General features: G+C 69.3%; 51 protein-coding genes (2 of these 51 only partly in view). 37 read left to right on the top strand and 14 right to left on the bottom strand.

The window, feature by feature from the left end; all coding sequences use genetic code 11:
- The 4 genes in view from ACFTWF_RS25680 to ACFTWF_RS25665 are tightly spaced (at most 31 nt apart) and all read right to left on the bottom strand, a layout consistent with a single transcriptional unit that may run on beyond the window.
- A protein-coding gene (locus ACFTWF_RS25680) for an LppM family (lipo)protein (RefSeq protein WP_378463971.1) crosses the window boundary here: on the bottom strand, positions 1-538 show its 5' portion. 176 nt of this gene lie to the left of the window's left edge; only the first 538 of its 714 coding nucleotides appear in the window; its start codon is at positions 536-538; its stop codon lies beyond the left edge, outside the window.
- A gap of 31 nt (positions 539-569) precedes the next feature.
- A complete protein-coding gene (locus ACFTWF_RS25675) occupies positions 570-1382 on the bottom strand; it encodes a carotenoid biosynthesis protein (RefSeq protein ID WP_378463970.1) in 813 nt (270 codons plus the stop codon).
- Positions 1379-2953 (bottom strand): phytoene desaturase family protein, encoded by a 1575-nt coding sequence (locus ACFTWF_RS25670; protein ID WP_378463969.1) that lies wholly within the window; start codon positions 2951-2953, stop codon positions 1379-1381. The genes ACFTWF_RS25675 and ACFTWF_RS25670 overlap by 4 nt, the downstream gene beginning before the upstream one ends.
- Complete coding sequence (locus ACFTWF_RS25665) at positions 2950-3561, bottom strand: GNAT family N-acetyltransferase (protein ID WP_378463968.1); 612 nt, start codon at positions 3559-3561, stop codon at positions 2950-2952. Before ACFTWF_RS25665 ends, ACFTWF_RS25670 begins: the two co-directional genes overlap by 4 nt.
- Positions 3562-3734: 173 nt before the next feature.
- Between ACFTWF_RS25665 and ACFTWF_RS25660 the strand changes: the two genes are divergently transcribed.
- The 24 genes from ACFTWF_RS25660 to ACFTWF_RS25545 all read left to right on the top strand — a co-directional run bounded on the left by ACFTWF_RS25660 (position 3735) and on the right by ACFTWF_RS25545 (position 31247).
- Entirely contained in the window at positions 3735-4199 is a 465-nt protein-coding gene (locus tag ACFTWF_RS25660; protein ID WP_378463967.1) for an SAV_6107 family HEPN domain-containing protein, read from the top strand.
- A 232-nt stretch (positions 4200-4431) separates the two neighbouring features.
- Positions 4432-4860: a DUF3040 domain-containing protein gene (locus ACFTWF_RS25655; protein ID WP_073365914.1), complete on the top strand. Its 429-nt coding sequence runs from the start codon at positions 4432-4434 to the stop codon at positions 4858-4860.
- A 494-nt stretch (positions 4861-5354) separates the two neighbouring features.
- Positions 5355-5786, top strand: coding sequence for a division/cell wall cluster transcriptional repressor MraZ (mraZ, locus tag ACFTWF_RS25650; protein WP_378463966.1), 432 nt, complete (start codon positions 5355-5357; stop codon positions 5784-5786).
- A 197-nt stretch (positions 5787-5983) separates the two neighbouring features.
- Complete coding sequence (gene rsmH / locus ACFTWF_RS25645; protein WP_378463965.1) at positions 5984-7000, top strand: 16S rRNA (cytosine(1402)-N(4))-methyltransferase RsmH; 1017 nt, start codon at positions 5984-5986, stop codon at positions 6998-7000.
- Positions 6997-7674, top strand: a complete 678-nt coding sequence (locus ACFTWF_RS25640; RefSeq protein ID WP_378463964.1) for a hypothetical protein — start codon at positions 6997-6999, stop codon at positions 7672-7674. Before rsmH ends, ACFTWF_RS25640 begins: the two co-directional genes overlap by 4 nt.
- Positions 7671-9521: a peptidoglycan D,D-transpeptidase FtsI family protein gene (locus ACFTWF_RS25635; RefSeq protein WP_378463963.1), complete on the top strand. Its 1851-nt coding sequence runs from the start codon at positions 7671-7673 to the stop codon at positions 9519-9521. Before ACFTWF_RS25640 ends, ACFTWF_RS25635 begins: the two co-directional genes overlap by 4 nt.
- Before the next feature lie 170 nt (positions 9522-9691).
- Positions 9692-11305 (top strand): UDP-N-acetylmuramoyl-L-alanyl-D-glutamate--2,6-diaminopimelate ligase, encoded by a 1614-nt coding sequence (locus ACFTWF_RS25630; RefSeq protein WP_378463962.1) that lies wholly within the window; start codon positions 9692-9694, stop codon positions 11303-11305.
- Positions 11302-12816 (top strand): UDP-N-acetylmuramoyl-tripeptide--D-alanyl-D-alanine ligase, encoded by a 1515-nt coding sequence (gene murF, locus ACFTWF_RS25625; protein ID WP_378463961.1) that lies wholly within the window; start codon positions 11302-11304, stop codon positions 12814-12816. Before ACFTWF_RS25630 ends, murF begins: the two co-directional genes overlap by 4 nt.
- Positions 12813-13892 (top strand): phospho-N-acetylmuramoyl-pentapeptide-transferase, encoded by a 1080-nt coding sequence (mraY, locus tag ACFTWF_RS25620; RefSeq protein WP_185724429.1) that lies wholly within the window; start codon positions 12813-12815, stop codon positions 13890-13892. The genes murF and mraY overlap by 4 nt, the downstream gene beginning before the upstream one ends.
- A 4-nt stretch (positions 13893-13896) precedes the next feature.
- Complete coding sequence (gene murD / locus ACFTWF_RS25615) at positions 13897-15390, top strand: UDP-N-acetylmuramoyl-L-alanine--D-glutamate ligase (RefSeq protein WP_378463960.1); 1494 nt, start codon at positions 13897-13899, stop codon at positions 15388-15390.
- Positions 15387-16919: a putative lipid II flippase FtsW gene (gene ftsW / locus ACFTWF_RS25610; protein ID WP_378463959.1), complete on the top strand. Its 1533-nt coding sequence runs from the start codon at positions 15387-15389 to the stop codon at positions 16917-16919. The genes murD and ftsW overlap by 4 nt, the downstream gene beginning before the upstream one ends.
- Entirely contained in the window at positions 16916-18064 is a 1149-nt protein-coding gene (gene murG, locus ACFTWF_RS25605; RefSeq protein ID WP_378463958.1) for an undecaprenyldiphospho-muramoylpentapeptide beta-N-acetylglucosaminyltransferase, read from the top strand. Before ftsW ends, murG begins: the two co-directional genes overlap by 4 nt.
- Positions 18061-19572: a UDP-N-acetylmuramate--L-alanine ligase gene (gene murC, locus ACFTWF_RS25600; protein WP_378463957.1), complete on the top strand. Its 1512-nt coding sequence runs from the start codon at positions 18061-18063 to the stop codon at positions 19570-19572. Before murG ends, murC begins: the two co-directional genes overlap by 4 nt.
- Positions 19569-20453 (top strand): cell division protein FtsQ/DivIB, encoded by an 885-nt coding sequence (locus ACFTWF_RS25595; protein WP_378463956.1) that lies wholly within the window; start codon positions 19569-19571, stop codon positions 20451-20453. Before murC ends, ACFTWF_RS25595 begins: the two co-directional genes overlap by 4 nt.
- A gap of 218 nt (positions 20454-20671) precedes the next feature.
- Positions 20672-21868 carry a cell division protein FtsZ gene (gene ftsZ / locus ACFTWF_RS25590; RefSeq protein WP_378463955.1) on the top strand — a complete coding sequence of 399 codons (1197 nt, stop codon included), beginning with the start codon at positions 20672-20674 and terminating at the stop codon, positions 21866-21868.
- Positions 21865-22608, top strand: coding sequence for a peptidoglycan editing factor PgeF (pgeF, locus tag ACFTWF_RS25585; protein WP_378463954.1), 744 nt, complete (start codon positions 21865-21867; stop codon positions 22606-22608). Before ftsZ ends, pgeF begins: the two co-directional genes overlap by 4 nt.
- A gap of 37 nt (positions 22609-22645) precedes the next feature.
- Positions 22646-23380, top strand: coding sequence for a YggS family pyridoxal phosphate-dependent enzyme (locus tag ACFTWF_RS25580; protein ID WP_378464014.1), 735 nt, complete (start codon positions 22646-22648; stop codon positions 23378-23380).
- A gap of 85 nt (positions 23381-23465) precedes the next feature.
- Complete coding sequence (locus ACFTWF_RS25575) at positions 23466-24143, top strand: cell division protein SepF (RefSeq protein ID WP_378463953.1); 678 nt, start codon at positions 23466-23468, stop codon at positions 24141-24143.
- Between the two features lie 125 nt (positions 24144-24268).
- Positions 24269-24571 (top strand): YggT family protein, encoded by a 303-nt coding sequence (locus ACFTWF_RS25570; RefSeq protein ID WP_185724421.1) that lies wholly within the window; start codon positions 24269-24271, stop codon positions 24569-24571.
- Between the two features lie 102 nt (positions 24572-24673).
- Positions 24674-25519 carry a DivIVA domain-containing protein gene (locus ACFTWF_RS25565; RefSeq protein WP_378463952.1) on the top strand — a complete coding sequence of 282 codons (846 nt, stop codon included), beginning with the start codon at positions 24674-24676 and terminating at the stop codon, positions 25517-25519.
- Between the two features lie 49 nt (positions 25520-25568).
- On the top strand, positions 25569-25820 hold the full coding sequence (locus ACFTWF_RS25560) for a hypothetical protein (protein ID WP_378463951.1): 252 nt from the start codon (positions 25569-25571) through the stop codon (positions 25818-25820).
- Between the two features lie 262 nt (positions 25821-26082).
- A complete protein-coding gene (gene ileS / locus ACFTWF_RS25555) occupies positions 26083-29214 on the top strand; it encodes an isoleucine--tRNA ligase (protein ID WP_378463950.1) in 3132 nt (1043 codons plus the stop codon).
- Positions 29215-29260: 46 nt separating this feature from the next.
- Complete coding sequence (locus ACFTWF_RS25550) at positions 29261-30595, top strand: DNA polymerase IV (RefSeq protein WP_378463949.1); 1335 nt, start codon at positions 29261-29263, stop codon at positions 30593-30595.
- A 151-nt stretch (positions 30596-30746) separates the two neighbouring features.
- Positions 30747-31247: a hypothetical protein gene (locus tag ACFTWF_RS25545; protein WP_378463948.1), complete on the top strand. Its 501-nt coding sequence runs from the start codon at positions 30747-30749 to the stop codon at positions 31245-31247.
- Positions 31248-31347: 100 nt separating this feature from the next.
- Here ACFTWF_RS25545 and ACFTWF_RS25540 read toward each other — a convergent pair whose 3' ends face one another.
- Both ACFTWF_RS25540 and ACFTWF_RS25535 read right to left on the bottom strand, forming a co-directional pair.
- Positions 31348-32100 carry a sensor domain-containing protein gene (locus tag ACFTWF_RS25540; protein WP_378463947.1) on the bottom strand — a complete coding sequence of 251 codons (753 nt, stop codon included), beginning with the start codon at positions 32098-32100 and terminating at the stop codon, positions 31348-31350.
- Positions 32100-33053, bottom strand: a complete 954-nt coding sequence (locus tag ACFTWF_RS25535) for a hypothetical protein (protein ID WP_378463946.1) — start codon at positions 33051-33053, stop codon at positions 32100-32102. Before ACFTWF_RS25535 ends, ACFTWF_RS25540 begins: the two co-directional genes overlap by 1 nt.
- Before the next feature lie 51 nt (positions 33054-33104).
- Here ACFTWF_RS25535 and lspA point away from each other — a divergent pair, with 51 nt between their 5' ends.
- The 5 genes from lspA (at position 33105) to dnaE (ending at position 39852) form a co-directional block, all read left to right on the top strand.
- The gene (gene lspA / locus ACFTWF_RS25530; RefSeq protein ID WP_378463945.1) at positions 33105-33701 is read left to right on the top strand and encodes a signal peptidase II; all 597 of its coding nucleotides are present in this window, start codon (positions 33105-33107) and stop codon (positions 33699-33701) included.
- 14 nt (positions 33702-33715) lie between these two features.
- Positions 33716-34624, top strand: coding sequence for an RluA family pseudouridine synthase (locus ACFTWF_RS25525; protein WP_185724413.1), 909 nt, complete (start codon positions 33716-33718; stop codon positions 34622-34624).
- Between the two features lies 1 nt (position 34625).
- Positions 34626-35303, top strand: coding sequence for a hypothetical protein (locus ACFTWF_RS25520; protein WP_378463944.1), 678 nt, complete (start codon positions 34626-34628; stop codon positions 35301-35303).
- Positions 35300-36217: an EamA family transporter RarD gene (rarD, locus tag ACFTWF_RS25515; RefSeq protein WP_378463943.1), complete on the top strand. Its 918-nt coding sequence runs from the start codon at positions 35300-35302 to the stop codon at positions 36215-36217. The genes ACFTWF_RS25520 and rarD overlap by 4 nt, the downstream gene beginning before the upstream one ends.
- Before the next feature lie 98 nt (positions 36218-36315).
- The gene (gene dnaE, locus ACFTWF_RS25510) at positions 36316-39852 is read left to right on the top strand and encodes a DNA polymerase III subunit alpha (RefSeq protein WP_378463942.1); all 3537 of its coding nucleotides are present in this window, start codon (positions 36316-36318) and stop codon (positions 39850-39852) included.
- Positions 39853-39855: 3 nt separating this feature from the next.
- On the opposite strand, the gene ACFTWF_RS25505 is transcribed toward dnaE, so the two are convergent.
- The gene (locus ACFTWF_RS25505; protein ID WP_378463941.1) at positions 39856-40092 is read right to left on the bottom strand and encodes a hypothetical protein; all 237 of its coding nucleotides are present in this window, start codon (positions 40090-40092) and stop codon (positions 39856-39858) included.
- 173 nt (positions 40093-40265) lie between these two features.
- Between ACFTWF_RS25505 and ACFTWF_RS25500 the strand changes: the two genes are divergently transcribed.
- Genes ACFTWF_RS25500 through ilvA form a run of 3 tightly spaced genes read left to right on the top strand, consistent with a single transcriptional unit; the run spans position 40266 to position 43928 of the window.
- Positions 40266-40700: a nitroreductase family deazaflavin-dependent oxidoreductase gene (locus tag ACFTWF_RS25500; RefSeq protein WP_378463940.1), complete on the top strand. Its 435-nt coding sequence runs from the start codon at positions 40266-40268 to the stop codon at positions 40698-40700.
- Between the two features lie 56 nt (positions 40701-40756).
- Entirely contained in the window at positions 40757-42532 is a 1776-nt protein-coding gene (locus ACFTWF_RS25495; protein WP_378463939.1) for a pyruvate dehydrogenase, read from the top strand.
- 43 nt (positions 42533-42575) lie between these two features.
- Complete coding sequence (ilvA, locus tag ACFTWF_RS25490; protein ID WP_378463938.1) at positions 42576-43928, top strand: threonine ammonia-lyase IlvA; 1353 nt, start codon at positions 42576-42578, stop codon at positions 43926-43928.
- 4 nt (positions 43929-43932) lie between these two features.
- On the opposite strand, the gene ACFTWF_RS25485 is transcribed toward ilvA, so the two are convergent.
- Entirely contained in the window at positions 43933-44457 is a 525-nt protein-coding gene (locus ACFTWF_RS25485) for a TetR/AcrR family transcriptional regulator (RefSeq protein ID WP_378463937.1), read from the bottom strand.
- A 129-nt stretch (positions 44458-44586) separates the two neighbouring features.
- Here ACFTWF_RS25485 and ACFTWF_RS25480 point away from each other — a divergent pair, with 129 nt between their 5' ends.
- Entirely contained in the window at positions 44587-46152 is a 1566-nt protein-coding gene (locus ACFTWF_RS25480) for an MFS transporter (RefSeq protein WP_378463936.1), read from the top strand.
- Here ACFTWF_RS25480 and treZ read toward each other — a convergent pair.
- Entirely contained in the window at positions 46119-47852 is a 1734-nt protein-coding gene (gene treZ, locus ACFTWF_RS25475; protein ID WP_378463935.1) for a malto-oligosyltrehalose trehalohydrolase, read from the bottom strand. The two genes, ACFTWF_RS25480 and treZ, sit on opposite strands and share 34 nt — an antisense overlap.
- 40 nt (positions 47853-47892) lie before the next feature.
- On the bottom strand, positions 47893-48042 hold the full coding sequence (locus tag ACFTWF_RS25470) for a hypothetical protein (RefSeq protein ID WP_378463934.1): 150 nt from the start codon (positions 48040-48042) through the stop codon (positions 47893-47895).
- Between the two features lie 109 nt (positions 48043-48151).
- Here ACFTWF_RS25470 and ACFTWF_RS25465 point away from each other — a divergent pair, with 109 nt between their 5' ends.
- Both ACFTWF_RS25465 and ACFTWF_RS25460 read left to right on the top strand, forming a co-directional pair.
- Positions 48152-48340, top strand: coding sequence for a DUF1918 domain-containing protein (locus ACFTWF_RS25465; protein WP_005247576.1), 189 nt, complete (start codon positions 48152-48154; stop codon positions 48338-48340).
- Between the two features lie 91 nt (positions 48341-48431).
- A complete protein-coding gene (locus ACFTWF_RS25460) occupies positions 48432-49058 on the top strand; it encodes a TetR/AcrR family transcriptional regulator (RefSeq protein WP_378463933.1) in 627 nt (208 codons plus the stop codon).
- 18 nt (positions 49059-49076) lie between these two features.
- Here ACFTWF_RS25460 and ACFTWF_RS25455 read toward each other — a convergent pair whose 3' ends face one another.
- Genes ACFTWF_RS25455 through ACFTWF_RS25440 form a run of 4 tightly spaced genes read right to left on the bottom strand, consistent with a single transcriptional unit; the run spans position 49077 to position 56053 of the window.
- On the bottom strand, positions 49077-50018 hold the full coding sequence (locus ACFTWF_RS25455) for an NADP-dependent oxidoreductase (protein WP_378463932.1): 942 nt from the start codon (positions 50016-50018) through the stop codon (positions 49077-49079).
- Between the two features lie 54 nt (positions 50019-50072).
- The gene (treY, locus tag ACFTWF_RS25450; RefSeq protein ID WP_378463931.1) at positions 50073-52430 is read right to left on the bottom strand and encodes a malto-oligosyltrehalose synthase; all 2358 of its coding nucleotides are present in this window, start codon (positions 52428-52430) and stop codon (positions 50073-50075) included.
- A gap of 14 nt (positions 52431-52444) precedes the next feature.
- Positions 52445-54706, bottom strand: coding sequence for a glycogen debranching protein GlgX (gene glgX, locus ACFTWF_RS25445; protein ID WP_378463930.1), 2262 nt, complete (start codon positions 54704-54706; stop codon positions 52445-52447).
- A gap of 54 nt (positions 54707-54760) precedes the next feature.
- Positions 54761-56053, bottom strand: coding sequence for an adenosylmethionine--8-amino-7-oxononanoate transaminase (locus ACFTWF_RS25440; protein ID WP_378463929.1), 1293 nt, complete (start codon positions 56051-56053; stop codon positions 54761-54763).
- 21 nt (positions 56054-56074) lie between these two features.
- On the opposite strand from ACFTWF_RS25440, the gene ACFTWF_RS25435 reads away from it, so the two are divergent.
- The gene (locus tag ACFTWF_RS25435) at positions 56075-57274 is read left to right on the top strand and encodes an 8-amino-7-oxononanoate synthase (RefSeq protein ID WP_378463928.1); all 1200 of its coding nucleotides are present in this window, start codon (positions 56075-56077) and stop codon (positions 57272-57274) included.
- Positions 57271-57671 carry the 5' portion of a dethiobiotin synthase gene (gene bioD, locus ACFTWF_RS25430; protein WP_378463927.1) on the top strand. 319 nt of this gene lie beyond the right edge of the window, so the window shows 401 of its 720 coding nt (coding positions 1-401); the start codon lies at positions 57271-57273; the stop codon falls past the right edge of the window. The genes ACFTWF_RS25435 and bioD overlap by 4 nt, the downstream gene beginning before the upstream one ends.

Here is a 57671-nt window from a genome sequence, read left to right as displayed (position 1 = left end):
TCGTCGAGGTGTCGCCGGCGGGCAGCTTCCACGACACGATGGAGTCGCCTTCGCGGGTGCCGTTGGTGGTGGCGACGCGGGCCGGGAAGGCGATGGTGAACTGCACGTCGCTGCCCTGCGCGGGCACCGAACTGAGATCGGCCTTCCCGTCGAGGGTGACGAGGTCGCCGGTGCGCTGGAGCGAGATCTGGAAACTGCCGGTGGCCTGCTCCGACATGGTGCCGAGCTGTTGCACGTCGCCGAAGGTGAGGTCGCTGAAGAACGCCTGACTGCCGACGTAGCCGTCCTTCTTGTACTCCTGGATGCGCACCTTGTCCGACAACGAGTCGGGGGGTGTGAGCTGGGGACCCTTGTCCTGATCGTTCGCGGGTACGGCGGCGGCCACGATCTGGCCGGAGACCCGGTCGTCGGCGGACACGCCCATCGACACCTGCACTCGCAGGCAACCTGCGAGGAACGGGACGAGCAGGAGACCGAGGACGGCGAGGGACGCGGCCCTCCGCGAGCGGGTCGAGGTGGGAACCGAAGGCAGCTGCACAGTCGTATCGTGCCAGGGGAGTGGTTCGGTGTCAGGCGTGAGGGTGCGTGTCGTGGCCCCGGGGTCGCCGGGAGCGCGGCCGCAGCAGCGTCACGAGCAGGGGAACACCCAGGATTCCCATCGCACACCACCCGTAGACCGCGGAATACCGCAACTCGGGGGCGAGCAGGAAGACCGTGTGGGCAAGCGCCGAACCCAGCCACGTCCATACGAACACTCCGATCGGGACGCCGTCGCGGTGCCGGGTGCCGGTGCCGAGACGACGATCGATCCCGTCGACGGCGATCGCCATCACGGCCGCGACGAGAAGCCACCCCGCGTAGTTCGTCAGCGGAATGTGCTCGATGCCCGGCAGTCCGGCGTCCGTCACGCACCAGTGCCACTGGCCGTCCGCGACCATCTGCGGGTCCAGATACAGATCCCAGCCGACCACCCCGACGGTCGTCAGCGCGATCCGGGCAGCCCGCCGGTGCGGGCCGCGCGCGAGCACCGACGCCGCACACCACACGGGGTAGAAGCCGGCCGTCCAGGCGAACGGCACGACGAGGGGAACCCCGGCGAGTGCGGGCCCGAGCCGGTCGACGGCGTAGTCGTAGCATCCGTACGGGAAGCCGGTGGCCGTTCCGCCGACCTCGGAGACGAGACCCAGCCCCGCGGTCACGACCACCAGTCCGGCCGCCCACCGTCCGCCCCGGGTCACCGTGGCATGGGTGACGGCCGTCGCGGCGAGCAGCGCGACCACGCACACCGTGACGACGTCGCGGGTTCCGCCGTGCACCAGGGGGTAGAGGATCTGCGCCGCGATCGCCGCGCCCGCGAGGACGACGGGAACGCGGGAGGTCATCGCCGGCGCCACACCCGCGCCAGACCCCTCCGGTCGTCGTGGAGCGCGACGCGTGCGGCGCTGCGGCCACTCGCGCCGGACACCCCACCGCCCGGATGCGTCGACGCCCCCGTCAGGTACAGGCGGTCGGCGCCGGGAACCCGGTGTCCAGACAGTTCGGGGAGCGGGCGCCACATCATCATCTGGTCCAACGACATCTCGACGTGCATGACGTTGCCGCCGAGCAACCCCATCTCGTCCTCGAGGTCCTGCGGCGACTGCACGTGCCGGTCGAGGACAGACTCTGTGAAACCGGGTGCGAGCGTGTCGATCTCCGCGACGATCCGGTCGGCCTCCGACTGGGCGACGTCGCGCCACCGCCGCCCGCCGCTCAGCCGGTAGGGCTGCCACTGCGACCACAGCGTCACCTGGTGCCTGCCCGGGGGTGCGATGGTGGGATCGAGGCCGCTGAAGCTCATTCCCAGGACCGCCGGTCGCGGCGGAAGCTCCCCGGCCAGGGCGGCGCCGTGCGCGAGCCGCAGGTGTGCCCGATCGGACACCAGTAGCTGGAGCCCGTGAGTCACCGAGTCCCCGGGCGCACTCGGGTAGGCGGGGAGGGCGTCGGTGGCGAGCCGCACCACCATCCCGATTCCCGGGCCGACGCGGATCCGGCGACGCCACCGGGCGAGGGTCTGCGGGTCGAAGCCGCCTCGTTCGAGAAGGCCGAGGGTCGTCAGCACATGACAGCCCGCGACCACCGTGCGGGAGCGGATCTCGCGGCCCGACGACGTCCGTGTCGTCCAGGTGCCGCCGTCCCGGCTCAGTGACGTGACCGAGTCGCCGAGCGTCACCGTGCCGGCATCGGACCTCAGCCGGGACGCGAGCGCCGCGGTCAGGGCGCCGCTGCCGCCGACGGCGCGGCCGGGCGGAACGGTGTGCATCAGGGCGGCGAACCCGACCATCGGTGCCGTTCCCGGCTCCGACATCGGCGGGCCGGACTGGGCGCCGAACCACGCGAGGGCGGCCTTGAGCCGTTCGTCGTCGAAGTATTCGTCGAGCAGTGCGTCGCCGGAACCGAGGAACTGCCGGGAGAGGTCGCTGCCGCCGTCGCCGGTGTCGAGTCCCCAGAACGACGAGAGCAGCGCGGGCGCTGTCGGCGGCTTCGAGAACGCACGCATCACGCGTGCGCTGCGCGGACCCCACACGTCCACGAACCGGCGGTATGCATCGGCGTCCGCCGCTCCGCAGGACTCCTCGATCGAGCGGCAGGTCTCGTCGAGGCTACGGCGGAAGACGATCCCGGGCCGGTCCGTGCCCGCGGGGGCCGGGGCGAACGCCCACGGATCGCAGTCGAGGTACCGCAGGCCGTGCGCGCCGAGATCGAGTTCCTCGACGATCCCGGTGTGTCGGACCATGATGTGGGCGGACGACCCGCGGTCGACCTTGTATCCGGGAAAGCGCTCCACCGTCGACACCGCACCGCCGAGAACGGTGTCGCGTTCGATCACCTCGACCGACCACCCGGACCGCGCGAGATAGCACGCCGACACGAGGGCGTTGTGTCCCGAACCGACCACCACCGTGTCGATCACAGCGGAAGCCCGCGACCCAGCACCGCGAAGGGCCGGTTGTCCCCGGCGAACCGGAAGTGGCGCAGCACATCTCTGAAGCCGAGGCGCCGGTAGAGCCGCCACGCGCGGTTGTCCTCGTCCGCGACTTCCGGCGTGGAGAGCAGCACACCCCGTTCGGGTCGCCGGTCGAGGAGACGGAGGAGGAGGGTCTCGCCGAGCCGGTGTCCCTGGGCGTCGGGGTGGACGTGCAGTTCGGTGAGTTCGAAGTAGTTGCCGAGGATCACGTCGATCTGGTCGCGGGACCACCCCGTGTGGCGCAGACCGGACCGGACCTGCTGGTGCCACCACTGTTCGGGTGCGCCACGGTAGCCGTAGGCGACGGCCACGAGGCGGGCGGCCTCGCCGTCGGCGGAGCCGTCGCCGGCCGGGACGAGCGCGCCGACGCCACGCCACCCGGATCGCTGCACGTGCTCGTTCCACATCGGTGCCCGGTGGTACTCGGTGCCGTGGGGATAGCCCATGGCGGCGACGTAGATCGACAGCGCCTCGTGCAGGCGGTCGCGGAACTCGGCGGCCGAGAGTTCGACCACGAGCGGAGTCTGGTCAGCGTTCGTGTCGACCGGTCTCACCTTTCTCTTGACGATGTGTCGGTGGGTCCAGCTATATTGAATAGGTCGAACGGATGTTCGATAGCGGGGATCCGGCGATGCTCGAGGGAAGCGAGCATCGCCGGTCCCCGAACTCACGACCTGACTACGCCCGGCGGGGTGGTTGCACCGGGGTTTTGGAGGTGTTCGAAGTGATGACCAACCCGGTCACGGGACCGACCTCTGGGAACTCGCGCCGCCCGGGCGATGTACGCCACCCGGCCTCCCGGCGCGGTTCGACGCTGCTCGATCGCGCCGACGCCCTGCTGGCCCAGTCGGTGGGGGCCGGCGCGGCGGCGGACCGATTCCACAGTGCGTATCTGGCCGCGCTGCGGGGCGCGGGCGCGGTGCTGGCCGCGGCGGAGGGCCTGGCGGCGGGGAGCAAGCGGACACGAACGCGGAACGCGTGGGTTCTCATGGCCGCCGCGGCCCCGGAGTTCGCGAACTGGGCCGACTATTTCGCGGGTCACTCGCCCACGCGGGCCGCGATCGAGGCGGGTATGACGCGGACGCTCACGGATCTCGAGGCCGACGAGTTCTTCGTGGAGGTCGGGCGCTTTCTGCAGGCCGTCGAAGATCGCATCGGACGTGGCGCAGGTCTCGATCTGCAGGCGTCATAGCCGTGTGGCGACCGGAAAAGGCCGGGAAACGGTGAGGCGTGCACGACATTGCGGTGCCCCGAACGGGGTTCGGTGCGGGAGTCCGTAAGGTTGGTGGCGAACTCGTACGCGGAGTAGGTGGTACGGGGGTCGAACTGCTCGTATTATTGAATCTAGGTAGCCGCCAAAGTCGGTTACCCACCGTCTCGCACCGTGAGGCGGTGGCCAACACTCCAGTGCCGGGGGAGGTACCGTGCCACTCTCCGAGCACGAGCAGCGCATGCTCGACCAGATCGAGAGCGCTCTCTACGCCGAGGATCCCAAATTCGCCTCCACTGTGCGAGGCGGTCGCATGCGTGCGGCATCGAGTCGTCGTCGATTGCAGGCGGTGGCCCTGTTCGTTCTGGGGCTGGTCCTGCTCATCGCCGGCGTCGCCCTTCCGATCAAGCCGGGCGGTTTTCCCGTCATCAGCCTGATCGGTTTCATCGTCATGTTCGGTGCCGGAGTCCTCCTCCTGTGGGGTGGAGGAAAGAGCAAGTCCGGCCAGTCTTCGCGTGGTGGCTCGACCGCGCAAGGCGAGACCGGTCGTGCCGATCGCGGTAAGCCCCGAAGCGGGCGCAAGAGTGGCGGATTCTCGTCGCGAATGGAAGACCGCTTCAAGAAGAGGTTCGAGCAGGAGTAGTAACAACCCGCTCGGCATTATCGGCGGCGTGGCATGTCAATGCCACGCCGCCGATGCTGTTTCCGGGAAGCGCCTGCCCGCACGACCCCGCGCAATTCGCCGGGGCGATTTCGGTGGGGCCAGTGAACGCTCCCGGTCGCGAATCCCCACCGTCACCCACCTCGTTTCCCCACTTTCCCCCATCGGCTCCGCCGGGGGTGGTGAGGCGGGCAGCTCGTCGCGTTCGATTAGGCCTTCACCAGGCCTTTTGTCGTATCCGGCTCTGTTGTGAGGTGGTCGCCGGCCGGCCGCGCGCGTGTCGGCGATCACGTCGGGAATTTCCCCCCACCCTTCGCAATTAGCGTTGACCAGCAAGTATCGGGCAAATTGCGGTGCAACACGCCGTTATCCACCTTGTGAGTGGGGGGAAGTGGGGTACTGTGGTGCGCAGCGGGGAGCGAAGGTGAACCGCCCGGCCAAGCGGCGTTCGATATGAACGCGGTGGGAGGTGTCGAGTGTTTCTCGGTACCTACACGCCGAAGCTCGACGACAAGGGGCGGCTCACGTTGCCCGCAAAGTTCCGGGATGCGCTGGCGGGAGGGTTGATGGTCACCAAGGGTCAGGATCACAGCCTCGCGGTGTATCCCCGAGAAGAGTTCACAGCTCTTGCACGCAAGGCCGCGGCCGCGTCGAGAAGCGATCCGGAGGCGCGGGCCTTCGTTCGTGGATTGGCGGCGGGTACCGACGAGCAGCACGCAGATGCCCAGGGGCGCATCACCCTCTCGGCAGATCACCGTCGTTACGCGGGTCTCTCCAAGGACTGCGTAGTGATCGGTTCGGTCGATTTCCTCGAAATCTGGGATGCGCAAGCCTGGCAGACCTACGTCGAGGCGAACGAGGAGAACTACTCGCAGGCAACAGGAGTCGCGCTCGGCGACATCGTCTGAGCGTGACCGCGTCCTCGCGAATGCCGCGAGGCCTCTGTCCGACGGAACCCTGACGCACTTCCCCAGCGCCAGGTTTCCATTTCGGGCAGGGACCTCGAAGCATTCGCCACGGCGACTGGCCGACACGAGAAGTTCGAGAAGTGGACCCCGGTACCGGGAACGTTCACCCGCACCGCAGAGCAGGAGCCGGAGGGACCATGGTGGATCACGAGGGGGAAGATTCCTCGCCCGCCGACGGTTTCGGTCACATTCCAGTATTGCTTCACCGCGCAGACGAACTCCTGGGCCCTGCCCTCACCGCCAACGACCCGCAGGGCGGGGGAGCGGTCATGATCGACGCGACCCTCGGTCTCGGCGGACACTCCGAGCACTTCCTGCGGACCTACCCCCAGCTGAGGCTCGTCGCGCTCGACCGCGATCCGCACGCGCTGGAGATCGCCGGCGGCCGGCTCGCCCCGTTCGCCGACCGGATCACCTTCGTGCACACCCGCTACGACGGCATCGAGGATGCGCTCACCCAGGCCGGCCTTCCCGCCCAGGAATCGGTGCACGGCATCCTCTTCGACCTCGGCGTCTCGTCGATGCAGCTGGACGAATCCGACCGCGGGTTCGCGTACTCGATCGACGCACCCCTCGACATGCGGATGGACCCGACCACCGGCATCACCGCGGCGGAAGTGCTCAACACCTACGGTCACGGCGATCTCGCCCGGATTCTCAGCACCTACGGCGAGGAACGCTTCGCAGGGAAGATCGCGTCGGAGATCGTCCGTCAGCGCGCGAAGGAGCCGTTCACCACCAGCGCTGCGCTGGTCGAACTGCTGTACCGCACCATACCTGCGGCGACCCGCCGCACCGGGGGACATCCCGCGAAGCGGACGTTCCAAGCCCTTCGAGTGGAGGTCAACGGCGAGCTCGATTCCCTGCGCGCCGCGGTACCGGCTGCACTCGACGCGTTGACCGTCGGGGGACGCGTCGTGTTCATGTCGTACCAATCCCTGGAAGACCGGGTCGTCAAGCAGGAAATCACTCCCAGGTCCAAGTCGAAGAGCCCGGAGGGGCTTCCCGTCGAACTACCCGGGATGGGACCGGAGTTCCGGATCCTCACGCGAGGGGCGGAGCGGGCGTCCGAGCAGGAAGTCGAAGAGAACCCACGATCAGCCCCGGTGCGTTTGCGCGCTGCAGAAAGAATTGCCAGGAGGTCCGCGGCATGACGGTTCAGTTGAGTTCCACCGAGATGCGGCCCGCGCGGGCGGACAACCGGTCGGGCGCGGCTGAACGTGCGTACAAGAAGCGCACCCAGCGCGCGGCCGTGCACAACGGTTCCGGCGTCGCCGTCTCCGGTCGGAATCGCACCGGCACGCTCACCGCCCGCATCCCGTTCGTGGCGACGATCCTCGTTCTGCTCGCCATGGGCCTGGCCGTCACGCTGCTCCTGACGACGCGTTCCGCCGAGGATTCGTACCAGCTGAGTGCCGCACGCGCCCACAACCAGTCGCTCGCGGAGGAAAAGGCGGCGCTCCAGCGTGACGTCGAGACGGCCAACTCCGCCCCGAAGCTGGCAGAGGAAGCGGCCAAACTCGGCATGGTGCCCGCCAACGATCCGGCCAGGCTCGTCGTCCACGCCGACGGCAGCGTCGAGGTCGTCGGAAAGCCCGCCCCGGCATCGGGTGCGCCCGTGCCGCCGCTGGACGTCGCCGCGCCGTCCGCCGGAGCCGGAAGTTCCGTCGCGACCGCCCCGAACCGGGGGACCACCACGCAGTCACCGCGCGCCACGCCGCAGCCCGGCAATGGCACGGAGATCCAGGCGCAGGGTGAACAATTGGTTCCCGTGATCCCCTCGACCACCGCACCGACGACGGCTCCACCGTCCGGCGGTCGCCGGTGAGCCGAAACGCACCGAGAAGTCGTCCCCGGCCCCGCACGGGTGCCGGGACCGCGTCCTTTCCGTTCAGGCAAATGTGGGGACGCGGACTGATGTTCTTGGCGCTCGGCCTCGCCGCGCTGCAACTCTTGTGGATTCAGGTCATCGACGCCCCGCAACTGTCGGCGGAGGCGGCGAATCAGCGCACGACCACCGAGGTGGACCCGGCGCTGCGCGGGTCGATCACCGACCGCAACGCCAACCCGATCGCGTTCACGATGGAAGCGAAGGCGCTGACGTTCCAGCCCGCACGCGTGCGGAAGGAACTCGAGGAGGCGAAGGCGAAGAGCGACACCGCCCCCGACGTCGACACCCGCCTGGACGCGATCGCGAAAGAGATCCACGACAAGCTCGGTGACGCCGCACCCGAGAAGGATCTGAAGGAGAAACTGCACGGCGACGACACCTTCGTCTATCTCGCCCGCAGCGTGGACCCCGCGGTCGCGGCGCAGATCAGCGATGCGTTTCCGGAAGTCGGTCTCGAGCGGCAGGACATCCGCGAGTACCCGGGCGGCTCGCTCGCCGCGAACCTCGTCGGCGCCACCGGCTGGGACGGGCACGGGCTGCTCGGCCTCGAGGACTCGCTCGACTCCACCCTCGCCGGCACGGACGGCTCCCAGACCTACGACCGAGGGTCCGACGGTGCGGTGATCCCGGGCAGCTGGCGCGACAAGCAACCCGCGGTGGACGGGTCGAGCGTCGAGCTCACCATCGACTCCGACCTGCAGTACTACGTCCAGCAGCAGGTGCAGATGGCCAAGGACAAGTCCGGCGCGAAGGACGCGTCGGCGGTCGTGCTCGACTCGCACACCGGTGAGGTGCTCGCGATGTCGAACGACAGCACGTTCAATCCGGCGATCGGGGTGGGCAACAATCCCCGCACGGTCGAGATGGGCAACCTGCCGGTCAGCACGCCGTTCGAACCGGGTTCCGTCAACAAGATCGTCACCGCGTCGGCCGCGATCGAATACGGGCTGACCACACCCGACGAGGTGCTCGAGGTTCCCGGCAGCATTCAGATGTCGGGGGTGTCGGTGAAGGACGCCTGGGACCACGGGGTCGCCCCGTACACGTCCACCGGTGTGTTCGGGAAATCCTCGAACGTGGGCACCCTGATGCTCGCGCAGCGCGTCGGCGAAGACCGTTATGCCGACATGCTGTCCAGATTCGGTCTGGGCCAGCGCACCGACGTGGGTTTGCCGGGTGAGAGCGCGGGCAGCGTGCCGAGCCGCGACCAGTGGTCCGGGGGCACGTTCGCGAACCTGCCGATCGGGCAGGGCCTGTCGATGACGTTGCTGCAGATGACCGGCATGTACCAGGCGATCGCCAACGACGGGGTCCGCATACCGCCGCGCATCGTGAAGGCGACCGTCGACGCGTCGGGGAACCGGACGGAGACCGAGAAGCCCGAGGAGGTGACGGTCGTCAGTCCCCAGACCGCCGCCACGGTGCGGGACATGTTCCGGTCCGTCACTCAGAACGACACCGGCAACCAGCGGGGCACCGGGGTGCAGGCTGCCGTCGAGGGGTACCAGATCAGCGGCAAGACGGGCACCGCCCAGCAGGTCGACCCCGCCTGCAAGTGTTACTCGAACTCGAACTACTGGATCACGTTCGCCGGGATCGCCCCGGCCGACAACCCGCGGTACGTCGTGGGGATCATGCTCAACGCACCCACACGCAGCGCGGACGGCTCCGGCGGTCAGTCTGCCGCCCCGCTGTTCCACAACATTGCGTCCTGGATGTTGCAGCGCGACAGCGTGCCGATGTCCCCGGACCCCGGACGCAGGCTGGTGCTGCAGGCCGATTGAGCGAAGGTCGGCCGAATCGGGTTCCGGGAGCTCTCACGGTAATCTGACACGTCGGCCGTTCAGTGGCCACGGAATTTTTCCGTGGACACACCGAACTGCCGAGGTAGCACGCTGTATCGATCCGTGCACTACGCCGTTGTCAGTGAGAGTCGACATCCGAGAGGAGCCCGGTGCCTGTTCCGTCCCGCCCGCAGTCGGCGTCAGCGGAGGTGAAGATCTCAGATGGTCTTCGCCCCGCCCAGCCGGTCCGTACCACGGTGAGCGCTCTGGCAGCGCTCGCCGGAGCGAGGGTCGAGGCACCCACCGGGGCCGCAGAGGACGTGATCGTCACCGGGGTGGATCTGCGCGCCCAGGGGATCACGGACGGCGATCTGTTCGCGGCGCTTCCCGGAGCCCGCGCGCACGGCGCCGAGTTCGCTGCCGACGCCCTCGAACGCGGGGCCACCGCCATCCTCACGGACGAGGCCGGATTCGCGCTGGTGTCGGAATTGAAGTCGGACACACCGGTGCTCGTCCACGACGACCCGCGGGGTGTGCTCGGCGAGCTGTCCGCCACCATCTACGGTCGGCCGTCCGAGAAGATGCAGGTCATCGGGATCACGGGGACGTCGGGGAAGACCACCACGTCGTATCTCGTCGAAGGCGCGCTCAACGCGGCGGGCCGGACGACCGGTCTCGTGGGCACCATCGAGACCCGGATGAGTGGCCGCCGGGTGCCGAGCGCCCTGACCACCCCCGAGGCGCCGCAACTCCACGCACTGTTCGCCGTCATGCTCGAGCAGGGAATCGACACCGTGGTCATGGAGGTGTCCAGTCACGCGCTGTCCCTCGGCCGCGTCGACGGGGTCCGGTTCGACGTGGGCGCGTTCACGAACCTCTCCCAGGATCACCTGGATTTCCACCGCGACTTCGAAGACTATTTCGCCGCGAAGGCGCGGCTCTTCGCGGCCGAGTCGTCCGTGCACGCCCAGCACGCCGTCGTCTGTGTCGACGACGTGTGGGGGCAGAGGATGGCCGAGGTCGCACGCGGCGCGCACGCCGTGGTGACGACGGTCGCCACCACCCCGGACGCAGCGGATGCAGTGTGGACCGCCGGTCCGGCGACGGTGTCGCCCTCCGGCTCGCAGACCTTCCCCCTCACCACCGCGGAGGGCACGACACTCGACGTGGAACTGCGCCTGCCCGGGCAGTACAACGTCGCGAATGCGGCGCTCGCCGTCGCGTTGTGCGCGGCGCTGGGCGTCGACCCCCGGGATGCCGCCCGGGGCATCGCCGGAGTCGACGTACCGGGCCGGGTGCAGCGGATCGACCGGGGGCAGGATTTCCTCGCCGTCGTCGACTACGCGCACAAGCCCGCGGCGGTCGAGGCCGTGATCGCGACCTTGCGGAAGCAGGCCCGGGGTCGCGTCGCCGTCGTCGTGGGCGCCGGTGGTGACCGCGACGCGGGCAAGCGGCCGCTGATGGGTGCCGCCGCCGCGCGCGGCGCCGACCTCCTGATCATCACGGACGACAACCCGCGCACCGAGGACCCGGCGGCCATCAGGGCCGCGGTCCGCGAGGGCGCCCTCGCGGTGCCCGAATCCGAGCGGGGACAGGTGTGGGAAGTGGCGGACCGAGCGAAGGCGATCGCCGACGCCGTCGGCTGGGCGCAGGCAGGCGACGTGGTTCTCGTCGCAGGTAAGGGACACGAGATCGGTCAGGAGATACACGGGGTGAAGTACCCATTTGACGACCGCGACGTACTGGGCGACGCGATCGAGCGGACTGTCGGAGGAGCGCAATGATTCCGATGACACTCGCTCGCATCGCCGAGATCGTGGGCGGCGAGCTGCACGACGTTCCTGACCCCTCGGCGGAGGTGACGGGGACCGTCGAGTTCGACTCGCGCAAGGTCACCGCCGGGGGACTGTTCCTCGCGCTGCCCGGCGCCCGCGTGGACGGCCACGATCACGCGGCGGCGGCGGTCGCGGCCGGTGCGGCGGCGGTCCTCGCCGCGCGTCCGGTCGGTGTGCCCGCCGTGGTCGTCTCCCCGGCGCCGACGGGTGTCCCGAGCCGGGCGATGGCGCTCGAGCACGACACCGACGGCTCGGGTGCCGCGGTGCTCGCCGCCCTGGCGACCCTCGCGCGGGCGTCCGTCGACGATCTCACCGCGAAGGGGCTCACCGTCGTCGGCGTCACCGGGTCGGCGGGAAAGACGTCGACCAAGGATCTGCTCGCTGCCGTCCTGCGTCCGCTGGGCGCCGTCGTCGCGCCGCCCGGATCGTTCAACAACGAACTCGGGCACCCGTGGACCGCGCTCCGCGCGGATTCCGACACCGGATACCTGGTCCTGGAGATGTCGGCCCGCGACCGCGGTCACATCGCCTCGCTCGCGGAGATCGCACCCCCGAAGATCGGGGTGATCCTCAACGTCGGAACGGCGCACCTCGGCGAATTCGGTTCGCGTGATGCGATCGCCGCCGCCAAGGGTGAACTCGCGGAATCGTTGCCGTCGGCGGACGAGGGTGGTGTCGCGGTCCTCAACGCGGACGATCCGCTGGTGACGGCCATGGCGCCACGGACGTCGGCGCGGGTGGTCTTCGTCGGGCGGTCGGAGTCCGCGCACGTGCGAGCCACCGACATCGTGCTCGACGAGAAGGCAAGGGCGCGTTTCACTCTCACGACGTCGGCGGGCAGCGTCCCGGTCGAGCTCGCCGTGCACGGTGAACACCAGGTCGGCAACGCGCTCGCCGCAGCGGCGGTGGCACTCGAATGCGGGGCCGGCCTCGAGCAGATCGCGCAGGCCCTCTCCGGTGCCGCCGCGGTCTCGGCGCGACGGATGGATGTCCGCGACCGGCCGGACGGTGTGACCGTCGTCAACGATTCGTACAACGCGAACCCCGACTCGATGCGTGCGGCCCTGAAAGCGCTGGTGTCGATGGCCCGGACGGGCCGGGGTGCGGCGCGCCGGAGTTGGGCGGTGCTCGGCGAAATGGCCGAGCTGGGTCCAGAATCAGTGGTCGAGCACGACGCCATAGGCAGGTTCGCGGTCCGGCTGGACGTGAGCAGACTGATCGTCGTCGGAACCGGCAGGCCCGCCCGCGCGCTGCACCAGGGTGCGGTCATGGAGGGGTCGTGGGGTGAGGAGTCGATCCTCGTTCCCGACATCGCCGGTGCGATCGCAGTGCTCGAAGAGCAACTGGCGCCGGGCGATCTGGTGCTGGTGAAGGCGTCGCAGTCCATCGGATTGTGGGAGGTTGCGGACAGGGTGTTGACGGGAAGCACGGGACAGCAGGGTTCGGAGGCCACGCGGTGAGACAGATCCTCTTCGCGGCGGGCATCGCGCTCGCCGTCTCGATTCTGCTGACCCCCGTTCTCATCAAGGCCTTCTCCCGTCAGGGGTTCGGCCAGGAGATCCGTGTCGAAGGCCCGGCGAGCCACCAGTCGAAGCGCGGGACCCCGACGATGGGTGGCGTCGCCATCCTCGCCGGCCTGTGGGCCGGCTACTGGGGTTCGCACCTGATCGGCATCGGGTACGACGCGGACGGGCCGTCGGCGTCGGGGCTCCTCGTTCTCGGACTCACCACCGCGCTCGGCGGGGTCGGATTCCTCGACGACTTCATCAAGATCCGCAAGCAGCGCAATCTCGGCTTGAACAAGACGGCGAAGCTCGTGGGGCAGCTGATCGCGGCGGTCGCGTTCGGCATCCTCGCGCTGCAGTTCCGGGGCGCGAACGATCTGACCCCCGGCAGTGCGCACCTGTCGTACGTGCGGGACATCGCCACGGTCACGATGGGTTCCGTCGTGTTCGTCGCCTTCTGTTATCTCCTGGTGAGCGCCTGGTCCAATGCCGTCAACCTCACCGACGGCCTCGACGGTCTCGCGGCCGGCTCCATGAGCCTGGTGCTCGGGGCCTACGTGATCATCACGTTCTGGCAGTACCGCAACGCGTGCGAGACGAGCCCCGGCAAGGGCTGCTACGACGTCCGGGATCCGCTCGACCTCGCCCTGATCTGCGCGGCCGGTGCGGGGGCGTGCATCGGATTCCTGTGGTGGAACGCGGCGCCCGCGAAGATCTTCATGGGCGACACCGGTTCGCTGGCGCTCGGCGGCATGCTCGCCGGACTGTCCATCACCACGCGCACCGAACTGCTGATGGTGGTGATCGGCGCACTGTTCGTCGCCGAGGCGGCATCGGTCGTGATCCAGGTCGCGGTGTTCCGGTCGAGCCGAAGACGGGTGTTCCGGATGGCGCCGTTCCATCATCACTTCGAACTCGCCGGGTGGGCGGAAACCACGGTGATCATCCGCTTCTGGTTGCTGGCCGCCATCGCCTCCGCGATCGGCCTCGCGCTGTTCTACAGCGAGTACCTGGCAGCGATCGGGGGCTGACGGCGTGGCAGAGGAACAGCTCGACTGGTTGCGGGGTCGTGGCGTCCTCGTCGCGGGCGCGGGTGTGTCCGGCCGGGCCACCATCGAGCCCCTTCGTGACCTCGGCGCCCTGGTCACCGTCACCGACGCGAACGTCGACGCTCTCGCCGAGTGCGCGCGGCTCGGCGCCGCCACTGTCCCGATCGACGACCTCCTCGCCGCGCGTGACCGGGTCGCCGACTTCGCGCTGGTCGTGACGAGCCCGGGATTCCGCCCGGACGCCCCGCTGCTCTCCGTCGCCGCCGGCGACGGGGTGCCGATCTGGGGAGACATCGAGTTCTCCTGGCATGTCGACCGGGCAGGACTGTACGGCCCGGCGCGACAGTGGCTGGTGGTCACCGGCACCAACGGCAAGACCACGACGACGTCGATGCTGCAGTCCGTCCTCGAAGCGGCCGAGCGGCCCAGCCTCGCCTGCGGCAACATCGGGCTGCCGGTGCTCGACGCGCTGCGGCGGACCGAGCCCCGTGCGGAGGTCCTCGCGGTCGAACTGTCCTCGTTCCAGCTGCACTGGGCGCCCTCCGTGCGACCCACCGCCGGCGCGATCCTCAACATCGCCGAGGACCATCTCGACTGGCACGGCGGCATGCAGCCGTACATCGACGCGAAGGCACGCGCGCTGACGGGCGAGGTTGCGGTCCTGGGTCTCGACGACGCGGTCGCGTCCTCGCTCTTCTCGTCATCCCTCGCGGTCCGGACCCTGGGCTTCCGGCTGGGTGTGCCGGCCGCGGGAGAACTCGGTGTCGAGGACGGGTATCTCGTCGACCGCGCGTTCGCCGACGGCGAGCGGCTGGCCCCGGCCGCAGGGATCACCCCAGCCGGCCCGGCGGGACTGATGGACGCCCTGGCCGCGGCCGCGCTGGCCCGGGCGATCGGCGTGGCGGCGGACGCCGTCGCCGCAGGTCTGGCCGCCCATGTCGTGGGCCCGCACCGGGCGGCGCACGTCGCCGACGTCGGGGGAGTGACGTTCGTCGACGACTCCAAGGCCACCAACCCGCATGCCGCCCGTCCGTCGATCCTCGCTCACGACCGCGTGGTGTGGATCGCCGGCGGACTGCTGAAGGGCGCGCGGGTCGACGAACTCGTTCTGGAGGTCGGCGGCCGCCTCGCCGGGGCGGTCCTGCTGGGACGCGATGCGATGCAGATCGCAGAGTCCCTTGCGCGACACGCCCCCGAGGTTCCCGTGGTCATCGTCGAAACGGGAGACGATGCAGGAGTGAGTGCAGTTCCGCAGACCGCGACGCACCGGGTGGTGCTCCCCGCGGACACCGACAGCGATGCCGTGATGGGTGTCGTCGTGCGGGAGGCGGCGGCCCTGGCAACGGCAGGGGATTCCGTCGTGCTGGCACCCGCGGCCGCGTCGCTCGACATGTTCGACAGCTACGGCCATCGCGGTCGCAGCTTCGCGGACGCCGTCGGCAGGCTCGACGAGTCCGACATCTCCCGGACGCTGCGATGACCTCGGCCGGAGCACGGACCCGCCGCGTCGCCGAGAGCCGGCGGTCCCCGGCCCGCAGCGCCGCCCCGGGGGTGGCCGCGCGCGCACCGTCGAGGCCCCGCACCCGGACGGCACCGCCCCGCGGCCCGCGCACCCGGATCGGGGCCTGGCTCGCCCGGCCACTGGCGTCGTTTCACCTCGTCGTCACCATCGCCTTCCTGCTGACGGTGCTCGGCCTGGTGATGGTGCTGTCGTCCTCTAGCGTCGAGGCCTACGCCTCGGACGGTTCGGCGTACACCCTCTTCACTCGGCAGGCACTGTTCGCGGCACTCGGGCTCGGCTTGTTCTACGCGGCGCTGCAGATCCCGGTGCGGGTGATGCGCGCACTGTCCTTCCCGGCGTTCGCGGCCACGATCGTCCTGCTGGTCCTCGTCCTGATCCCCGGCATCGGTACCGTGTCCCAGGGCACCCGCGGGTGGTTCGTCATCGCGGGATTCTCGCTGCAGCCGGCCGAGCTCACCAAGATCGCGCTCGCCGCCTGGGGCGCGCATATTCTGGCGTCGCGCCGCAGCGACATCTCCAGCATCCGGGACATGCTGGTTCCGCTGGTTCCGGCCGCGCTCGTCGCGTTCGTCCTCATCATTCTGCAGCCCGACCTCGGAACGACGGTGTCGCTGGCCATCATCCTGATGGCGCTGTTGTGGTTCGCGGGTCTGCCGCTGAAGCTGTTCCTCGCCGTCGTCGGCACCGGTATCGGCGGAATCGCGATCCTCGCGCTCACCGCCGGTTACCGCTCCGCACGTGTCCGCGAGTTCCTGAATCCCGGTTCCGATCCGCAGGGCATCGGCTACCAGTCCCGGCAGGCGATGTACTCGCTCGCGGACGGCGGCATCCTCGGACGGGGACTGGGCCAGAGCCGCGCGAAGTGGAGCTACCTGCCGAACGCGCACAACGACTTCATCTTCGCGATCATCGGTGAGGAACTGGGATATCTCGGTGGCGCGGCCGTCCTCGGACTGTTCGGGCTGTTCGTGTACACGGGCCTGCGGATCGCCACCCGGTCCGCCGACCCCTTCCTTCGTCTGCTCACCGGAACGGCCACCGTGTGGATCACCGGGCAGGCGTTCATCAACGTGGGATACGTGATCGGGTTGCTGCCCGTCACCGGCCTGCAGTTGCCCCTGGTGTCGGCGGGCGGAACGTCGACGGCCACCACCCTGTTCATGTTCGGCCTCGTCGCCAACGCGGCCCGGCACGAACCGGAGGCGGTCGCGGCGCTGCACTCCGGTCAGGACGGCCGGTTCGGCCGGCTCCTGCGGCTCCGGAAGCCGGAGGCGTATTCGCCGGTGCGGGCCGACGCCGCGCGGGCGGAGGCGGTGCGCCGGGCCGAGGCGCGTCGCCGGGCGGGCCGCGAGATGGCACCCCGCACGCGCGCGATCACATACGAGAAGGGCCGCCCCGAACGCGGCAGGGGCCGCACCTCCGAACGGGGCGCACGTCAACAGCGAAGCTCGGGTGGCCGAGCAGGAGAGCGAGGATTTCGTAGGTGAACGGCGACAAGTCCACCCTGTCGGTGATCGTGGCCGGCGGTGGTACCGCCGGGCACATCGAACCGGCTCTGGCCGTGGCCGATGCGATCAAGGCGATCGACGACAACGCGGTGGTGACGGCCCTCGGCACGGTCCGCGGCCTGGAAACCACCCTGGTTCCCGACCGCGGCTATCCACTCGAGCTCATCCCACCGGTGCCGTTGCCCCGCAAACCCACCCTCGACCTGCTACGGCTTCCCGGCCGCGTGCGCGCGTCGGTCCGCCGGACCCGTGAGGTGCTCGACGCCGCCGGCGCCGATGTCGTCGTCGGGTTCGGCGGGTACGTGGCCCTGCCCGCGTACCTGGCCGCGGGTCCCGGGCTGCTCCGCCGTCGTCGCCGCATCCCGATCGTGGTGCACGAGGCCAACGCCAGCGCCGGGATCGCGAACAAGATCGGTGCCCGGCGCGCGGCCCGGGTCCTCGCCGCGGTCGCCGGCTCCGGGGTCGCCGCCCGCGGTCGCACGGACGCCGAGATCCTCGGCATCCCGGTCCGGGCCTCCATCACCGGTCTCGACCGCGCCGCCCTGCGCGCGGAGGCGCGCGCACACTTCGGCCTCCCCGCCGACGGTCCGGTTCTGCTCGTCTTCGGCGGTTCGCAGGGCGCCCGGTCGCTCAACGAGGCCGTGTCGGGTGCCGCCGCATCGCTCGCGGCGGCCGGTGTCGCCGTTCTTCACGCGCACGGGCCGAAGAACACGCTCGACGTTCCCCCGATACCGGGCGGGCCGCCGTACGTGGCCGTTCCGTACCTGTCGCGGATGGATCTCGCCTACTCGGCCGCGGACGCCGTGATCTGCCGGTCCGGTGCGATGACCGTGGCGGAGGTGTCGGCGGTGGGTCTTCCCGCGGTGTACGTGCCGCTGCCGCACGGCAACGGCGAGCAGGAACTGAACGCCCGACCGGTGGTCGCCGCCGGAGGTGGAATGATTGTGGCCGACGGAGACCTGAGCGCCGGATTCGTCGCGGAGACCGTGATCCCTCTGCTGCGCGACCCCGCGCAGTTGGAGGAGATGGGACGACGTGCGGCCGGTGCGGGTCACCGCAGCGCAGCCGCCGAGGTTGCGCGGATCGTGCTCGACGTGGCCGCGCTGACGAGGGGAACCCGATGACCGACCTGCCCGCGGAGTTGGAACGCGTCCACATGGTCGGGATCGGCGGCGCCGGGATGTCCGGAATCGCGCGGATCCTGCTGGCCCGGGGTGGTCTCGTGTCCGGATCGGACGCCAAGGAGAGCCGCGGGGTGCTCGCTCTGCGTGCTCGTGGCGCGCAGGTCCGGATCGGCCACGACGCCGGCGCGCTCGACCTCCTGCCCGGCGGCCCGACCATGGTGGTCACCACGCACGCCGCCATCCCCAAGGACAACCCTGAACTGGTGGAGGCGGCCCGGCGCGGGATTCCGGTCGTCCTGCGACCCGCGGTCCTGGCCGCGCTGATGCAGGGGCACCGCACCCTGCTGGTGTCGGGCACCCACGGCAAGACGTCGACGACGTCGATGCTGGTGGTGGCGCTGCAGCACTGCGGTTTCGATCCGTCGTTCGCGGTGGGCGGCGAGCTCAACGAGGCCGGGACCAACGCCCATCACGGCAGCGGTGACGTGTTCGTCGCCGAGGCCGACGAGAGCGACGGCTCGTTGCTCCAGTACGAGCCGAACGTCGTCGTCGTCACCAACGTCGAGGCCGACCACCTCGACTACTTCGGCAGCACCGAGGCATACATCCAGGTGTTCGACGACTTCGCGGCGCGGCTCGTCCCCGGCGGCCTGCTGGTTGCCTGTCTCGACGATCCGGGATCCGCGGCGCTCGCGCAGCGGGTCGCCGCGCGCGGACTGCCCGGGGTGCGGGTCGTCGGCTACGGGAGCGCGGAGAACGCCGCCGGCGCGTTCGACGCCGTCGACGGCGTCGAGGTCGGCGCGCGTCTGCTCAGCTTCGAGGCCCGGGACGTGGGCGGAGTCCTGCAGTTCCAGCTGGCGGGGGAACAGTCGCCGCGGACGATCCGGATGGGGGTGCCCGGCCGGCACATGGCGCTCAACGCGCTGGCCGCTCTCCTCTCCGCGCGCGAGGCGGGCGCCGACGTGGACGAGATCCTCGAAGGTCTCGCCGGATTCGGTGGAGTGCACCGCCGGTTCCAGTTCACCGGCCGCGAGCACGGGGTGCGCGTCTTCGACGACTACGCGCACCACCCGACGGAGGTCCGGGCCGTGCTCGGTGCCGCCGCCGATCTGGTGCGCCAGCCCCACGAGGCCGACCGCCGCGAATCCGAGGACTCGGTGCGCAGCGGCAAGGTCATCGTGGTGTTCCAGCCGCACCTGTATTCCCGCACAGCAACATTCGCGGAAGAGTTCGGGCACGCACTCGACCTCGCCGACGAAGTGATGGTGCTCGACGTGTACGGGGCGAGGGAAGAACCGCTCCCAGGTGTCAGCGGCGCGCTGGTCGCGCTGTCGGTGACGAAGCCGGTGCACTACCAGCCGGACCTGTCGCAGGCGCCGCGTCAGGTCGCGGCACTCGCGTCACCCGGCGACGTCGTGATCACCATGGGCGCCGGTGACGTGACGATGCTCGGCAACCAGATCCTCGACGCTCTGCGTGCGATTCCGCACCACCACCCGTCGCGATGACGCGGGAGCGCCGCGGCCGGTCGGAGCGGCCGGACCGCCCCGTCCGTCGCGACTCCCAGCGCAGTCCGCGGCCCGGGCAGGCGCCCGGCGCGCGGGTGACGGCGGGTGAGCGGTCGTCTGCGCGTCGCCGCACGTCGACCGCCACCGATCCCGGAACCGGTCGTGCGCGCGAATCCGCCTCGGCGGCACGGAAGTCCGCGGCGGCGGCGCCGCGGCGGCCGTGGTACCGACGCCCGGCCGTGATGGGCGTCGTCGGACTGGTCGTGGTGGTGGCCCTCGGGCTCGTCGCGTGGTTCACTCCGCTGCTGTCGGTGCGCAAGACGGACGTCGCGGGTGCGGCGTCGATCTCCGAGGAGCAGATTCGGCAGGTACTGGCGGTGCCGCAGGGGCAGCCGCTGCTGCGTGTCGACACCGAGGGTGCTGCGCAGCGGGTCGCGGCGATCCCGAAGGTGGCGTCCGCGCGGGTGCAGCGGGTGTACCCGTCCACCATCCGGGTGACGGTGACCGAGCGCCTGCCCGTCGTGTTCATCGACACCCCCGGAGGTACCCACCTTCTCGACGACGAGGCCGTCGACTACGAGATCGCCCCGCCGCCGCCCGGCGTCCCGCGACTGGTGACCGCGACACCGGGATGGGGCGACCCGTCGACGGAGGCGGCCATCGAGGTGCTGGAGTCGATGCCGCCGCAACTGCGTGGTCAGGTGGGACAGGTTGCCGCGAAATCGATTTCGGACATCTCGGTGACGCTGCTCGACGGCCGGATCGTGGTGTGGGGCGGCACGGAGAAATCCGAGCGCAAGGCGGCGGTCACGTTGCCGTTGCTCACGCAGCCCGGGCAGACGTACGACGTGTCGAGTCCCGACCTGCCGACGGTGCGGTGAGCCGCAGTGGGCCCGGGCGCGAAGCGGACGCGGGGGAGTTCGTCAAATAACTCGGCGCGTCTCGGCGCGCCTAATGGCGTATCCCGATGCCGGTGCATAGCGTTTCGCTCTAGTCGAGCAGCACTTGACATAGCCGTAACCCTATGGTTGAAGTTGAGGGTTCAGGCCCGGCTGGTCTGTACGAAAGCGTGATACACACTCATGGAAGGCGAGAGCCGATGACGCCCCCGCACAACTACCTCGCCGTAATAAAGGTCGTCGGCATCGGCGGCGGCGGCGTGAACGCAGTCAACCGGATGATCGAGCAGGGACTCAAGGGAGTCGAGTTCATTGCCGTCAACACCGATGCGCAAGCGCTGCTGATGAGTGACGCCGACGTGAAGCTCGACGTCGGCCGGGAACTCACCCGCGGGCTCGGAGCCGGCGCGGATCCCGAAGTCGGCCGGAAGGCCGCAGAAGACCACAAGGACGAAATCGAGGAAGTTCTCAAGGGCGCCGACATGGTGTTCGTGACCGCAGGCGAGGGCGGCGGCACGGGTACCGGTGGCGCACCCGTCGTGGCGAGTATCGCGCGCAAGCTCGGAGCCCTCACCGTCGGCGTCGTCACCCGGCCCTTCTCCTTCGAGGGCAAGCGCCGCGGCGGACAGGCCGACACCGGCATCCAGTCGCTCCGCGAATCCTGCGACACCCTCATCGTGATCCCCAACGACCGCCTCCTGCAGCTCGGCGACGCCGCCGTCAGCCTCATGGACGCGTTCCGCAGCGCCGACGAGGTTCTGCTCAACGGTGTCCAGGGCATCACCGACCTCATCACCACCCCCGGTCTGATCAACGTCGACTTCGCCGACGTCAAGGGCGTCATGTCCGGCGCCGGTAGCGCGCTGATGGGCATCGGATCCTCGCGCGGCGAGGGCCGGGCCATCAAGGCCGCGGAATCGGCGATCAACTCCCCGCTGCTCGAGGCGTCGATGGAGGGTGCGCGCGGCGTGCTGCTCTCGATCGCCGGTGGCAGCGACCTCGGCCTGTTCGAGATCAACGAGGCAGCGTCGCTGGTACAGGAAGCCGCCCACATCGACGCCAACATCATCTTCGGCACCGTGATCGACGATTCGCTCGGCGACGAGGTGCGGGTCACCGTCATCGCCGCCGGATTCGACGGCGGCGCTCCGGCTCGCCGCCCGGTCGAGTCGGGTGCCGCCGGACGCAGTGCCATCGGCGCCGGCCGGGCGGGCGAGGTGGGGCAGTCCGAGCCGCAGAGCAACGAGCCGATGTCGGTGACCCGCGAGACGATCGGCTCCCACCAGAGCCCGAGCAGTCTGCCGCCGCTTCCGGGAAACGGTCAGTCCCGCGCGGTCCCGGTGTCCGACGAGGAGGGTGAAGACGAAGTCGACGTGCCCTCCTTCATGCGTCGTTGAGTTCGGCGTCCGCGCCCGATTTCCGGGTTCGGCGGGTCGTCACCACCCGCGCGGGAGGGACGTCCGTCGCGCCGTACGACACGTTCAACCTCGGTGACCACGTCGGCGACGACCCGGCGGCGGTGGAGGCGAACCGGCGTCGGCTGGCGGACAAGATCGGCGTGCCGTTCGACCATCTGGTGTGGATGGAGCAGATCCACAGCCGCACCGTGACGGTGGTCGACGGCCCGACCGACACGGCGGTCCCCGCCACCGACGCGCTGGTGACGACGGTCCCGGGGCTCGCCCTCGCGACGCTCAGCGCCGACTGCGTTCCGGTGCTGCTGTCCGACGACGAGGCCGGGGTCATCGCCGCGGTCCATGCCGGCCGGATCGGAGCCCGTATCGGCATCGTTCCCCGGGTGCTCGACGTGATGGTCGAGCAGGGTGCGCAGATCGAGCGGATCGGTGCCTTCCTGGGGCCCGCGGCGAGCGGCCGCCGGTACGAGGTTCCGGCGGCGATGCAGGCGGACGTCGAGAAGTTCCTGCCCGGCAGCGCCACCCGCACCGCCAAGGGCACGCCCGGTCTCGACCTGCGCGCAGGCCTGCGGAAACAACTGCTCGACGCCGGTGTGGCGGGAGTGGCGGAGGACCCGCGCTGCACCATCGAGGACCCGACCCTGTTCAGCCACCGCCGGCAGGCCCCGACCGGTCGGCTCGCCGCGGTGATCTGGATGGATACTGGGCAGGACGGAGCGTGACCGTGCCGCGGCGGGCGGTGGAGGATTCGGTGTGGGAGTGGACACGATGAGCAGGGTCGGGGAGATCGAGGCTGCGCTCGGAGCCGTGCGCGAACGGCTCGACGCGGCATGCAGGGACGCCGGGCGCGACCCGTCGGAGGTGGCGCTGCTGCCCGTCACCAAGTTCTTCCCCGAGTCCGACGCACGGATCCTGTACGACCTGGGCTGCCGCGAGTTCGGGGAGTCGCGGGAGCAGGAGGCCACCGCGAAGATCGAGGCGTTCCGCGCCGCCGTGACCGACCCGTCGGTGCGGTGGCACATGATCGGGCACCTGCAGCGCAACAAGGCGAAGGCCGTCGCGCACTGGGCGTACGCCATTCACTCGGTGGACAGCGAACGACTCGTCGGTGCGCTCGGCCGGGCGGCGACCACGGCCCTCGAGGCGGGGGAGCGGTCCGAACCACTGCGGGTGCTCCTGCAGGTCAGCTTGGACGGTGATCCGCAGCGCGGCGGTGCGGCGATTTCCGACCTCGAACACCTTGCCGCGCAGGTGCAGTCGTCGCCGGGGCTCGAATACCGCGGGCTGATGGCGGTGCCGCCGATCGATGCAGACCCCGACGCGGCATTCGAGGAGTTGCAGAGCGTACACGCGAGGCTGCGGCGCGAACACCCGGATGCGACGGAACTCTCGGCGGGCATGACGAATGATCTCGAGCACGCCGTCCGACACGGGTCCACGTGCGTGCGTGTCGGAACCGCGCTGTTGGGTTCGAGGCCTATAACCTCGAAATAGATCGCCCAGGTGATCGCCAACCCGTCCACACCGCTGCGACCGGTCGCAGGGGGATCGTGTCCGCCGCGCCAAGGAAGGTCGATCAATGAGCAGTCTGCACAAGTTCAAGGCTTACTTCGGCATGGTTCCCCTCGACGACTACGAGGACGAGTACCTGGACGAGCCGGAACCTGCACGCAGGCCTGCTCGACCTGCGCGCGACGGGGGACGCGATCCGTACCACGACCGTGACGACCGCGACTTCGCGGAACCGGCGTTCAGCAAGGCTGCCTACGCTCCCGGCCGCCGCGACGACCTCGACGACGACTTCGACCGCTACGAGGCCCCCCGGCACTCGTCCCGGGTGGAACCGGTGGCCGTGCGGTCGGCCCGGCCCAGCGCGAGCGGTGCGGTGCGCGGCGGCACCCGCGGTGCACTGGCCGTGGACACCCGGTCCGAGCGCGTGGAGAGCTGCCGCGGACCCCTCTTCGACGAAGGTGGCCCCCTGTCCAAGATCACGACCCTCCGGCCCCGCGACTACGGTGAGGCCCGGACCATCGGCGAGCGGTTCCGCGACGGCACTCCCGTCATCATGGATCTCGTCGAGATGAGCAACGCCGACGCCAAGCGACTCGTGGATTTCGCCGCGGGCCTCGCGTTCGCGCTGCGCGGTTCGTTCGACAAGGTGGCCACGAAGGTGTTCTTGCTCTCACCCGCAGACATCGACGTGTCCGCCGAGGAGCGTCGCCGCATCGCGGAGACCGGCTTCTACAGCCAGAAGTAGATCGGGGAAACGACCATCGGGATCCGAACGTCCGAAGCGACGCGGGCCGCGGCGGCTGTGGCGGAAAACGCCCTGGCCACGCGGCTCGTTTTGATCGGCCGGACATTCTCAGGCAGAGTGAAGGTGTGGCCTTGTTCTCGGTGATCTACTTGATACTGTTTGTGTTCTGGCTGCTCCTCATCGGCAGAATCATTGTCGAGTTCGTACGGACCTTCGCACGAGACTGGCGGCCGACCGGCGTCGTGGTCGTTGTTCTCGAGGCGATTTTTACGGTCACCGATCCACCGGTCAAACTGCTGCGGCGGTTGATCCCCCCGATCAATCTCGGTGGGGTGCGGTTGGATCTATCCATCATGGTCTTGCTGTTCATCGTCTTCATACTGATGTCGATCGTTCAGGGACAAGCGCGAGCTACAGGACTGGTGTGACAGAATGGGCCCCATCGATCCAGTCTTGTTTCACCGTTACGTAGACTGCGCTGTAACTGAATGCTTGCTAGACCGCCAAATGACGCGTGAAGGGATCCTTCCATGCCGCTGACTCCCGCTGATGTGCACAATGTCGCGTTCAGCAAGCCACCGATCGGTAAGCGGGGCTACAACGAAGACGAAGTCGACGCGTTTCTCGACCTCGTCGAGCAAGAGTTGTCGCGCCTGATCGAGGAGAACGCCGACCTTCGGCAGCGAGTGGGGGAGCTCGACAAGGAGCTCGCCGATGCGAAGAAGGCTCCACGCTCCGGGTCCGCAGCACCGACGCCCGCTCCCAAGGCGGAGCCGGCCCGCGTCGTCGAGCAGCCCAAGGCGCCCGCGCCCGCCCCGGCTCCCGCGCCCGCCGCGGCCGCTGCTCCCGCCCAGGGCTCCGACGCGCACATGCAGGCGGCCAAGGTTCTGGGTCTCGCCCAGGAGATGGCGGACCGCCTCACGAGCGACGCGAAGACCGAGTCCGAGCAGCTGCTCGGCAATGCGCGCACCAACTCCGAGCAGCTGGTCAGCGATGCCCGGACGCGTTCCGAGACCATGGTCGCGGACGCTCGCCAGAAGTCGGAAGCCCTGATCACCGACGCGCAGACCCGTTCCGAGACCCAGCTGCGCCAGGCCAAGGAGAAGGCCGACGCGCTGCAGGCGGACGCGGAGAAGAAGCACACCGAGATCATGGCGACGATCAACCAGCAGCGTTCCGTTCTGGAGGGTCGTATCGAACAGCTCAAGACGTTCGAGCGCGAATACCGTGTGCGCCTGAAGTCGTATCTGGAATCGCAGCTCGAGGAGCTGGAGCAGCGGGGATCCGCGGTTCCGGTGGACGGCGGTCAGGATTCGTTCGCGCAGGGCGGATCGCAGTCCAATTACAGCCAGTCCTACGCCAAGGGCAATAGCTGACTGAGCGCGCGGTAGTTGCCCAGCCAGCGGCCCGGATAGAGGTTGAGCCGTGCTGGTCGTGACACTCGCTCTTGCAGCGGTGGGATTCGCTCTCCTGGTGGTGGCGCTGATGACCGGTTCGGTCGTCTGGGCCTGGGGATGCATCGTCGTGTGCGTCGCCGGGGCGGTCCTGCTGCTCGTCAGCGCCCTCGCCGGAAAGAAGGCGGCGGTGGTGCCGGGGAAACCCGTGAGTGGTGTACCCGGCGAGCGCCGCTCCGGCCCGGATGCCGGGCCGGCACCGGGTTCCGACGAGGCCGACTGAGCTGTCGCCCGGCGGTGGCGACTAGACTGCACACAGCGAACAATTCAGTGACCGAGTTTTTGCGGCGTCGATCCGGCCATCACCGGGGAGCCTTCGGAAGAACGGCCGGTACGCCGGCTCAGTAGAACCGAACGGGTGGGCCCGTCACAGCCCGGCACCGAGAGGCGCCTTCCGGGGCGCAAGCGGGGTGGTACCGCGGTGGTGACGCAGGAGGCGTCTCCGTCGTCCCCGTGCCGAGTACGTCAGGCACGAGGAGATCGCGGTGACCGACACCAGCAACGTGACCAGCAGTAACGAGTCCTACCCCAAGGTCGACTACGGCGTCGCGCAGGATGCCGGCGTCCGGTTCCCCGAAATCGAGCAGCGGGTGCTGGCCGGCTGGGACGAGGACGACACCTTCCGGGCGTCGGTCGCCCAGCGTGACGACGCCCCCGAATTCGTCTTCTACGACGGGCCGCCGTTCGCGAACGGCCTCCCGCACTACGGGCACCTCCTGACGGGGTACGTCAAGGACCTGGTCCCGCGGTTCCAGACGATGCGCGGCAAGAAGGTCGAGCGCCGGTTCGGCTGGGACACCCACGGACTGCCCGCCGAACTCGAGGCCGAGAAGCAGCTCGGGATCAAGACCGGCGACATCGGCGAGATGGGCATCGCCCGGTTCAACGACTACTGCCGTCAGTCGGTGCTGCGCTACACCGAGGAGTGGCGCGACTACGTCACCCGGCAGGCGCGCTGGGTCGACTTCGACAACGACTACAAGACGCTCGATCTCGACTTCATGGAGTCGGTGATGTGGGCGTTCAAACAGTTGTGGGACAAGGGGCTCGTCTACCAGGGCTTCCGGGTGCTGCCGTACAGCTGGTACGAGCAGACGCCACTGTCGAACCAGGAGTCCAAGCTCGACGACGCGTACAAGATGCGCCAGGATCCCGCGGTCACCGTCGACATGCCGCTGCACGGGGACGGCCCCCTCGACGGTGCCAACGCGATCATCTGGACCACCACGCCGTGGACGCTGCCGTCCAACCTCGCCGTCGCCGTGCACCCGGACATCGACTACGTCCAGGTGACGGCCGCCGACGGGAAGCGCTACGTGCTCGCCAAGGATCGGCTGGGGCACTACGCCCGCGAACTCGGCGAATCGCCCGAGGTGCTGTCCGAGCACAAGGGCGCGGATCTCGTCGGCCTGCGCTACGACCCGCCGTTCGACTTCTTCGTCGGTCACGAGAATGCGCACCGCGTCCTCTCCGCCGACTACGTCACCACCGAGTCCGGCACCGGAATCGTCCACCTCGCACCGGCTTTCGGTGAGGAGGACATGGAGTACTGCGCCGCGAACGGGATCGAGATCGTGCTGCCGCTCGACGCGGGCGGCACGTTCACCGCGATGGTCCCGCCCTACGAGGGTCTCCAGGTGTTCGACGCGAACCCGGTCATCATCAAGGACCTCAAGGCTGCTGGAAAGTTGCTGCGGCACGAGACGATCGAGCACTCGTACCCGCACAGCTGGCGCAGCGGTCAGCCGCTGATCTACATGGCGGTCCCGTCGTGGTTCGTCGCGGTCACCGAATTCCGCGACCGCATGGTGGAACTGAACAAGGACATCACGTGGGTGCCCGAGCACATCCGCGACGGCCAATTCGGCAAGTGGCTCGAGGGTGCCCGCGACTGGAACATCAGCCGCAACCGGTACTGGGGCAGCCCGATTCCGGTGTGGGTGTCCGACGACCCGGCTTACCCGCGCACCGACGTGTACGGCTCGCTCGACGAACTCGAGCGTGACTTCGGCGTGCGCCCGACCGATCTGCACCGCCCGGTGATCGACGACCTGGTGCGTCCCAATCCGGACGACCCGACCGGCCGGTCGACGATGCGGCGCGTGCCCGAGGTGCTCGATTGCTGGTTCGAGTCGGGGTCGATGCCGTTTGCCCAGGTGCACTATCCGTTCGAGAACCAGGACTGGTTCGAGACGCACTTCCCGGGCGATTTCATCGTCGAGTACAACGGGCAGACCCGTGGCTGGTTCTACAACCTGCACGTGCTCGCGACGGCGCTGTTCGACCGGCCGGCGTTCAAGACGGTGGCGGCCCACGGCATCGTGCTGGGTGACGACGGACTGAAGATGAGTAAGTCCAAGGGCAACTACCCGGATGTCAACGAGGTGTTCGACCGTGACGGTTCGGACGCGATGCGGTGGTTCCTCATGTCCTCGCCGATCCTGCGGGGCGGCAATCTGGTCGTGACCGAGCAGGGCATCCGCGACGGTGTGCGGCAGGCGATCCTGCCGCTGTGGAATGCGTGGAGCTTCCTGCAGTTGTACGCGCCGACGCCCGGCGAGTGGCGCACGGATTCGACGAACGTCCTGGACCGCTACATCCTCGCAAAGCTGGCCGGAACGCGGGACGTCATCACCGAGGCGCTGGAGTCGACCGACATCGCCGGAGCCTGTGACGAATTGCGCGCGTTCTGCGACGCGTTGACGAACTGGTATGTGCGACGGTCGCGTTCGCGCTTCTGGGACGAGGACAAGGACGCCGTCGACACGCTGCACACGGTGCTCGAGGTGGTCACCCGGCTCGCCGCTCCGCTGCTGCCGCTGATCAGCGAGGTGATCTGGCGGGGCCTGACCGGTGGACGGTCCGTGCATCTCGCGGACTGGCCGGCCGAGGGTGAACTGCCGGCGGATGCGGAGTTGGTGTCGGCGATGGACGAGGTCCGGTCGGTGTGCTCGACTGTGCTGGGTCTGCGCAAGGCGCAGAATCTCCGGGTGCGGTTGCCGCTGCCCGAGGTGACCGTCGCCGCCGAGGACGCGGAGCGGCTGCGCCCGTACCTCGGTCTCATCGCCGACGAGGTCAACGTCAAGAAGGTCGACCTGACCACGGACGTCGACGCGCACGGGCGGTTCGAACTCGTCGTCAACGCGCGAGCAGCGGGGCCGCGACTCGGAAAGGATGTGCAGACCGTCATCAAGGCAGTGAAGGCCGGGGACTGGTCGGAGAATGCGGGCGGCGTCGTCGTCGCGGCCGGAATCGAGTTGCTGCCGGAGGAGTACACGCAGCGGCTCGTGGCCGCCGAACCGGAGTCGACGGCGGCCCTGCCCGAAGGTGCCGGTCTGGTCGTCCTCGACTCGGCCGTGACGGAGGAACTCGAGGCCGAGGGGTGGGCGAAGGACCGTATCCGCGAGTTGCAGGACGCACGCCGCGCCGCCGGGCTGGAGGTGTCCGATCGCATCACGGTCGTCCTCGACGTTCCGGCCGAGCGCCGGGACTGGGCACTCGCGCACCGCGATCTGATCGCGGGCGAAATCCTCGCCGTCGAGCTGGAACTGGCCGACGCGCCGGGCGACGCCGTCGAACTCGGTGAGGGTGTGCGGGCGGCGATCGCCAAGGCATGACCTGTCGGACCGGGCGGGTATTTTGCACGGGGTGAGCCGTCGGTGGGTGTTGCACCTCGACATGGACGCGTTCTTCGCGTCGGTCGAGCAGCTCACCCGTCCGACCCTCCGTGGCCGCCCGGTTCTGGTGGGCGGTCTCGGCGGGCGCGGCGTCGTCGCCGGGGCCAGTTACGAGGCGCGGGTGTTCGGTGCGCGGTCGGCGATGCCGATGCATCAGGCCCGCAGGCTGGTCGGTCCCGGCGCGGTGGTGCTGCCGCCGCGGGGCCGCCTCTACGGCGTGCTGAGCAAGTCCGTGTTCGACTCCCTCCGCGGCCCGATGCCGGTGCTCGAGCAGCTGTCCATGGACGAGGCGTTCGGCGAACCCGCCGAACTGGCCGGGGCGGATGCGGCCACGGTGCAACGCTATTGCGAAGGCCTGCGCACCCTCGTGCTCGAACAGACGGGACTGGTCGCGTCCATCGGCGCCGGGTCGGGAAAACAGGTGGCCAAGATCGCATCCGGTCTGGCGAAACCCGACGGGATCACGGTGATTCCGCCCGACGAGCAGCACGCCGTGCTGGACGAGCTTCCGGTGCGGAAGCTGTGGGGCATCGGCCCGGTCGCGGAGGAGAAACTGAAACGGCTCGGGATCGAGACCATCGGCGGTTTCGCGCGGACCCCCGAATCGGAGGTGGCGTCCATTCTGGGCACCACGATCGGACCGGGCCTGCACAGGCTGGCGCAGGGCATCGACAACCGGCCGGTGGCCGAGCGTGCGGAGTCCAAACAGGTCAGTGCCGAGACGACTTTCGCGACCGACATCGTCACGATGGCCGAACTGCGCGGTGCTGTCGAATCGAGCGCGGCGTCCGCGTTCGTGCGCCTGCAGAGGGACGGCCGCGCCGCGCGGACGGTGGTGCTGAAGCTGAAGAAGGCGGACATGAGCATCGTGACGCGCTCGGTCACCCTGCCCTACGCGACGCTCGACCGTCAGATCCTGGTCGCGGCGGCGCAGCGTCAGGTGATCGATCCGCTCGAACTGGGCCCGGTACGACTGGTGGGGGTCGGATTCGCCGGACTGTCGACGGTGCGGCAGGGCTCCCTGTTCCCCGAACTGGACCTCGACGTCCCGGGCTACCAGGAGTCGAAGATCACTGCGGCGAGTGCCGACGACGGCCTCTCGACGCCCGGCCCGACGCCGGCCCGGGCGCTCGACCTCCGGTGGCATCCCGGTCTCGACGTGACGCACCCGGACTTCGGCCACGGCTGGGTGCAGGGGGCTGGGCACGGTGTCGTGACCGTCCGATTCGAAACGCGCACAACGGGTCCGGGGAAGGCGCGGACCTTCAAGGAGGACGACGCAGACCTCGAGCGGGCCGATGTGGAAGGCTCGCTCGAGTAACCGGACCCACCGCCCGGACGAGGGAGTGGAGACCGGCTCCACGAGAAGGTAGCCTCGGGCGCTGGTGCCTACCCTTGGGTAATGTTAGCCCGGGTAGCCAGAGTGCTCAGATCGTCCGAGAACGAACACCGAGAATGAAGAGGTTATTGAGTTGAAGCTTCGTAAGATCACGGTTGCCGGAGTAGCAATCGCCGCAGCCCTCACGATGTCCGCGTGTGGCTCGGACGACAGCAACACGGCGACCAAGACCACGACGACGACTTCCGCGGCTGCCGAGACCTCGGAAGCCGTCGAGGTGCCCACCGCGGCCGATCTCAACTCGCTTCTGATGCAGGGCCTCGACCCGGCCACCCCGCTCGAGGTCAAGTCCGCGATGGTCGAGGGTTCGGAGCAGGATCCGGAGCTCATCAACCAGGTCGCCGCCGCCGCCAAGGCCAACAACGCCGAGGTCACCGTTCTGGACCCGGTCATCGACAACGGAGACGGCACCGCCAGCGGACAGTTGCAGCTGACCGTCAACGGCCAGGTCCAGCAGGGTGGCGTTCCGGCCATCTTCGTTCCCGGCGAGAACGGAACGTGGAAGCTGTCGAAGATCACCGCATGCCAGATCGTGTCGCTCGCGCAGCTGACCTCGCCTGCGTGCCCGGCCTGATTTCGGCCCGGACAACGCGGTCCTGACCGACCGCACTGTTCTCACACGGATGCCGGCGTCCCCTCGGGGACGCCGGCATCCGTCGTTCGGGGCGCTCGCTTCAGCCGGCCGGTGCGGGCGCGAGCTTCGTCACGGCGGTGCCGGTGAGGTCGCTCAGGACGCCGGGGTCGATCGGCTCCTGGCCCGTCGCGACCAACTGGGTGACGGTGCTCCCGACGACGACCACGACCACGTCCGAGACGAGGCTGACGCCTTCGCTCGTGGTGACGAGCCGGAACGCCAGCGAGGCGTCCCCGGCGGGCTGCTGCTCGCGGCCACCGACCCGGTACTGCACCTGCACCCCGTCCGCGTCGGTCCCGGAATACTCGGTGCATCCCGCGAGAGCATCCTGTACCGCCGCGAACGCCTGGGACGCGTCGGCGCCGGTGCCGTAGCTCGCCGCGTCCTGGTCGATGGTTGCGAAGTCGGGTCCGGTGAACCAGCCGGACGCCGCGGCCACCGCACCCGCTCGCTGGTCCGCGACGGGCGACAACACCGCGCCGCATTTCGCAGGATCCGTGCTCGACTTGTCCGAGTCCGCCGACTCCGACGCCGACTGCAGCCCCAGATCGTCCTCGGGATCGGGCACCGGGGTGAACCCGACGGGAAGGTCGCCGACGCTCAGGAGCGCCGCCTTCAACGCGGACTGGTCGGCGAAGGGTGCGCCGACCGCATTCGGCGTCGCGGTCACCGCAGGACCGAGCGGCGCGAGCGACGCGGTGGCACCGGCGTCGCCGGACGCGTCCGAAGAGCACGCCGACAGCGCCAGCACGGCGAACAGGGAGCAGGAGGCGGCGACGGATCCGCGCCGCATCAGGAACCCCACCGGACCGAGTTCGACGTGGTCTGGTGCAGCCGGGTGGCGCCGTCGGGGTCGCTGTACTGCTGGTCACCGCCCACGGTCACGGTTCCGTCCACCGGCAGCGGCAGGCCGAGATCGACGGTCATGGTGCCCGATCCCTGCATCACGTACTGGTCGACGTTCAGCGTGCCCGCCTCCCCGGGCAGGTCCCACACGGGGGACTTCGGCCTCTGGTCGATCGTGTAGTCGACGGTCAGCCGGTTGCCGTCCCGGGCCGTCAATGTGGCGACGGTGGTCTGGTCGAGGGCGATGCCGCTCATCACCTGCTGGCGGATCGTCCACTGAGCGCCCACGCCGACGGGTTCCGCCGGGAACGGGACCGTGCGGTACACGGCCTGGTAGAACGCCTGCTCGATGGCGGAACGCGCGATGTCCTGGGCGTCGGCGTCCGGCCGCAGTCGCAGCGCGGTGATCGCGCCCGAGGGTGCGACCGTGAATCCGGCCCCCGAACCGGCACTGGCTTCGAGGGCGCTGCCGAGCCGCTGCTCGGGGCTGGTGACGTCACCGAGCGTGAGGTCGACGGTGGTGCCGCCCTTCGTGTCGCCGGTGGCCTGTGCGACGACGGCGGTGAGGGGGAGGGTGATCTCCGGTGAGGAGAAGTCCTGGGCGGGCTGATCGTCGATCTGCTGGAACACCTGCGCGCCGGTGGTCAACTGCACCTGCTGCGTCACTCCCTCCGGCGGTCTGCGCTGGATCACCTCCCGCGGGTCGTCGCCGGGTTGGACGAGGTCGACGGTGGTGGCGGAAATCGGAACGGTCACCTCGGCGGGAGTGGATGTCGAACCCGCGGTGTCCGCATCCGAGGAGTCACCATCACCTCCGCATCCGGCGGTCAGAGCGACCAGGGAGAGGGTTGCGGCGAGTAGGCAGAATCCGGGTCGCAGAGCTTTCGAGAACAGTGGCACGCCCCCAGGCTAGTGCGCCCGGGAGCGCGTGAACGGAGGCTTGCCTCCGTAGTGGATGATGAACGGGTGAGTCAAGACCCCACGGCAGAGAACGAGACCGACGCCGACGACCGGCAGGACGGTGACACACCCGGTGCCGCGACGCCCCGGCCGGCGCGGCATCAGCGCAGGCTGCTGCTGTTCGCGATCGCAGGTGTCGTGCTCGCGACGGACCTGCTGACGAAGATCCTCGCGGTCGCCTACATCGAACCGGGACGTCCGGTCTGGCTGATCGGGGACATCGTCTCGCTGCGGCTCGTCCGCAACCCCGGTGCCGCGTTCTCGATGGCCACCGGCATGACGTGGCTGCTGACCCTCGTCGCCGTGGGTGTGGTGATCGGGGTCGTCCGCATCGGTCGCACGCTGCGGTCACCGTGGTGGGCTCTCGGGCTGGGGCTGGTACTCGGCGGTGCCCTCGGCAACCTCGTCGACCGGTTCTTCCGGGCGCCGGGAGTGATGCAGGGGCACGTCGTCGATTTCGTATCCGTCGGCTGGTGGCCGGTGTTCAACGTGGCCGACTCCGGCATCGTGTGCGGAGCGATCCTGCTCGTCGTGCTCACGCTGATCGGCCTGGAACCGGACGGAACACGCAAGGGGGTAGAGAAGTGAGGGAAACACGGTCGATGCCGGTCCCCGACGGACTCGAGGCGATGCGCGTCGACGCCGGCCTGGCGCGGCTGCTCGGTCTGTCACGCACCGCGGTCGCCCAGCTCACCGAGGAAGGCTCGGTCCTGGTCGACGGCGCACCGGTCGGCAAGTCCGATCGGCTGTCCGCCGGAACCTGGCTCGAGGTGGAACTACCGGAACCGCCGCGCCCGCTGACCATCGAGGCCGAGCCCGTCGAGGGCATGGAGATCCTGTACGCCGACGACGACGTGGTCGCCGTCGACAAACCGGTCGGCGTCGCCGCCCATGCCAGCGTCGGGTGGACCGGCCCGACGGTCATCGGCGGACTCGCGGCCGCCGGTTTCCGGATCTCCACGTCCGGCGCGCACGAACGCCAGGGCATCGTCCACCGCCTCGACGTCGGCACGTCCGGGGTCATGGTGGTGGCCACGTCGGAGCGTGCGTACACGCTGCTCAAGCGCGCCTTCAAACAGCGGACCATCGACAAGCGGTACCACGCGCTGGTGCAGGGTCACCCGGACCCCAGCAGCGGGACCATCGACGCGCCCATCGGCAGGCACCGCAGCAACGACTGGAAGTTCGCCGTCACGGCCGACGGCAAACCCAGCATCACCCACTACGACACGGTCGAGGCGTTCCAGGCGGCGAGCCTGCTCGACATCCACCTCGAAACGGGCCGGACCCACCAGATCCGCGTCCACTTCGCCGCCCTGCGGCACCCGTGCTGCGGCGACCTCACCTACGGCGCCGATCCGCGACTCGCGGAACGTCTCGGGCTGGAGCGCCAGTGGCTGCACGCCCGGTCGCTCGGCTTCGCGCACCCCGCCGACGGGCGGTGGGTCGAGATCACGTCCAAGTACCCGAAGGATCTCGAGGACGCTCTCGCGGTTCTGCGGGCGAGCTGAGGTGCGGACCCCACGTCCCAGCGGTACCGCGGTGAGGGCAGTGCTCGCCGCCGTCGTCCTGCTCGCGGTGACAGTCGTGCTCGGACTGCTGCATCCCGTCCGGCGAGCGCCGGTGACGACGGACACTCTGGGCCCGGACAACGGGGAACTGGTGTCCGACTACCTGGCACGGGCGGCCCGGTCGCTCGACGAGACGGACGGCGGCGACAAGCACTGGGCGCTGGTCTCGTTCACGAGACCGGTGACCACTGACGTCGTCCGGGACGTCGCCGCGGGCGCGCGGGTGTCACAGGTCCTGTTCCGCGTGCCCCTCGACCGGGTACAGACGCCGCTCGTGCCCGTCTCCGTGGCGGCAGGCGACGCGGCGCTCGCGCGGGCGAATGTCCTGGCCGCCGGACGTGTCCAGGCGGTGACGGGCGAGACGGACCGGCAGGCACAGATCGCGGCGGTGTCCTCGGCGGAGCTCGCCCGGAACTGCGCCTGCGTGATCGGTGCCGTCGTCCGCGGCGACCACGACGCGCTGACCGCGCTGCAGTCGGCCCCCGACGTCCGGGCGGTCGAGGCGCTCGGCGCCGGCGCCGTCTTCGGCCGGTTCGCCGTGCGACCGCTGCTCCCGGAGCAGACCGAGACCGTCGTGCCCGGCCCCGACGACGGCGTCGTCCCGGGGAGCGGGTCGTGACGGCACGGAAGGCGGAGACCGTGGGCGCCGCGTGCGGTGTCGGCGCCTATGTGCTGTGGGGCGCGTTCCCCGCGTTCTTCGGTCTGCTCGGCCCCGCGGGACCGGTGGAGATCCTCGCCCACCGGGTGGTGTGGACGCTCGCGCTCATGTTCGTGGTCCTCGCGGTGTCGGGCCGCCTCCGCTCCCTGCGCGGGCTGACTGTGCGCACGTGGCTTCTGGTCGCCGCCGCGTCGACGGCCATCGCGGTGAACTGGGGAACCTACATCTACGGGGTCACCTCGGACCGGGTGGTCGAGACGGCGCTCGGCTACTTCATCAATCCGTTGGTGAGCGTGCTGCTCGGGGTGGTGATCTTCCGGGAGCGACTCGTCCCCGCCCAGATCGTCGCCCTCGCCCTCGCCGCCGTCGCCGTGATCGTGATCACTGTCGACTACGGCCATCCGCCGTACATCGCGCTCACCCTGGCCGCGTCGTTCGCGCTGTACGGCCTGTGCAAGAAGGTGATGCCCCTCGATCCGCGGACGAGCCTGACCGCCGAGGGAATCGTGGCCGCGCCCATCGCGATCGGCTACCTCGTGTTCCTCGCCCTCACCGGGGCAGGAACGTTCCTCGGATTCGGAGCCGGGCACACGCTGCTGCTGATGGCCGCGGGACCGGTGACCGCCCTCCCGTTGCTGCTGTTCGGGGCGGCGGCGCAGCGGGTGCCGCTGCGCACACTGGGCATGCTGCAGTACCTGACGCCCGCACTGCAGATGGCGTGGGGCGTCGCCGTTCTCCACGAGGACATGCCGGCGTCGCGGTGGATCGGATTCGCCCTGATCTGGGTGGCACTGGCGATCTTCAGTACCGATGCGCTGGTACGGGTCCGGCGTGAGCGGCGCAAGACCGAACAGTCCCAGGCGTCCGTCCGGTAACTCCCGTCACGACTTCGCCGACACCCGCCGTCGGCGGCCGGTGCTGTCGGCCCGAGGGCCTACACTCGTGAGGCTCCCAGACCTTCAGAGAGGCGCACGTGGCTGACTCGTTCGTACATCTGCACAATCACACCGAGTACTCGATGCTCGACGGTGCGGCCAAGGTCGGCCCCCTGTTCGAAGAGGCCGAGCGGCTGGGTATGTCGGCGGTGGGCATGACCGACCACGGCAACATGTACGGCGCCAGCGAGTTCTACAACGTGGCGAAGAAGCAGGGCATCAAGCCGATCATCGGCATCGAGGCGTACGTCGCCCCGGAGTCCCGCTTCAACACCAAGCGCGTGCTGTGGGGTGACCGCAGCCAGAAGTCCGACGACGTCTCCGGTAGCGGTGCGTACACCCACATGACGATGGTCGCGGAGAACGCGACCGGCCTGCGGAACCTGTTCAAGCTGTCCTCCCTCGCGTCGATCGAGGGTCAGCTCGGCAAGTGGGCGCGCATGGACGAAGATCTCATCGCCACCCACCACGAGGGCATCATCGCGACCACGGGCTGCCCGTCCGGGGAGATCCAGACCCGGCTGCGGCTCGGCCACGACCGCGAGGCGCTCGAGGCGGCCGCCAAGTGGCAGGAGATCTGGGGCAAGGACAACTTCTTCCTCGAACTGATGGACCACGGACTGTCCATCGAGCGCCGGGTCCGCGAGGGTCTGCTGGAGATCAGCAAGACGCTCGGGATCCCGCCGCTCGCCACCAACGACTGCCACTACGTCACCAAGGACGCCGCGGAGAACCACGAGGCACTCCTCTGCATCCAGACCGGCAAGACGCTGTCCGACCCCACCCGGTTCAAGTTCGACGGCGACGGCTACTTCCTCAAGTCCGCCGCGGAGATGCGGGCCCTGTGGGACGACCAGGTGCCCGGCGCGTGCGACAACACGCTGCTGATCGCGGAGCGCGTCCAGTCCTACGACGACGTGTGGGCGCACCACGACCGGATGCCGATCTTCCCCGTGCCGGAGGGGGAGACGCAGGGCACCTGGCTGCGCAAGGAGGTCATGCGCGGGCTGGACCGCCGGTTCCCCGGCGGACCGCCCGAGGAGTACCTCGCCCGCGCCGACTACGAGATCGGCGTCATCCTCGAAATGGGTTTCCCCGCCTACTTCCTCGTCGTCGGCGACCTCATCAACCACGCGCGCGAGGTCGGCATCCGCGTCGGTCCCGGCCGAGGCTCGGCGGCCGGTTCGCTCGTCGCCTACGCGATGGGCATCACCAACATCGACCCCATCCCGCACGGCCTGCTGTTCGAGCGGTTCCTCAACCCCGAGCGCGTCTCCATGCCCGATATCGATATCGACTTCGACGACCGCCGTCGCGGCGAGATGGTGCGCTACGCGACGGACAAGTGGGGAAGCGACCGCGTCGCGCAGGTCATCACGTTCGGCACCATCAAGACCAAGGCGGCCATCAAGGACTCCGCGCGAGTCCAGTTCGGGCAGCCCGGTTTCGCGATCGCCGACCAGATCACGAAGGCGCTGCCGCCGCCGATCATGGCCAAGGACATCTCGGTGTCCGGCATCACCGACCCGAACCACGAGCGGTACAAGGAAGCGGTGGAGGTTCGCGCCCTCATCGACTCCAACCCGGACGTCGCGAAGATCTACCAGACGGCCAAGGGGCTCGAGGGCCTGATCCGCAACGCCGGCGTCCACGCCTGTGCGGTGATCATGTCGTCCGAACCGCTGATGGACGCGATCCCGGTGTGGAAGCGCGCCCAGGACGGCGCCATCATCACCGGCTGGGACTACCCGTCGTGCGAGGCCATCGGCCTGCTGAAGATGGACTTCCTCGGACTGCGGAACCTTACCGTCATCGGGGACGCCATCGACAACATCAAGGCGAACCGGGGTGTCGAGCTCGACCTCGACACCCTCGCGCTCGACGACACCGCCACGTACGAACTGCTCTCGCGCGGAGACACTCTCGGTGTGTTCCAGCTCGACGGCAGCGCGATGCGCGACCTGCTGCGCCGCATGCAGCCCACCGGCTTCGAGGACATCGTCGCGGTGCTCGCGCTGTACCGCCCGGGTCCGATGGGCATGAACGCGCACAACGACTACGCCGACCGCAAGAACGGGCGGCAAGAGGTCAAACCCATCCACCCCGAGCTCGAAGAGCCACTGAAGGAGATCCTGGCCGACACGTACGGCCTGATCGTCTATCAGGAGCAGATCATGCAGATCGCGCAGAAGGTGGCCGGGTATTCGCTCGGGCAGGCCGACATCCTCCGCCGCGCCATGGGTAAGAAGAAGCTCTCGGTGCTGGAGGAGGCGTACGCCGGTTTCCGCGAGGGCATGCTCGCCAACGAATTCTCCGAGCCCGCCATCAAGGCGCTGTGGGACACCATCCTCCCGTTCGCCGGATACGCGTTCAACAAATCGCACGCCGCCGGATACGGCCTGGTGTCGTTCTGGACCGGGTACCTCAAGGCCAACTACCCGGCCGAATACATGGCCGGTCTGCTCACCTCGGTCGGCGACGACAAGGACAAGGCCGCCGTCTACCTCGCGGACTGCCGCAAGATGGGTATCACCGTGCTGCCCCCGGACGTCAACGAATCGGAGGTCAACTTCGCCTCCGTCGGCGAGGACATCCGGTTCGGCATGGGCGCCGTCCGCAACGTCGGCGCCAACGTCGTGGGCTCGATCATCAAGGCGCGCAAGGAGAAGTCCAAGTTCGTCGACTTCTCCGACTACCTCAACAAGATCGACGCCGCCGCCTGCTCCAAGAAGGTCACCGAATCGCTGATCAAGGCGGGCGGTTTCGACTCGCTGGGCCACCCGCGCAAGGGACTCATGCTCGTCCACGCCGACGCCATCGACGCGGTGATGGGAACCAAGAAGGCGGAGGCGATCGGACAGTTCGACCTGTTCGGCGGCGACGACGCCGACGAGTCGATCTCCTCCGTGTTCAACGTGAAGATTCCCGAGGAGGAGTGGGACTCGAAGCACCGGTTGGCGCTGGAACGGGAAATGCTGGGGCTGTACGTTTCCGGGCACCCGCTCAACGGCGTCGAACATGTGCTGTCGGCGCAGTCCGACACCGCGATCCCGACCATCCTCGAGGGTGATATCAAGGACGGCACCCAGGTGACCGTCGGCGGCATCCTCGCGTCGGTGAACCGGCGGATCAACAAGAACGGTCTCACCTGGGCGTCCGCGCAGCTCGAGGATCTGACCGGTGGTATCGAGGTGCTGTTCTTCCCGCAGGCCTACTCGGTCTACGGCATGGACGTCACCGAGGACTCCGTCGTGCTCGTCAAGGCGAGGGTGTCGATCCGCGACGACCGGATCTCGCTGATCGCCAACGACCTTGCGGTACCGGACCTCTCGGCGGTGGGTGTCGCGAAACCGCTCGCGGTCAGTCTGCCGTTGCGTCAGTGCACCAAGGACAAACTCGGCGCGCTGCGGCAGGTGCTCACCCGGCACCCCGGAACCTCGGACGTCCACGTCCGGTTGATCGGGGGCACCGAGGTCACCTTGTGGAAGGTCGACGACGTGCTCCGGGTGGAACCGTCGTCGGCGTTGATGGGCGACCTGAAGGCTCTGCTCGGACCGAGCTGCCTGTCCGTGTGACGGTCAGGGGCGCGGCGGGAAGATCCGTCGCGCCCACCACACCACGACGGCAACCGCGGCGGCGGTGAGGACGGCGGTCTGCACCGTCTGGGTGATGACGAGGATCGTGGCGAAGACCAGGAGCGCAACGGCCAGGGCCTCCAGCTTGTAGAGGGGCCACTCGGTGCCGGCCAGATCGACGGTCCGTGTGGTGTCGTTGCGGCGCAGATCGCGGCGCACGTGCGCGTCGTGTGTCGTCATCGCAGGTCACCTCACTGGTGCAGGGCGCGGGAGCGAACGCCGTCCCCGCGTGGGATGAGGGTACTCGGAACCCGGAGTTCGGCGCAACGAACAAACTGATGCGGTGTTTCGTATGCGCGGTCGTTCGGCGGAATCGGTGGCGCGTTCTCGCGGATCAGGTGTTGACTGGACGCATGCCACTCACAGGTGAATACGAACCCAGTCCGTCCACGTGGGCCGCAGACCAGGCGGAATTGATGGAATCCACCGACGGGGCCGAGGGCACGACGCTGGGCGGCAGGCCCGTCGTGCTCCTGACCACCCGGGGCGCGAAATCCGGCAAGCTTCGCAAGACGCCGTTGATGCGCGTCGAACACGACGGAACGTATGCGGTGGTCGCCTCGCTCGGCGGCGCCCCCAAGAACCCGGTCTGGTACTACAACGTGAAGGCCGAGCCGCACGTCGAACTCCGCGACGGCCCCGATACGCAGGACATGGTGGCCCGCGAGGTGACGGGCGACGAGAAGGCCACCTGGTGGGAGCGGGCGGTCGCCGCCTTCCCGGATTATGCGGAGTATCAGAAGAAGACCGATCGGGAGATCCCGGTGTTCGTGCTCGAATCTGCCTGACGCCCGACCGCACGACACGTCGCTTCGCCGTTCGACCGTCCCCGACCGGAGGCCCGATGAGAGCGAAAACCGTTGCCGACCAACTGGTGCGTCAGCTGCAGGACGCCGGAGTCCGGCGGATCTACGGAATCGTCGGAGACAGTCTCAACCCGATCGTCGACGCGGTCCGGCGGTCGGGCGGCGCGGAGAAGGGCGGAATCGACTGGATCCACGTGCGCCATGAGGAGGCGGCCGCGTTCGCCGCGGCCGCCGAGGCGCAGGTGACCGGGCAACTGGCGGTGTGCGCCGGCTCGTGCGGCCCGGGCAACCTGCATCTGATCAACGGCCTGTACGACGCGGACCGGTCGGGGGCACCGGTGCTCGCGATCGCGGCGCAGATCCCGAGTGAGCAGATCGGACTGGGCTTCTTCCAGGAAACCCACCCGGACCGTCTGTTCGTCGAATGCTCCCGGTACGCGGAGCTGATCGGAAGTCCCGCGCAGGCGCCGCGCGTGACGGCGTCGGCCATCGCACACGCGACCGCCCTGTCCGGTGTCGCCGTGATTACGCTGCCCGGCGACATCGCGGACCGGCCGGCCGAGGGAAAGGCGCCGCCGGTGCCGCGCACCGGCGCCCCCGCGATCGTGCCCGATCAGTCCGACGTGCAGGCGCTCGCCGACGCGGTGAACGCGGCCGGGAAGGTCGCGATCTTCGCCGGTGAGGGTGTCCGTGCGGCCCGCGACGAGTTGCTGAGCCTGGCCGACACGGTCGGGGCGCCGATCGGGCACACACTCCGCGGCAAGGAGTGGATCCAGTACGACAACCCGTTCGACGTCGGGATGACGGGGCTGCTGGGGTACGGGGCGGCGCACGACGGGATGCACGGCGCCGACCTTCTCCTGCTCGTCGGAACGGACTTCCCGTACAACCAGTTCCTGCCCGACGGCGTCCGCACCGCGCAGATCGACCGGGCCGCACAGCGAATCGGCCGGCGGACGAGCGTCGACCTGGCCGTGCACGGCGACGTGGCGAGTACATTGCGTGCGCTCGCCCCGCTGATTCGCCGGAAGGACGATCGTCGATTCCTCGACGACATGCTCGCGAAGCACCGGACGCTGATGACCAAGGTGGTCGGCGCGTACACGAAGCCCGCCAGGCAGCGCGTCCCGATACACCCGGAGTATGCGGCGTCGATCCTCGACGACGTGGCGGCCGAGGACGCGATCTTCACCACGGACACCGGAATGTCGAACGTGTGGTCGGCGCGCTACCTGACGCCGAACGGTGCGCGCCGCTTCCTGTCCTCGGCCCTGCACGGATCGATGGCGAACGCCCTGCCACACGCGATCGGCGCGCAGTTCTGCGCGCCCGGCAGGCAGGTGGTGTCCGTGTCCGGCGACGGCGGTTTGTCGATGCTGCTCGGGGAACTCGTGACGGTCGCGATGTACCGGCTTCCGGTCAAGATCGTGGTGTTCGACAATTCCACTCTGGGCATGGTCAAGCTGGAGATGCTGGTGGACGGGCTGCCGGACTTCGGCGTCGACGTCGCGCCCGTCGACTACGCGGCGGTGGCGTCGGCCCTGGGCATCTTCGCCCGCCGGATCGAGGATCCCGCCGACATCGAATCGGGTCTGCGGGCGGCCTTCGATCACGATGGTCCGGCGCTCGTCGATCTGGTCACCGACCCGTTGGCGTTGTCGCTGCCGCCGACCATCACGGGCGGGCAGGTCACCGGTTTCGCCCTGGCGTTGTCGAAGATGGTGATGAACGGTGGTGTCGCCGAGGCTGTCGAAATGGCGAAGTCGAATGTCCGCAACGTGCCGCGACCATCGCAATTCGATGCGCGCGGCTGAACCCGACTGGTAGTCCATGGCTGGAGAGTGGGAACATATCCGGGTGTCCACATCGCCCGATACCGCAGCCCAGAACATCACCTCGCCCCTCACCGTGGGCGAGATCGACGCGGCCATCGAGCGAATTTCGCACGTGATCGACGCGACCCCGTTGCAGTGGAGTGAGCGCCTGTCGGCGCTGACGGGCGCGAACGTCTATCTCAAACGTGAAGATCTGCAGGTCGTCCGCTCGTACAAACTGCGCGGCGCCTACAATCTCATGGCGCAGCTCGATGCTGCCGAGCGTGCGGCCGGAGTGGTGACGGCCAGCGCAGGCAACCACGCGCAGGGTGTCGCGTTCGCTTGCCGCACAATGGAAATCACCGGCCGCATCTACGTTCCGTCGAATACGCCCAAGCAGAAGCGCGATCGCATTCGCGCGCACGGCGGCGAGTTCGTCGAGCTGATCCTGACGGGGGAGACGTACGACGCGGCGGCCGCCGCGGCCGCCGCGGATGTGCAGCGAACGGGCGCGACGATGGTGGCGCCGTTCGACGACGCCCGCACCGCAGCCGGACAGGGCACCATCGCCGCCGAGATCCTCGTGCAGCTCGGTGCGGCCCCCGACTCCGTCCTGGTCCCGGTCGGTGGCGGCGGGTGCATCGCCGGCATCGCCACGTATCTGCGTGCCCACGCACCCCGCGCGGCCATCGTCGGGGTGGAGCCGACGGGGGCCGCGTCGATGACGGCAGCGCTGGTGGCCGGCGGTCCCGTGACGTTGACGGAGATCGATCCGTTCGTCGACGGCGCCTCCGTGAAGCGGGTCGGCGATCTGCCCTACGCCGTGGTGTCCGCCCTGGGCGCCGAGGTGGTGACGCACACGTCGCTGGGCCAGGCCGATCAGTCGTCCACGATCCGGCTCGACGCGGAGAGCTTCGTGATGACCAACCTCGACGAGGGTGCGCTCTGCACCACGATGCTCGAGCTGTACCAGAACGAGGGCATCATCGCCGAGCCGGCAGGTGCCCTGTCGGTGGCGGCGCTCGGGAACATCACGTTCGAGCCGGGGTCGACGGTGGTGTGCCTGATCTCCGGCGGCAACAACGACGTCTCCCGGTACGGCGAGATCCTGGAACGCTCGCTGGTGAATCTCGGTCTCAAGCACTACTTCCTGGTCGACTTCCCGCAGGAACCGGGCGCGCTGCGTCGCTTCCTGGACGAGGTGCTCGGCCCCGAGGACGACATCACCCTGTTCGAGTACGTGAAGCGGAACAACCGGGAGACCGGCGCCGCTCTGGTGGGTATCGAACTCGGCAAGGCCGAGGGGCTCGGCGAACTGCTCGAGCGGATGGAGCAGTCGCGGATGCAGGTGGAACGTCTGGAGCCGGGAAGCCCCGCGTACCGCTACCTCACCTGAGCCGCTATTTCTGCAGCAGCCGCGCGACGACCTTCTTGTACAGCTCGGGCTCGGGCATCGGAAGCCTGAGCAGCGCCGCCAGGTAGATGCCGTCGCCGACGAGGCGCACGATCTCGGCCTGCACGGGGTCGTCGATCTCGCCCTGCAGACCCTCGTCCCAACTGCGCATGACGTCGGTGACGGCCTTCTGGATCTCGTCGTGCTGACCGTCGACGCTCCGTAGGGCGGCGATGGTCGAACGGTAGAGGGCGAGTTCCTCGGTGGTGTTCGCGTCGGGAACCTGCAGATACCACTCGGACATCGAAGTGCCCCCGGACACGGCGTCGGCGAGTTGGGCGTCGGCCCGCTCGCCGAGCCGGCGCACCATGGCGGCGAGGAGCGCTTCCTTGCTGGGGAAGTGATAAAGCAGTCCGCCCTTGGACACCCCGGCCTCGGCGGCGACGGCCTCGAGGGTCACCTGGGCTATCCCCACGTCGAGCAACAGCTTCTCGAGGGCGTCGAGTATTCGATCGCGCGTACCGGCAGCCATGGAGAGGGACTGTACCCCGGAAATAACTTTACCGTCCGGACGGTTCACGGTATGGTAACGAAACTGTACCGGCCGGACGGTTCAGGTACAGTGTCCGCTCTCGAATCGGAAAGTTGCAGGAAGATAAACATGTCTGTCTCCACAGATCGCGGGATCAACGGCGCCCACGGCGCTCCAGATCAGTCGTCCGCGTCGCGCCGAGACTGGCTCGGACTCGTCGTCCTGGCATTCGCCGTCCTCCTGATCGCCGTCGACGGCACGGTGCTCGACCTCGCACTCCCGTTCATCAGCGCCGACCTCGAACCCAGCAGCACGCAGTTGCTCTGGATCATCGACGTCTACTCGTTCGTCCTCGCGGGCCTGCTCATCACGATGGGCACGCTCGGAGACCGGATCGGACGGCGCCGGCTGCTGCTCATCGGCGCCGCCGGATTCGGTATCGCGTCGCTGATCGCGGCCTGGGCGCCCACGCCCGAGATGCTGATCGCCGCGCGTGTGCTGCAGGGAATCTCGGGCGCGACGCTGATGCCCGCGACGCTCGGCCTGATCCGCACCATCTTCGTCGACCCGCGCCAGCGGACCCTCGCCATCGGCGTGTGGGGTGCGATGGCCGGCGGCGGCACCGCGGCGGGCCCGCTGATCGGCGGCTGGCTGCTCGAGCACTTCTGGTGGGGCTCGGTCTTCCTGGTCAACCTCCCCGTGATGCTGGTCCTGATCGGCGTCGGGCCGCTGGTGATTCCCGAGTCGAAGGATCCCGCCCCGGGACGCTTCGACCTGATCAGCGCGGCGCTGTCGATGACGACGATGCTGCCGCTCGTGTACGCGGTGAAGGAGACCGTCGTGCACGGGGTCGACCCCGTCCTGCTCGCCGTCGGGCTGGTCGGTCTCGCTTCGGGTGTGGTGTTCGTGCGCAGGCAGAAGGCGATGAAGGACCCGATGATCGACATCGGCCTGTTCGCCAAGCCGGCTTTCTCGACCGCAGTCCTCACCAATCTGCTGTCGATCTTCGCGCTGGCCGGTGTGCTGTTCTTCGGATCGCAGTACCTGCAGTTGGTGCTGGGCAACAGCGCGTTCGAATCGGGTGTGCTGATGCTGCCCGGCATGCTGATGAGTGCGATCACGGCACTCGCGGCGGCCTGGCTGGTGCGGCGGTGGGCCACCTCGCACGTGCTCGGCGGCGGACTCGCCGTCGCCGGTGTGGGTGCAGCGCTCATGCTCACGCTCGGCGTGGACGGTGCCCCGACCATGTTCGTCGTGGGCTTCGGTCTCGCCGGCACCGGTGTCGGTATCGCGCTGACCCTGACGTCCGACCTCGTGGTCAGCGCCGTCGAACCCGAACGGGCAGGCGCGGCCTCGGCGGTGTCCGAGACGGCGTACGAACTCGGCATCGCGCTCGGCGTCGCGGTACTGGGCAGCGTCGTCATGGCGATCTTCCGATCCGGACTCGACACGTCGATGCTGGCCCCGGGTCAGGTCGAGGCTGCGCAGGGCACCCTCGGCGCCGCGGTCGCGGAGGCTCAGCACCTCCCCGACACGGCGCGGACGGTGTTCCTCGAGTCCGCGCAGGCGTCGTTCGTCGACGGCATGCACGTCGCCGCCGGCGCGACCGCCGTGATCATGTTCGCGACCGCGCTCCTCGTCCTGCGGATGCTGCGCGACCGTCAGGGCGAGCTGTCGAGCACCACGAACGAGTGACCCGGTAGCACCGTCGCCGACGCGGTCTCGTCCTGCGTCGGCGGCTCCCACCAGAGCAGAGGGGAGCCGCCGACCGGGACGGTCACCGGTTCGGCGCTCAGGTTGCAGGCGATCCGGAGTGCGCCGCGGTGGATCACGATCCACTGCGACGCCTCGTCGTAGTCGACGGACAGGTTCGCGAGCCACGGATCCGTCAGCTCCGCGCGGTCCCGTCGCAGGCGCAGCAACGAGCGGTAGCAGTGCAGCAGCCGGGCGTGCGGCTCCCGGGCCGCTTCGTCCCAGTCGAGCTTCGACCGCTCGAACGTCTCCGGGTCCTGCGGATCGGGGACGTCGTCCGTGCTCCAGCCGTGCTCCGCGAACTCGGCCTTGCGTCCCTCCGCCGTGGCCTTCGCGAGTTCCGGCTCCGGATGCGACGTGAAGAACTGGAACGGGGTGCTTGCCCCCCACTCCTCGCCCATGAACAGCATCGGCGTGAACGGTGAGCAGAAAACCAGCGCGGCCTTCACCGCGAGCTGCCCCGGATCGAGATACGCGCCGGGGCGGTCTCCGATCGCACGGTTCCCGATCTGATCGTGGGTGCACGTGTACGTGACCAGCGAACTGGCGGGTGTTCGCCTCGTGTCCAGCGGCCTGCCGTGGGTGCGACCGCGGAACGTCGAGAACGTCCCGGCGTGGAACCAGCCCTGGCGCAGCGTGTCGGCGAGGCAGGCCATCGAACCGAAATCGCCGTAATAGCCCTGCCTCTCGCCCGAGACGGCGGCGTGGATCGCGTGGTGCACGTCGTCGTCCCACTGCGCGTCGAGGCCGAAGCCGCCCGCGGACCGCGACGTGATCAGGCGGGGATCATTGAGGTCGCTCTCGGCGATCAGCGTCAGCGGCCGCCTCAGATGCGCCGACAGCCGGCGGGTCTCGACCGCCAGATCCTCGAGCAGGTGGGTGGCGGTGTGGTCGACGAGCGCGTGCACGGCGTCCAGGCGGAGCGCGTCGATGTGGAACTCGCGAAACCACCGCAACGCGTTGTCGATGATGAAGCGGCGCACCTCGCCGCTGCCGGGGCCGTCGAGGTTGATGCTCCGGCCCCAGGTGTTCGCGCCCTGAGCCAGGTAGGGCCCGTACCGGTCGAGGTAGTTCCCGGACGGACCGAGATGGTTGTACACCGCGTCGAGGACCACGCCGAGACCGCGGGCGTGACACGCGTCGACCAGCGTCTGCAGACCGTCCGGCCCGCCGTACCCCTCGTGCACCGTGTACCAGAGGACGCCGTCGTACCCCCAGTTGTGCGTCCCGTTGAAACCGTTGACGGGCATCAGTTCCACGAAGTCGATGCCGAGGTCGACGAGATGGTCGAGTCTGTCGACCGCGGCGGCGAACGTCCCCTCGGGCGTGAACGTGCCCACGTGCAGTTCGTAGACGACGGACCCGGCGAGTTGCCGCCCGGTCCAGTGCGAGTCGGTCCAGGCGCTCTCGTCGACGGTGTGGAGTTGGGAGCGGCTGTGCACGCCGTCGGGCTGGCGCGGGGACCGCGGGTCGGGCAGCGCGGTGTCACTGTCGTCGAGAAGGAATCCGTACCGCGAATTCGGCGACGCCGGGGCGTCCACTCGCCACCACCCGTCCGACGACCGGGTCATGTCGTGGTGTTCACCGTCGACCTCGACGCGAACGGAAGTCGGAATCGGGGCCCATACCTCGAATGTGTGCACCCGATCAGCATGCCCGTACCCGGCGGTCCGCGCAGGACAGTCAGCTGTCGGACGCGCCGGTGTCGTCGGCCTCCTCGATGATCTCGGCGCCGAGAACGGACAACCGGTGCTCCTCGGCGTCCTGCACGGTGCCGAAGTCGTGCTCTTCGAGCACGTTGCGGTCCTTGTCGAGGTATCGGTACGTGACCATGTTCCCACCCTGGCACACCCGCGCGGAGACGGCGGCGAGTCGGCCCTTTCGCGTCGACTCCGGAAGTAGCAAGCTGAGAGTACGGACTCGAACGTCGCGAGGAGCAGTCATGCACGTAGCAGTGGGAGACCGGTTACACGTTCAGGGCCGGGTGGTCGGAGTGCACGAGACCACCGCCGAGGTCGTGGAGGTCCACGGAGAGAACGGCGAACCGCCCTATCTCGTCCGGTACGACGACGGCCACGAGGCGCTCGTGTTTCCCGGATCCGATGCCTGGGTGGAACACCCGAAGTCGTAGGTATCGGGCGTTTCGCCCGGTCGATGCGCGGCGGATCGCCGTGTCGTATCGATTGCACGGCTGATGCATCGAATGCATCTAACGTGAGACCGTGCCCGAGATCGCCAAGAGGACCTACAGTTCGCCGCTGCGTGCGGAATCGGCGCGCCGGACCCGTCTCCTCGTCCGCGATGCCGCGGCCCGGCTGTTCACCGACCGCGGATTCGTCAGCACCACGGTGCGGAACGTGGCCGAGGCCGCCGGGGTGTCGACCCGCACGGTGTTCACCGCATTCCCCGGCGGCAAGGCGGAACTGTTCCACGAGGCACTGCACGCGGCGATCGACGGCGACTCCGGCGCGCCGCCCCCGCGCGCACCCCGGGACGGCGACCCGGTCGAACGGATCCTCGATCAGATGGTCGGGTACAGCACCGGGATCCTCGAGCGGGCCGGAACGCTGATGGTGACGTCGATCGAATCCTCGGGGGCGGACCCGGACATGCGGAAGTTCGCCGAGGAGGGAGCGCAGGCGTCCGCCGAGAACGCGATGACCCTCGCCGAGGGACTCGCTGCCCACGAACTCCTGCGTCCCGAGATCTCCGTCCAGCGGGCCGCGGACGTCCTGTTCACCGTCGTGTCCCCACAGGTGCATTCGATGCTGCGCCGGCAGTGCGGGTGGGACGTCGACGAATACCGGAACTGGGTGAAAGCGACGATCAGGGCGAGCCTGCTCCACTGACCGAAGGTTGGGTCGCGGCTACGGCAGCAGTATGAATTTCCCCGCGGCGTGCGGCTTCCGGAGATCGGTGTGCGCCGTCGCCGCGTCGGACAGCGCATACGTGCGTGCGACGCGCACCCGGATGTCCCCGGCGCCCGCGAGATCGACCAGAGCGGTGCGAGCCCGCTTCCTGGGCTCCATGCCGTCCGGCCCCATCGCACCGACGATCCGGAACCCGAACTGGGCATGACGACGTCCGGGGACCGTCGTCACCAACCGTGAACGGTCCCGCACCAGGTCCACGGACACGTCGATCGCCTCGTCGCCACCGGCGGTGTCGATGACGACGTCCACCCCGTCCGGTGCCAGCACGCGGATCCGGTCGCCGAGCCCGTCGCCGTACGACACCGGGGTGGCACCCAGCGACCGGACGTAGTCGTGGTTCTCCGGACGCGCCGTGCCGATGACCGTCGCGCCGCGCATCCGCGCCAACTGCACCACCATCGACCCCACGCCGCCCGCCGCCGCGTGCACGAGCAGCAGGTCGCCGCTGCCGACGTTGCCCGTGTCGAGAGTGTCGACCGCGGTCGCCCCGACCGCGAGGAGCCCGGCAGCCTCGTTCCACGGCAACGACGCCGGTTTCGGGACGACCGAATCACCGGACACGACAAGCCGATCCGCGTACGCCTCGGACAGCGGGTAGGCGATCACCTCGTCTCCCACCGAGAGGGGCCCCATCGGCCCGGTCGCGCCGTCGCCCACCTGGGCGACGACTCCCGCGGCCTCACTTCCGAGGCCCAGAGGGAGGGCGGCGGGGTCGGCGCCGAAAGATCCGCTGTAGAGCTTGTAGTCGAACGGGTTGACGCCGATGGCGCGAACCTCGAGCACCACCTCGCCGGGAGCGGGACCGGCCGTCTCCGCATCCACGACCGCGAGGACCTCCGGCCCTCCGTATGCCCGGGCAATCACTCGTCGCGACATACAAGAGCCAGTACCCCTGTGAGTACTTCTTAACCGCCCGCGGTTAAGAAGTACTCACAGGGCCAGGAGGGCAACGGGGTAGCGGGAGAACAGTGCGGCGACGTCGACGGGGCCGCCGGGATACGCATGGGAGGTGAGCAGGTCGGTCCAGGTGCCGGCGGGGAGGGTGACGGTGGTGTCGCCCCAGCCGCGTTGCTCCACGCCGACGCTGTGACGAGTGGCCAGCGCCACGACGTCCGGAGCCGCGTCCGCGCGTCCGCGCAGGAACCCGACCAGATGCTCCGCCGCCGCCCCCGACGCGAAGATCGGCGCGTAGGTCCCGCCGGCGAAACTGTCCGGACGGTCCCGCCGCAGGCGCAGCGCCGTCCGGACGACGTGCATCTTCGCCGCGCCCATCGCGTCGACCGGCGGAGTGCCGAGTCCGGCGAGCAGATCCCGCCGCACGTCGTAGTCGACGGGACGCCGATTGTCCGGGTCGACGAGGGAGTCCTCCCACAGCTCGGTGCCCTGGTACACGTCCGGGATTCCCGGTCCGCACAGCTGGAGAAGCTTCTGCCCGAGCGCGTCCGACCAGGCGTGCGGCGCCAGCTGGGTGCACAGCGAACCGAGCGCCTTCCCGACGGTTCCGTCGAGCACGGTGTCGAGCCAGCGGTGGAGGTCGCGTTCGAAATCGTCGTTCACGTCGTTCCACGACGTCCGGGTTCCGGCTTCGCGGACGGCCTTCTCCGCGTACGCGTGGACGCGGTCGCGGAAGTCGGGCACGTCGGCGGCGGCCCGGCCGTCGACCGGCCACACCCCGAACAGGTTCTGCCACAGGAACAGTCCGGTGGCGGGATCCGGGCTGGGGGCGATCCGCTCCCACTGGTCGACGCATTCGGCCCACAGGTCCGGGACCTGGGACAGGATGCCGATCCGGGCGCGGACGTCCTCCCCGCGTTTGGTGTCGTGCGTCGACAGGGTCGTCATCGCCCTCGGCCACCGGGAGGCCCGCTCGGCGGCCGCGAGGTGGAATTCGGCGGGGGAGACCCCGACGTTCGCCGGATTGCCGCCCACTTCCTGCAGCGACACCAGCCGGGCGGTGCGGTAGAACAGGCAGTCCTCCACGGATTTCGCCATCACGGCGCCGCACACCTGCTGGAAGCGGGTGGCGGCCTCGCCGCCGGCGATCAGGGCGGCACCGAGGGCGGACAGTGCGTCGGACCGTTGCGGTTCGCGCCGCGCGACGTCACCGATCACGCGGGCCGCGAGCCCGGCGAGTGGGCTGTAGTCGGACCGGTACACGGGCATGGCCGCGACGACGTCGACGACAGCGTCGCGGACGTCCTCGCTGTCGCAGTCGGTGCCGGTCTCCGCGCGGATCGCCCGGACGAGACGCCGGACCTCCGGCGCGAGGATGGTGCCGGCGACGTCCTTCTTGACGGCGGTTTCGTGAGCATGGATCCAGGCCGCGTCGCCCCGGTCGCCGGTGCGGGACGCCGACAGCGCGGTGAGCGCGGGTGCTCCCGACGGATCGACGAAGACGCCGCCGAGCTCGGCCAGCGCGTCGTAGCCGGTGGTGCCCTCGATCGGCAGGTGGTCGTCGAGGGGTTCGGAGTGACCCAGGATCTTTTCGACGACGAGCCAGCGGTCCGCACCGATCACGTTCCGCAGCCGGTCGAGATACTGCGCCGGATCGGACAATCCGTCGGGATGGTCGATGCGCACTCCGTCGATCAACCCGTCCGCCACCCAGCTCCGCAGCTCGCGGTGCGAGGCCTCGAACACGCGGGGATCTTCCTGCCGGATACCGGCGAGTTCGCTGACCGCGAAGAACCGGCGGTATCCGATCAACCCGGAGTCCCACGGGACCAGGCGGTACGACTGCGCGTCGTGCACCGAGACCGGTTCGGCGGCGTCGGTGCCGGGGGCGATCGGAAACCGGTGCTCGTAGAACGCGAGCAGCGGCTCGGGACCCGAGCGGTCGACGGTCAGCGCCGCGAGATCGGCGTCCGATCCGACGACGGGCAGCGCGAGCCGGCCGTCGGCCCCGTTGTCCGCACTCCAGTCGATGTCGAAGAAGTCTGCGTACTCGGAGCGGCGACCGTGGGTGAGAACGTCCCACCACCAGGCGTTCTCACGCGGCTGTGCCACGCCCACATGATTGGGGACGAGGTCGACGACGATCCCCATGCCGCATTCTCGCACCGCCCGTGACAGCGCGACGAGCGCCTCCCGGCCGCCGAGGGCGGGGGACACGCGGGTGACGTCGGTGACGTCGTAGCCGTGGGTCGATCCGGTGGTGGCCGTCAGGATCGGCGACAGGTAGACGTGCGAGATCCCCAGGTCGTCCAGATACTCGGCGATCGCGGCGGCATCCGCCAGGGTGAAGCAGTCACCGCGCAGCTGGACCCGGTACGTTGCCGTGATCGACATTCCTTCTCCCCGGCTCACGCGGTCCGGCGCAGCACGACCAGCGACCGGGCCTCGACCTGCAGTGGATCGCCGGCCTTGATCACCGCCTCCTTCGCCCCGGTCGGGACGGCGGTGTCGAGCACGACCGCCCACTCGTCGGCGTAATCGGAGTTGGGTGTGGAGAATTCGATCTCCTCGTCGTGGGCGTTGAAACACAGCAGGAACGAGTCGCCGACCACCCGCTCGCCCCGGTGGTTGGGTTCCGGGATGCCCTCGCCGTTCAGGAAGACCGCCAGCGACTTCCCGAAACCGCTGTCCCAGTCCTCGGGGGTCATCTCCTCGCCGCCCGGGGTGAGCCAGGCGATGTCGCGGGTCTGGTCACCGCTGCGGATGGGGGTGCCCTCGAAGAACCGGCGGCGACGGAACACCGGGTTCTTCATCCGCAGTGCGATCACCCGTTTGGTGAATTCGACCAGATCGGCGTTGGAGTCGGCCAGCGACCAGTCCATCCACGACAGTTCCGAGTCCTGGCAGTAGACGTTGTTGTTGCCCTGCTGGGTGCGGCCCATCTCGTCGCCGTGCGCCAGCATCGGCGTCCCCTGGCTGAGCAGCAGGGTGGCCAGGATGTTGCGGCTCTGCCGCCCGCGCAGATCGAGGATGTCCGGATCGTCCGTCGGCCCCTCGACGCCGCAGTTCCAGGACCGGTTGTGGCTCTCGCCGTCGTTGTTGTCCTCGCCGTTGGCCTCGTTGTGCTTCTCGTTGTACGACACCAGGTCGTGCAGGGTGAAGCCGTCGTGGGCGATGACGAAGTTGATGCTCGCGCCGGGGCGGCGGCCGGTCGCCTCGTAGAGGTCGGACGAGCCGGTGAGCCGGGACGCGAATTCGCCGAGCGTCGCCGGTTCGCCCCGCCAGTAGTCGCGGACCGTGTCGCGGTACTTGCCGTTCCACTCCGTCCACAGGCCGGGGAAGTTGCCCACCTGGTAACCGCCCTCGCCGATGTCCCACGGTTCGGCGATGAGCTTGACCTGGCTGACGATCGGGTCCTGTTGGACGAGGTCGAAGAACGCGGACAGCCGGTCGACGTCGTGCAGTTCGCGGGCGAGCGTGGACGCGAGGTCGAAACGGAATCCGTCGACGTGCATCTCGGTGACCCAGTACCGCAGCGAATCCATGATCAGCTGGAGGGTGTGCGGGTGCCGGGCGTTGAGGCTGTTCCCGGTGCCCGTGTAGTCCATGTAGTGCTCGGCGTCGCCGTCGACCAACCGGTAGTAGGCGGCGTTGTCGATGCCGCGGAACGAGATGGTCGGGCCGAGATGGTTGCCCTCGGCGGTGTGGTTGTAGACCACGTCGAGGATCACCTCGATGCCCGCCTCGTGGAACGACCGGACCATCGCCTTGAACTCCGACACCGCGGCGCCCGGCTTCTCCGCCGACGAATACCCGGTGTGCGGGGCGAGGAAGCCGAACGTGTTGTAACCCCAGTAGTTCCGCAGCCCCTTGTCGAGGAGGGTCTGGTCGTGCATGAACTGGTGCACGGGCATCAGTTCGATCGCGGTGACCCCGAGGTCGACGAGGTGATCGATGATCACCGGATGCGCCAGACCCGCGTACGTGCCGCGGAGCTCCTCCGGCACCCCGGGATGCGTCGCCGTCATGCCCTTGACGTGGGCCTCGTAGATCACGGTGTCGTGGTACGGGTGTTTCGGCGCGCGGTCCGCGGCCCAGTCGAAGAACGGGTTGATCACGACCGTCGTCATCGTGTGACCGAGCGAGTCGTGTCCCGGCAGCCCCGGCACCGAGATCTCCTCGGGTTCCACGGGTTCCTCGGCGAGCTCCTCCGCGTCCTCCGCCTCGATGTCGTCGGTGTCGACGGTCAGGGCGGTCTCCTCCGGTTCCTCGGGGGCGGGATCGGCGGGCGCCTCGATGTCGTAGGAGAACAGGGAGCGGTCTCCGTCGAAGTCTCCGTCGAACGCCTTGCCGTAGGGGTCGAGGAGAAGCTTGCTCGGGTCGCAGCGGTGCCCGGCGGCGGGGTCCCACGGGCCGTGGATCCGGTACCCGTACCGCTGCCCGGGCACGACGGTCGGCAGGTACGCGTGCCACACGTAGCCGTCGACCTCGTCGAGCCGCACCCGCGTCTCGGTGCCGTCCTTCGCGATCAGGCACAGATCGACCGCCTCGGCGACCTCGGAGAACAACGAGAAGTTCGTCCCGGCCCCGTCGTAGGTGGCGCCCAGCGGGTAGGCGCTGCCGGGCCACACGGGAATGTGAGTGGTGCCGGTCGACTCGCTCGCTTCCATATCGAGAACACTAGCCCGCGTTCGCGTCGCTCTCAGCCCGACGAGAGCGGGCTCTCAGTCCCGGCCGGAGCTCCGTGCGGCAGCAAGCATTCCCGCTGTGATCTTCCGCACGTCCTCGCCGGTGCACACGTACGGCGGCATCGCATAGATCAGGTTCCGGAACGGCCGCAACCAGACGCCGGCCGCCACCGCGGCGTCGGTGGCGGCCCGCATGTCGACGGAGTCGGCGAGTTCGATCACACCGATCGCGCCGAGCACCCGGACCTCCCGGACGCCGGGGAGTTCCCGCGCCGGTGCGAGACCCGATTCGAGTTCGCGGCGCACATCCGCGACCTCGCCTCGCCAGTCGCGCGACAGCAGGAGTTCGATCGACGCCACCGCGACCGCGCAGGCGAGCGGGTTGGCCATGAACGTGGGGCCGTGCATCAGACCGCCCGCCTCGCCGGCGCTGATGGTCTCCGCCACGTCGGTGGAGCAGAGCGTCGCCGCGAGCGTCATGTATCCGCCGGTGAGGGCCTTGCCGACGCACATGATGTCGGGGCCGACGCCGGCGTGGTCCGCGGCGAACAACTCGCCGGTGCGGCCGAAACCGGTCGCGATCTCGTCGAACACCAGCAGGAGTTCGTGCTCGTCGCAGATCCGCCGCAGTTCCGACAGGTACCGGGGGTCGTGGAACCGCATGCCGCCGGCGCCCTGCACCACCGGCTCCACGATGACCGCCGCCAGTTCGCCGGCATGCGCCGCCACCAGGCGCTCGAACTCCGCGACGTACTGCGGGTCGAAGTCGCGCGGCGGCGGTCCCGCGAAGACCTGCCGGGCCAGGACGTCCGTCCACAGCGAGTGCATGCCGCCGTCCGGGTCGCAGACGCTCATCGGTGCGAATGTGTCGCCGTGGTAGCCGCCGCGCCAGGTGAGCAGCCGATGGCGCTCCGGCCTCCCGCGACTGCGCCAGTACTGCAGGCACATCTTCACGGCGACCTCGACGGACACCGAACCGGAATCGGCGAGGAACACCGTGTCCAGGCCGTCCGGGGTGATCTCCACGAGCAGCTGGGCCAGCCGCGCAGCCGGTTCGTGGGTGAGCCCGCCGAACATCACGTGACTCATCCGCCCGAGCTGCGCGGTCGCCGCCGCGTCGAGGACGGGATGCCGGTAGCCGTGGACGGCTGCCCACCACGAGCTCATGCCGTCGACGAGTTCGCGACCGTCGGCGAGGGTCAGGCGCGTCCCGGACGCCTCGGTCACCACGAGCGGGGTGGTCGAGGCCGGGAACGCGCCGTACGGATGCCAGAGCAGCGAGGCGTCGAGGGACGTGATGTCGTCGGCGGAGAGGCTCGGGGAGGTCACGGTCTCGACCCTAGCCACCCGATGAAAAACGGGTCCACCCGGGTTGAACACCGTTCAAGTTCGGGTATCGTGCCGAACGTGAGTACCGACCGCACCTTCACCACCTGGCTCGACGACGTCGAGGACCGACGGCGCGCCGCGGGGCTGCGCCGCGAGCTGCGTCCCCGCACGCCCGGCAACGCGCTCATCGACCTCGCGTCCAACGACTATCTCGGGCTCGTCCGGCACCCGGAGGTGTTGCACGGCGCCATGACTGCACTCCGCCGCTGGGGAGCGGGGGCCACCGGCTCTCGTCTGGTCACGGGATCGACCACCGAGCACGAACTGCTCGAATCGGAACTCGCCGAGTTCGTGGGCGCCGAGGCCGGGCTGGTGTTCTCCTCCGGGTACACCGCGAATCTCGGTGCCGTCACCGCACTGTCCGGCGCCGGATCGCTGATCGTCTCCGACGCGGGCAGTCACGCCTCGCTCGTCGACGCCTGCCGGCTGTCCCGGGCCCGGGTGGCCGTCGCACCGCACTCCGATCTCGACTTCGTCCGCAGTGCCCTGGCCACCCGGCCGGAGGAGCGGGCGCTCGTCGTCACCGATTCGGTGTTCAGCGCGGACGGCGATCTGGCACCGCTCGTCGCACTCCACCGGGTGTGCCGCGAGCACGGCGCGTTCCTCGTCGTGGACGAGGCGCACGGAGTAGGAGTCCGCGGCGCAGGGGGACGCGGACTCGTGCACGAGGTGGGACTCGCGGGCGAACCCGACATCGTCGTCACGGCCACACTGTCGAAGTCGCTGGCCAGCCAGGGCGGAGCGGTGCTGGCGTCGGAGAAGGTCCGCGCGCATCTCGTCGACGCCGCGCGCACATTCATCTTCGACACCGGACTGGCCCCGGCGGCCGTCGGCGCCGCGCGGGCTGCCCTCGGCGTGCTCCGGCGTGAACCACACCGCGCCCGGTCCGTCCTGGATCGCGCGCGGGATCTGGCCCGATTCACCGGTGCCGGAACCCCCGAGTCCGCCGTGGTCTCCGTGATCCTCGGCGACCCGCAACGCGCCGTCGACGCGGCCGCCGCCTGCCGCGACCAGGGGCTGCACGTCGGCTGCTTCCGGCCCCCGTCGGTGCCCGAGGGCACGTCGCGTCTGCGGCTCACCGCCCGGGCCACGCTCGATCAGGACGAACTCGCGCGGATCGAGTCCGTACTCACGGACGTCCTGGCGGGAGCGTCGGCATGAGCGTCCTGGCGATCACCGGAACGTCGACCGACGTCGGCAAGACGGTGGTCACGGCTGCGCTCGCGGCGGCGGCACGCGCAGCCGGCCTGTCAGTGGCGGTGTGCAAGCCTGCCCAGACCGGCGTCGCCCCCGGCGAACCGGGCGATCTGGCCGAGGTGACCCGACTGTCCGGTGTCACGACCGTGGCGGAACTCGCCCGCTACCCCGAACCACTCGCCCCGGACACCGCGGCCCGGCGCAGCGGCCTGCCGATGCTGCGCTGCGCCGACGTCGTCGAGACGGTCCGCTCCCTCGACGCCCGGCACGACCTGGTGCTCGTCGAGGGCGCCGGCGGCCTGCTGGTGCGGCTGGGAGCCGACGGTTTCACGCTCGTCGATCTCGCGCTCGCCCTCGACGC

This window comes from Rhodococcus sp. NPDC056960 (assembly GCF_042674125.1).
In the GTDB taxonomy this organism is placed as follows: domain Bacteria; phylum Actinomycetota; class Actinomycetes; order Mycobacteriales; family Mycobacteriaceae; genus Rhodococcus_F.
Note: the sequence above shows the minus strand (reverse complement) of the source record. Positions and strands in the feature narration are given on the sequence as shown.

What these genes read in the sequence shown, in the direction of transcription:
- ACFTWF_RS25675 (WP_378463970.1), bottom strand. Translation starts at nt 1,382, where the DNA reads ATGACCTCCCGCGTTCCCGTCGTCCTCGCGGGCGCGGCGATCGCGGCG.
- ACFTWF_RS25660 (WP_378463967.1), top strand. Translation starts at nt 3,735, where the DNA reads ATGACCAACCCGGTCACGGGACCGACCTCTGGGAACTCGCGCCGCCCG.
- rsmH (WP_378463965.1), top strand. Translation starts at nt 5,984, where the DNA reads ATGGTGGATCACGAGGGGGAAGATTCCTCGCCCGCCGACGGTTTCGGT.
- ACFTWF_RS25640 (WP_378463964.1), top strand. Translation starts at nt 6,997, where the DNA reads ATGACGGTTCAGTTGAGTTCCACCGAGATGCGGCCCGCGCGGGCGGAC.
- murF (WP_378463961.1), top strand. Translation starts at nt 11,302, where the DNA reads ATGATTCCGATGACACTCGCTCGCATCGCCGAGATCGTGGGCGGCGAG.
- ftsW (WP_378463959.1), top strand. Translation starts at nt 15,387, where the DNA reads ATGACCTCGGCCGGAGCACGGACCCGCCGCGTCGCCGAGAGCCGGCGG.
- murC (WP_378463957.1), top strand. Translation starts at nt 18,061, where the DNA reads ATGACCGACCTGCCCGCGGAGTTGGAACGCGTCCACATGGTCGGGATC.
- ACFTWF_RS25595 (WP_378463956.1), top strand. Translation starts at nt 19,569, where the DNA reads ATGACGCGGGAGCGCCGCGGCCGGTCGGAGCGGCCGGACCGCCCCGTC.
- ftsZ (WP_378463955.1), top strand. Translation starts at nt 20,672, where the DNA reads ATGACGCCCCCGCACAACTACCTCGCCGTAATAAAGGTCGTCGGCATC.
- ACFTWF_RS25575 (WP_378463953.1), top strand. Translation starts at nt 23,466, where the DNA reads ATGAGCAGTCTGCACAAGTTCAAGGCTTACTTCGGCATGGTTCCCCTC.
- ACFTWF_RS25565 (WP_378463952.1), top strand. Translation starts at nt 24,674, where the DNA reads ATGCCGCTGACTCCCGCTGATGTGCACAATGTCGCGTTCAGCAAGCCA.
- ACFTWF_RS25540 (WP_378463947.1), bottom strand. Translation starts at nt 32,100, where the DNA reads ATGCGGCGCGGATCCGTCGCCGCCTCCTGCTCCCTGTTCGCCGTGCTG.
- ACFTWF_RS25525 (WP_185724413.1), top strand. Translation starts at nt 33,716, where the DNA reads ATGCCGGTCCCCGACGGACTCGAGGCGATGCGCGTCGACGCCGGCCTG.
- ACFTWF_RS25505 (WP_378463941.1), bottom strand. Translation starts at nt 40,092, where the DNA reads ATGACGACACACGACGCGCACGTGCGCCGCGATCTGCGCCGCAACGAC.
- ACFTWF_RS25500 (WP_378463940.1), top strand. Translation starts at nt 40,266, where the DNA reads ATGCCACTCACAGGTGAATACGAACCCAGTCCGTCCACGTGGGCCGCA.
- ACFTWF_RS25495 (WP_378463939.1), top strand. Translation starts at nt 40,757, where the DNA reads ATGAGAGCGAAAACCGTTGCCGACCAACTGGTGCGTCAGCTGCAGGAC.
- ACFTWF_RS25485 (WP_378463937.1), bottom strand. Translation starts at nt 44,457, where the DNA reads ATGGCTGCCGGTACGCGCGATCGAATACTCGACGCCCTCGAGAAGCTG.
- ACFTWF_RS25480 (WP_378463936.1), top strand. Translation starts at nt 44,587, where the DNA reads ATGTCTGTCTCCACAGATCGCGGGATCAACGGCGCCCACGGCGCTCCA.
- ACFTWF_RS25470 (WP_378463934.1), bottom strand. Translation starts at nt 48,042, where the DNA reads ATGGTCACGTACCGATACCTCGACAAGGACCGCAACGTGCTCGAAGAG.
- ACFTWF_RS25465 (WP_005247576.1), top strand. Translation starts at nt 48,152, where the DNA reads ATGCACGTAGCAGTGGGAGACCGGTTACACGTTCAGGGCCGGGTGGTC.
- ACFTWF_RS25455 (WP_378463932.1), bottom strand. Translation starts at nt 50,018, where the DNA reads ATGTCGCGACGAGTGATTGCCCGGGCATACGGAGGGCCGGAGGTCCTC.
- treY (WP_378463931.1), bottom strand. Translation starts at nt 52,430, where the DNA reads ATGTCGATCACGGCAACGTACCGGGTCCAGCTGCGCGGTGACTGCTTC.
- glgX (WP_378463930.1), bottom strand. Translation starts at nt 54,706, where the DNA reads ATGGAAGCGAGCGAGTCGACCGGCACCACTCACATTCCCGTGTGGCCC.
- ACFTWF_RS25435 (WP_378463928.1), top strand. Translation starts at nt 56,075, where the DNA reads ATGAAAAACGGGTCCACCCGGGTTGAACACCGTTCAAGTTCGGGTATC.